The organism is uncultured Acinetobacter sp. (assembly GCF_947626835.1).
Taxonomy (GTDB): domain Bacteria; phylum Pseudomonadota; class Gammaproteobacteria; order Pseudomonadales; family Moraxellaceae; genus Acinetobacter.
In genome coordinates this window covers 115344-171795 of the sequence record NZ_CANQTS010000001.1, presented here as the reverse complement: position 1 = coordinate 171795, position 56452 = coordinate 115344, and the positions used below count along the sequence as shown (strand labels likewise).

Sequence of the window (56452 nt, the reverse complement as noted above, 5' to 3'; positions counted from 1 at the left end):
GTTTTATGGCAGAAGTCTATTTAAAAGCCATACGGGTCAGTATCAAGTCGGTTTGGTTTTAGATCCGCGTTTATATACCAATTTAGAACCCAGCTTAAAAGCTGTACAAGCCGGTGAACGAATTGATATTGCTGCGCTCACTGAAACCTATAAGCAAACTGCTGAAAGCTTGGTGGCTTACTTTATAACTGAATTTAGCCAAACCCTGAACTTTGATATGCTACAGGCCAAAGCATGGGATACTGCAACCAGTCATCTGCTTAAAGCGATTTATATTGCGCTTGATCAAATCATGCCGAACTTACATCGGCATGAACTTAAAATTTGGGCCAAGCATCATCTCACACAACTGCATGCTTAAATCACAAAACCAGCTTCGGCTGGTTTTTTAATGGATAAATCTATACGATTTACAAAGCTTTTATTTGTTTTTAAATCACGTAGAATGCTACATAGATCAAGTCAGGGATTGATTTTGTAAGCTTTTGTAGCAATTTTTGCTTTACGCATAGGCTACGATGCTATGTTAGCCATGCAATCGATTTCCTATGTCGCCTTTTGTCTAGATACGTTGTTCATAGTACTATCTAGCAGTCAGTTTTTGGACTTTAACATGACGTTAAAACTTCGTTTCAATCAAAAATTACAACGCTTTGCTATAATGACTTTGGCAGTTTGTGGTAGCAGTTTTGCCGTGCAAGCCAATGACTTTATCAGCCATCCTGAATATGCAAGTTTCAAACAAAAAACCATGCAAACTTATGGTTTAAGCGAACAGCAAATTGATCTTGCTATGAGTGGTTCGCGCAATCGTCCAAATATCATTGAAATTATGAACCGTCCAGGCGAGAGCAAACCTTGGTATAGCTATAAGACTAACTTTTTAGCTGAAGGCACAATTCAGCGTGGGGTTCGCTTTAAACAACAATATGCCGACACCCTAAATCGTGCTGAACAACAATTTGGCGTACCACAAGCCATCATTTTAGGTATTTTAGGCGTTGAGACAGGCTATGGTGCCAATAAAGGTAATTTAATGACCCGCGATGCACTGGCTACACTGGCCTTTGGTTATCCGCGTCGTGCGCCTTATTTCCAAGATGAGTTGGCCGCTTTAATCAACTTTAGTTATAAAGAAGGCATTGTTGCAAGTTCAGTCCAAGGCTCTTATGCAGGTGCAATTGGCTATCCACAATTTATGCCAAGCAATATTCCTAAATTTGGTGTTGACTACGATGGCAATGGTCATATTGATCTGCGTAACTCTGCTGTAGATGCCATTGGTTCAATTGCCAATTACTTAGCACAACATGGTTGGCAGCGTAATCAACCGATTGCTTTTGCCGCACGCTATAGCGGTCAAAATGCCAGCCAAATTATTGCTAAAGATTTAACCCAACCTACGCCATATGGCGTGCTCAATAGTCAAGGTGTTGCGCCGTTAAATCCCTTGGTACGTATTGATCCGTTGGATCTGGTCAATGTGATTGAACTACAGGAAAATTATGGTCCAAGTTACTATATTACCTACCCTAATTTTCAAGTGATTACCACCTATAATAAAAGCCGTATGTACGCTACAGCGGTATGGAAATTAGGGGTTGAAGTGGCTGGTCGTTAACAGCGATTTAAATTCAAACTAAAAAAGTCAACATTTTTTTATTTGCAAATGATTAATAAATATACATTTTAAATAAATTGTTACAATATTGTATATTTATTAATCAATAAAATGGCTTTTTAGTAATTTTTGCCGTTATTTTAGTATCAATGCTAGACACTATGCTGGGCACATGAATATTATCATTTCCGTCAAATGTAGTTGCAAACAGGAATTTATCAAAAGCTTTGCCCGCCTCTACACTGGCAATTTTTTGATATAGGAGTTTTTATGCATTCATCGATTAAATATGTTTTAGCCTTAAGTAGTTTATTTGCCCTGAGTCAGTCGCAGGCTGATATGGTGCAATCATCATCATTAAAACAAGATGCTGATACTACTCGTCTTGCAGCACGTGTATTAAACAAAGAAGCACAAGATTTTAACCAACACTTTTCTAACTTAAACAGTCTTTCAATCACTGAGCGTTCTGGCGACCAAGTTCGTCGTCAAACAATTGCTGCGAAAATCGAAATTCCAGCCGAAGAGCCTTCAGTGATTGAAAAACTTAATACTGTGGCATCCAATACAGTACGTAAGTTTAGCCAAACAGGTATGGCATCTTGGTATGGTCGTCAATTTCATGGTCGTAAAACAGCCAGTGGCGAAACTTTTGATATGAATGCCATGACAGCAGCGCACCGCAGCTTGCCGTTAAACTGTTATATTCGTGTCACCAATAAAACCAATGGCAAGAGTGTTGTCGTCAAAGTCAACGACCGTGGTCCATTCCATGGTAACCGTGTGGTTGACTTATCTTATGGTGCTGCAAAACAATTAGGTATTACCAACGCAGGTACAGCAAAAGTTAGCATTGAGCGTGTGGCCGGTCCTAATTCTTAATTGACGTACTACATTTGATCTAAAAGCCGCACTCGTTGTGGCTTTTTTATTGCTATTACGCAGTGAATCTATGAGCTAAGCGCTGTGTTTTTGTTGATACCCTCAACAGTTTGAGACGTTATGTGTTGGCAGGTATATGCTGTTGCTAAAGTTCAGCACTTCAAGTGAATACGCCAAAGAGCGATATAAAATTTGCCTGTTGCTGATGATTGATGTCAAAATGATCTATAGTAGTCACTGCCCCATCTGCTTTATTTTGCTATGCACGAAAGTCAACTGTTACGCGATTTATTGATCTATATTTTCCCTCAACTTCAACCGCAAGATTTCCCCCAGATTGACCTTGAACAAAGCAGTGATGCTTGGTTTGAAACATGGCTCAACCAACACCGCCTTGCACATCAATATGTCATTGATTGCGATTATCAAGATTGGGCCAATAGCTTTGATTTACAGCTTAATTTTTTAGATGTGATCAAAAAGCCTATTCCGATTGATTCAACTTTAGATGAAATTTATGAATTTTTTGAGCAATTTGAAGCTGAAGATTTTGAAGATCAAGATGCCTATATCGAGGATGAGGATGCCTTACATGGCAACGATGAATTTTTAGAACCTTATTCGCATTATTTTGAACCTAGCGATGATGTGCTTGAACCGACGGTGGTGATTGTTGAGAATCTGCTCAACTGTATTTTAAGCCACGGCTATCATGTACTTGCGATTATGCATCCTTATAAATTTCAATTTATTTTAAGCGATCAGAAATCGAGTGCTTTGACTGATTTAAGTGTGTTATTTGAAGATGCTTATTCACCGCAACAGGTACGTTTATTTTTAACCGATGATTACAGCCATCACCAATTCGCACACTTAATTGGTAAACTCTAAAGCAAGCCATAAAAAAAGCCCCACAATGTAGGGCTTTTTTTAACTTTTACCTAGGGTAAAAATTATTGCGCAGCAGCCGCAGCTTGAGCAGCAGCAACTTCGTCAGCAAAGCTCATTTCAGCTTTCTTCTCAATGCCTTCACCTACTTCAAAGCGAACAAATTGAGCAACTGAAGTTGCAGTTGCTTTAAGTACGTCAGCAACTTTCTTATCGTTGTCGATTACGTACATTTGGTTTACAAGTACAACTTCGTTTAAGTACTTTTGAACCGAACCTGTTACCATTTTTTCAACGATGTTTGCAGGCTTGCCAGATTCAAGCGCTTTCGCTTCAGCAATTTCTTTCTCTTTTGCGATAAGATCAGCAGATACGTCAGCTTCGTTTACAGCAACAGGGTTGAACGCAGCAACGTGCATTGCAATACCTTTACCAGTTGCAACATCACCTTCAAAAGATACAACAACACCGATTTTTAAACCGTGTTTGTAAACAGCAAGGTTTGCGCCTTCAACGATTGTTGCACGACGAACTTGAATGTTTTCACCGATTTTTTGAACAAGTGCAATACGCGCTTCTTCAACAGTTACGCCATCTTCAAGTTTAAGTTCAGCAATTTGAGCTGCGTCAGTTACGTTTGCAGCTAATGCAGCAGCAGCAACTTTAGCTGAGAAACCAGCAAAGTTTTCGTCTTTAGCAACGAAGTCAGTTTGGCAGTTTACTTCTAAAAGAAGTGCTTTGTTGCCGTCTTGAGCAATTGTGATCGCGCCGTCAGCTGCGATGTTACCCGCTTTTTTAGCTGCTTTTGCTTGACCTGATTTACGAAGGTTGTCAATTGCAAGCTCAACGTCGCCACCAGCTTCAGTTAACGCTTTTTTGCATTCCATCATTGCAAGGCCAGTACGGTCACGCAATTCTTTTACCATGCTTGCTGTAATTGCAGTCATGTGAATCTCCTAAATTCGGTAGAAATATATTCTTATTTGGAACAGAAACGGCCCAGAGGTTGTCTCATGGGCCGCCTGCATACATAACGCTTACTATGCCACCATCACATGTCGCAAAAATGACAAGCTCGCGTCAAACGCATTAAGCCTCTGGAGCTTCTTTAACGTCTTCAGCTTTTGCTTGCGCATTTGCTTGAGTTTGAGCGTATTCTTTACCAGCAAGAATCGCGTCAGCCATAGCAGAAGCATAAAGTGTTACTGCACGGATCGCATCGTCGTTACCCGGAATTACGTAGTCTACGTTGTCTGGGTTAGAGTTTGTATCAACGATACCGATTACAGGAATACCTAAGTTTTTAGCTTCTTTGATTGCAATTGCTTCGTGATCAACGTCGATTACGAATAATGCATCAGGTAAACCGCCCATGTTTTTCACGCCGCCTAAAGCACGCTCAAGTTTTTCCATCTCACGAGTACGCTCTAAAGCTTCACGTTTAGTAAGCTTAGCGAAAGTACCGTCTTGAGATTGAGTTTGAAGGTCTTTTAAACGGTTGATTGATTGACGAAGAGTTTTCCAGTTCGTCAACATACCACCTAACCAACGGTGATCAACGTATGGTTGACCTGCGCGTTGCGCTTGTTCACGGATGATTGCAGAAGCAGCACGTTTCGTACCAACAAACAAAACTTTGTTCTTTTTGCTTGCTAAGTTGTTAGCAAAGTTCAAAGCATCATTTAACGCAGGAACAGTGTGCTCAAGGTTGATGATGTGAATTTTGTTACGCGCGCCAAAGATGTAGTCGCGCATTTTTGGATTCCAAAAACGTGTTTGGTGACCGAAGTGAGCGCCTGCTTGAAGAAGGTCGCGCATGCTTACGTTGTAATCTGCCATTTTCTTTTACCTTAAAGATTTGGGTTAGGCCTCCATATATCCGCATTCTCCACCTTAAAAAAAGGCACCCAGAGAAATGTGTCGATATATGTGCGGATTTTAATGCCCCATCGCACAAAGCCCGTGAAATATATTCACGAAAAAGCATTTGATAAAATGGGCGGCTATTTATACCATAGTCATATATAAATTTCCAAAAGTTTTTAAAGATCATGAACAGTACTTACCAAGCGCCACGTCGTTTAATCCGATCTGCTGAAGATATCGAAAAGATGCGTGTAGCAGGACGACTCGCCGCAGAAGTCTTGGATATGATCAAACCGCATATCGTTCCGGGTGTGACGACACTTGAACTTGATACGATTTGTCATGATTATATCGTGAAGCAACAAGACGCAATCCCTGCATGCTTAGGCTACGGTGCAGCACCGGGTCGTCCAGCCTTTCAACATGTGATTTGTACTTCGGTCAATCATGTGGTGTGTCACGGGGTTCCATCGGATGCCAAGAAACTTAAAAAAGGCGATATTTTAAATATTGATGTGACGGTGATTAAAGACGGTTTCCACGGCGATACCAACATGATGTATGTGGTCGGCGGTGAAACGTCTATTTTGGCCAATCGTTTATGTACCGTGGCACAAGAAGCCTTATATCGTGGTATTGCCATGGTTAAACCGGGCGCGACGATTGGCGACATTGGTCATGCGATTCAGTTGTACGTTGAATCTGAGCGTTTTAGCGTGGTACGTGAGTACTGTGGTCATGGTATTGGTGATGTATTCCACGACGAGCCACAAGTATTACACTATGGTCAACCCAATTCAGGCATGATTTTAGAAGAAGGCATGACCTTTACTATTGAGCCTATGGTCAATGCCGGTGATTGGAAAACCAAACTACTTGGCGATAAATGGACGGTGGTGACCAAAGACCATAGCTTATCGGCACAGTATGAACATACTTTGTTAGTCACTAAAAACGGTGTAGAGGTGCTTACCGCTCGCCCTGAAGAAGATTTATCACGCTTTAGTGCTTAATGCGTTATAACGATAAAAGACCACATTGATGTGGTCTTTTTTTATGCTTTAATGCATCATTGATAACCAAAAATAATAGATCAGTTGAACTTAATTTTATCGTTGTGCTGCGCTGAATCGTCTACCATAGTTTCAGCCAACATAATGGGGATGTTGTATGTCAGATACACGCTTTTCAAACGCTTTAATTTATATGCTGATTGGCAGTGCGATTATTTTGGCACTGTCTTTGGGCGTACGTCACGCTTTTGGCTTGTATTTAGTACCCATGAGCCATGAGTTTGGCTGGGGACATAATGTTTTTAGCCTTGCGATTGCCTTACAAAATTTAATTTGGGGCGCAGTACAGCCCATTACCGGTGCCTTTGCCGATAAATATGGCTCTAAAGTTGTGGTGATCGTAGGTGGAGTGCTCTACGCTTTAGGCTTAAGCCTGATGGCCATGAGTTCAACAGGTCTGTTGTTAAATTTGAGTGCTGGTTTGATTTTAGGCTTAGCGTTATCGGCAACCTCATTCCCTGTTTTACTCTCGGCAGTTGGACGTGCCGCCCACCCGTCTAAACGTAGTCTTGCGATGGGGATTGCCAGTGCCGCAGGTTCCTTTGGGCAATTTATTATGTTGCCGACCACCTTATTGCTATTACAAAACTTTGGATGGAAAAGTGCGTTACTGATCAGTGCGATTTTGGTGGCGCTATTAGTACCACTGGCTTGGACTTTAAAAGCGCCAATGTATGTCGATCCAAATGCGCAACCAAGTAACAAGCCTGCATTGTCTTTTAAGCAAATTTTAGTGATTGCCAAGAACCATAAACCCTTTTGGTTTTTATCTTTAGGTTTTTTTGTCTGTGGCTTTCAGGTGGTGTTTATTGGTATTCATTTACCCGGTTACTTAATTGATCATGGTTTTAATGCCACCACAGGCACTGTATTTTTAGCTTTAGTCGGTTTGTTTAATATTGTCGGTACCTATACCGCAGGTTGGTTAGGCGGTAAGTACTCTAAAGCACACTTATTGATGGGCTTATATGGCTTACGCGGTGTGGCAATGATTCTGTTTTTAATGCTACCGCTCACCACCTATAGCGTTTACGCGTTTGGTGTAGTGATGGGCTTATTATGGCTGTCCACCGTGCCGCTCACCAATGGTATTGTGGCCAATATGTTTGGGGTGAAATACTTAACCATGCTCAGTGGCTTGGTGTTTTTTACCCATCAAGTGGGTTCATTTTTGGGTGGGTGGCTTGGCGGTTTAAACCATGACATGACTGGCAATTACAATGTGGTCTGGACGCTGTCAATTTTATTAAGTATCTTTGGGGTGTTGGTTCACTTTATGGTCAATGAAAAGGCGGTGGTGCATGACTGAAATCTCTTGGCCATTTAAATTGGCATTAGGCTGCATGTTAGTTTTGCTTTTGCTGCTTTCTGTCAGCCTCTGGCTTAATACGCCTGATTTGTTTGAATATTTTAATCAAGCCTTTTGTGCACACTAAATCATGATTTAAGCACATCAATTTTATATTGAATGCTGTAATAAAAAACCCCGCAAGTCTAAACTTACGGGGTTTTATTTTAATCTTACAACTTAGAACAAGCGGTTCATACCATTTAATGTTGCCACGCGATAGGCTTCTGCCATGGTTGGGTAGTTAAATGTGGTTTCCACAAAATACTTAATGGTGTTGTTCGGGCTGTTCATGACTGCCTGACCAATGTGAATAATTTCCGAGGCATTGTTACCAAAGCAATGTACGCCTAAAATTTCCAAGGTATCACGGTGGAACAACAATTTGAGTTCACCCACCGTATCGCCGGTAATTTGCGCACGGGCCAAATGACGGAAAGAAGCTTGACCCACTTCATAAGGAATCTTTTCTTCGGTCAATTGCTGCTCGGTTTTACCAATCGATGAAATTTCAGGAATGGTATAAATCCCTGTTGGAATATCAGTCACCGGTTTAATGCCTTCTTCACCGCTCATATTACCACCTGCCGAACGACCTTGGTCATATGCAGCTGAAGCAAGCGATGGCCAACCAATGACATCACCTGCCGCGAAAATATTTTCCACTTCAGTTTGATATTTGTCATCCACCATAATTTGACCACGGCTATTTGGCGTAATGCCGACATTTTCTAGCCCTAAACCATCGGTATTGCCAGAACGGCCGTTACACCACAAAATAGCATCGGCTTTAATTTTCTTACCGCTTTGTAGGTGTAACACCACATGATCATCAAAGGTTTCTAAATGATCAATTTGCTCGTTATGACGAATCAAGACCCCTTGTTCACGCAAGTGATATGACAAGGCATCTGAAATTTCATCATCAAGATAGCTTAACAATTTAGGTTGGGTGTTAATTAAATCGACTTTATGATCTAAACCAATAAAGATCGACGCATATTCACAGCCAATTACACCTGCACCATAAATGATGATTTTTTGAATCGAGTAATCAAGGTCTAAAATCTTATCCGAATCAAAAACGCGTGGATGATTAAAATCAAGCATCGCTGGACGATAAGGACGGCTACCTGTTGCCACCACAATTTGTTGGCAAATGATGGTCTCATTAATGCCTTCAGGACTAAAAATTAAAACGGTATTTTTGTCTTGGATATAAGCACGGCCATGAAAAATATCAATTTTATTGCGGTCGTAAAAACGCGAATGCGTGTCTACTTGTTGCTGAATCACTTTATGCGCGCTTTGCAACACTTGCTTCATGGTAAATTGACGCCAATCGCCCATTTTTTTAAACATTGGGTCACGGCGATAACGGATAATGTTTGAAACCGTTTGACGTAAGGCTTTACTTGGAATGGTACCCACATGGGTACAGTTACCACCGAGTTGCTCACGCAGATCTACAATTGCAACACGCTTACCAGATTTGGCAAGTTTCATTGCCGCGCCTTCGCCCGCAGGGCCCGAACCGAGAACAACCGCATCGTATTTTACGAAAGTCCCACTAACGACCTCTTTTTTACGTGGCATTCAACGCTCCTTTAAAAATTCAATTTTGCTGTTTATCTTAAAGATATTATCACTGAAATAGAATGCTTTTGCTGTGTTTTACTGTATTTAGTCATCATATATTAACCAACAACAACATTTCTAAAATGAATACTGTTTTTACCCCATTTAAAGGGAACTTGGTTATAATGGCGCATTGTGATTAAAACATCTCCCCCGTTAAAAAACAGTGGAAAAATTGAATATGTCTGAAAACCGTAAACCTGAACAGGGTGTTAAACTTCGTGGCGCAGAGAAAGTCGCGCGTATTCCTGTAAAAGTTGTTCCTACGGTGGACACCCCACGTAAGCCCGATTGGATTCGCGTTAAAATGGCGGCACCAGAAGAAGTGCAACGCATTAAAACCACCTTACGTGCGCAAAAATTACATACCGTCTGTGAAGAAGCTGCTTGTCCAAACTTACCTGAATGTTTTGGCGGGGGGACTGCAACTTTTATGATTATGGGTGATATTTGTACCCGTCGTTGCCCATTTTGCGATGTGGCACATGGTCGTCCAAATGCTCTTGATCCTGATGAACCACGTCATATGGCAGAAACCATTGCCAACTTAGGTCTTAAATATGCCGTGATTACCTCAGTCGATCGTGATGATTTACTCGACGGTGGTGCACAGCATTTTGTAGATTGTATTAAAGAAGCGCGTGCTTTAAGTCCAAATACATTGCTTGAAATTTTAGTACCTGACTTCCGCGGTCGTATGGATGTTGCATTACGTATTATGACCGAGTGCCCGCCTGATGTGTTTAACCACAACATCGAAACTGTACCTCGTTTATACAAAGCCATGCGCCCGGGTTCAGATTACCAGCATTCCTTAAACTTACTCAAAATGTTTAAAGAGTATTGCCCTGACGTACCAACCAAATGCGGTTTAATGGTAGGTATTGGTGAAACTGAAGAAGAAGTGATTGCATTGCTGGATGACTTACATGCGCACGGCGTTGATTACGTGACCATTGGTCAGTACTTACAGCCGTCTAAGCAACATGCACCGATTGACCGCTTTGTGACACCAGAGGAATTTGAGCGCTACACTGCACACGGTCAAAAACTAGGTTTTAAAAATATTTGGGCTGCACCAATGGTGCGTTCAAGCTATTTTGCTGACCGTCAATACTATGGCGAGCCAGTGCCTGCGGTACGTCGTAAAGCCGATGCTGCCAAAAAAATTGATATACAAGTCATCGAAGCTTAAAGTGTCTATATTAAAAAGCCCGCAATTGCGGGCTTTTTTAATGATCTTTATCATCATCTTGTGACTTAAGATCATCTCGACAAAAACACACAATTAAAATTCACATATATTCTAGCGTCAGTTTCAATCTGTTTTTCTACGACTTTTTTAGCGTAGGCAGCAATCTAAGCTACGGTTTAAACTGTAATCGCTTTATAGATTAAAAATACAGAGGAAAATATGTCACAACAAGATTATGAAAATGGTTTAAAAGTACGCACCGAAGTCATGGGAGAGCATTTTGTCAAACGCGCGCAAGACAATACCGTGCCCTTCACCGCGCCATTACAAGATTGGATTAATGAACATGCTTGGGGTTCAACATGGCAACGTGAAGGTGTATTACCGCGTAAATATCGTTCGCTGATTACCATTGCATTTTTAGTTGCCCAAAAAAGCCCAACAGAACTCAAAGGTCATGTTCGTGGTGCTTTAAACAACGGTGCTACAGTAGAAGAAATTCAAGAAGTGTTATTACATAGTTTGCCATATTGCGGTGCACCTGCTACCCAAGAAGCATTTCGTGCTGCCTTAGAAGTGATTCAAGAGTATCAAGGCTAAAACAGACATAAAAAAAACGAGCCGTGGCTCGTTTTTTTGACTAAGCAATAATACTTAGAAGCGGAAGCTTAAACCAAGTTTCGCCACTGGTAACCACTCATATTCATCATCGTTCTGTAATTTTTTACGTTGATTTGCTAATGCTTCAGCAGCTGTTGTTGTGCCATTTACATCTAAAGCATCTTGGCTACCTGTATTATAAAGTGTTACTTCAGGATTACCTGTATAATATGCACCAATTTCACCAAATACGCCCCAACGGTTATTAATCGCTGGTGAGAAACCAATCCCTGCATATGGGGCAATATCATTACCATATTTCAGTTTACCTATAACATTACCTACATCAGCACCAAATGTTTTACCATCTAATTTGATTTCGCCATCACTACCTGGACGACCTTTTAGATCATATTTAGAATCAATATAACTAACACCCGCTGCCATATAGAACCAATTTGACCATGGGCGAATTTGCGCATTTAAGTAAGCGACATTATTGTCCATTTCCGCATCGTACTTTGTACCATCTACAGAAATATCATCAGACCAAGAAATATCGCCACCGTTATAACCTAAGACCACATCAACTTTTGAGTTGGGAGTCCACACCAAAGCACCACCATAACCCGTAGTACCCACTTCAGCACGTACGCCAGATGGAACTAATTGATTACCGTGAAACTCATAGCCATCTTTGACAACAGCCGAGTCTGCCATAACAGAACCTGCGGTCGCTAAAGCTGCAGCTGCAACAAGCATACGTAATTTCATATTTTTCTCCTCAGAATGAGCTTTTTTGTGTTCATGTATTGTTATGCAGCACATAATAGGCTGTTTTTGGCTTAAATTTCACTCAAAAAATGATTTTTTTTTGTTATCTTTTGATACAAATAAGAATATCTATTAATAATTCAACAATTTTCTTTGTTTAAGTTTTGATTTTCTGCACCAGCATAATGCAAAAAATGCCCCCTTTTCAGGCAAAAAAAAATACTGCATTTTTATTGTAAATATGCAGATATTTTTCATCTATTTTTTAAAAAATATGGTGTACACTCGTGAAAAATTTTTTATTTATAAGGAAAGATACATGTCAAAAATTTCAACAATTATTGAACAAGCCTTTGAAAATATAGCAAATTTTAGCGCAGCTGATTGCCCAACTGAAGTTCGCCAAGCTGTTGAAGAGGCAATTGCTGGTTTAGACAATGGTAGCCTACGTGTTGCTGAAAAAATTGAGGGTGAGTGGGTTGTTCAGCAATGGTTGAAAAAGGCTGTTTTACTCTCTTTTAAATTAAACGATAATAAAGTAATTGAGTCATGTGACTTGCGTTTTTATGATAAAGTAGACACCAAGTTTCATGGCTGGACAGACGCACAATTTAAAGCTGCGGGTGTACGTGTCGTGCCACCTGCTGTAGCACGTAAAGGCTCTTTCCAAGCCAAAAATGTGGTGCTCATGCCATCTTATGTCAATATTGGCGCTTATGTCGATGAAGGCACAATGGTGGACACATGGGCGACTGTCGGCTCATGTGCACAAATTGGTAAAAATGTACATTTGTCAGGTGGTGTCGGTATTGGTGGCGTCCTTGAGCCATTACAAGCCAATCCAACCATTATCGAAGACAATTGCTTTATTGGCGCACGTTCTGAAATTGTAGAAGGTGTGATTGTTGAAGAAGGCTCTGTGATTTCTATGGGCGTTTTCATTGGTCAGTCTACTAAAATTTATGATCGTGAAACCGGTGAAATCCATTACGGTCGTGTACCTGCCGGTTCTGTGGTGGTATCGGGTAGCTTGCCATCAAAATGTGGTACTTACAGCTTGTATGCTGCAATTATCGTAAAAAAAGTAGATGCCAAGACGCGTGCCAAAACCAGCTTGAATGATTTATTACGCGAAGATTAATGTTTTAATGTTGGCGTACGGAACTTAAGTTAAGTTTCCTATCTCTACAACTTCTATGGTTGTAGGGATTTTTATTTTTATACCCCTATTATTTCTTTTCGGTTAATTTTGTTATGAATACGCTTCGATCTTCTGCTATCCCTGTTTCTGATCCATCTGCGGGTTTACGCATTACCGAGATCTTTTATTCATTACAAGGTGAAGCCAACAGTGCAGGTTTGCCTACAGTCTTTATTCGCTTAACTGGTTGTCCGCTACGTTGCAGCTATTGTGATACCACTTACTCTTTTGAAGGCGGTGAGCGCCAATCTTTAGATGACATTATCCAAACCACATTAAATTATGGCACGGTGCATGTGTGTGTGACCGGGGGTGAACCACTGGCTCAGCCAAATGCATTGCCTTTAATGCAGCGTTTAAGTGACTTAGGTTGCCAAGTGTCTTTAGAGACCAGTGGTGCTTTGGATGTGTCAAAAGTTGATCCACGCGTATCAAAAGTCTTAGATTTAAAAACCCCAACTTCAGGTGAAGTGGCACGTAATTTATTGAGTAATTTGGAGCATTTGAGTCAGCACGATCAAATAAAATTTGTGATTTGTAATCGTGAAGATTATGAATGGTCAAAACAGCAGCTAGAACAGTACCAATTGGCAGATAAAGTCAGTACGGTATGGTTCTCGCCTGCGTTTGCAGTTGAAAAAGGTGCTGTTCGTATGCCGCAATTGGCACGCGATCTAGCGCAATGGATTTTAGATGACCGTCTCCCTGTTCGTTTTCAATTACAGTTACATAAATTACTGTGGAATGACGAAACCGGTCGTTAATTTTAGTTCATTTTTTGGAGAATAGACATGCGCACTCGTGCCATTGTGTTGTTATCTGGCGGCCTCGACTCAACGACTTGTTTAGCATGGGCGCAAGCGCGTTATGAATGCATTGCCTTGAGCTTTATGTATGGGCAGCGCTCAACCACCGAACTTGATGCTGCTAGAGTGTTAACTCAAGCAGCGGGCGTTGAGCACCGTGTCATTAATATTGATTTAGGTAATTTAGGTGGTTCTGCATTAACTGATCATAGTATTGATGTGCCTGATCATGAAGAAGAAGGCATTCCCATTACCTATGTACCTGCGCGTAATACCATTTTCTTGTCTTATGCCTTAGCCGCCGCTGAAGTCTTTGGCGCCGAAGCCATTGTGATTGGGATTAATGCGGTGGATTACTCAGGCTATCCAGATTGTCGCCCTGAGTTCATTGATGCCTTTGCCAACATGGCACGTCTTGCCACCAAGGTAGGTGTGGAAGGCAAACCACTCAAATTTGAAACCCCTTTATTACATTTATCCAAAGCAAATATTATTCGCTTAGGCGTAGAACATGGCGTAGACTACAGTCAAACGGTATCTTGCTATCAAGCAGATGACCAAGGACGTGCTTGTGGCACATGTGACAGCTGTCGTTTACGTAAGCAAGGCTTTATAGATGCAGGTGTTGCAGATCCAACACGTTATATACCGTAATAACAAGGTAGAGGCTATGAAAATTTTAAAATCAAACATTCTTATTGGTGCAGTGATGGCTGTGGCATCTTTTGCAACAGCAGCGCAAGCACAAGACTCATTACAAAAAGCATATCAAAGCAGCAACGTAAAAAATGCTTTAGTGAATGTTTGTAAAGAAGAAACCAACAAAGGCAAAAAACTAACTGCTGCAGAAGTCAGCAAATACTGTACGTGTGCAGTCAATGCTGATGGTAAGCTGACCAACGACCAAAAATGGCAGATTCAAAGTGCCATTAATCAAAAGAAAAGCCCATCGACTTTAGCCTTTGTGAAAAAGCAAAATGAAGAGTTAAAAACTTGTTTTGGCCCGCAATTGGTGACCAAATTGCAAAAACTCACGCAAGAAGCACAAGCGGCACAGGCTGCACAGAAAAAATCTTAATGCTGCTTGAATCAAAAGCCTACGTTATGTAGGCTTTTTTTATCACTTGATTTTATTACTTATACGAGATGAGCATGAGCACTTTATTAAATCATACTTTTGCCACCACCCAAGGTGAAGTCAACTTAGCCACACATCCAAGTGAATGGTTAATCGTGTATTTTTATCCTAAAGATTCAACGCCCGGCTGTACCACACAAGCAGTGAGTTTTTCTTGTCTCAAAGATCAATTTGACGCTTTAGGTGTAACTATTTTTGGTGTATCACGTGATTCAGTTAAAGCACATCAAAACTTCACCCTTAAACAAGAGTTAAAAATTGACTTAATCAGTGATAAAGAAGAAGTATTATGTAAACACTTTGATGTGATTAAAGAAAAAAATATGTACGGCAAACAAGTCATGGGCATTGAACGCTCAAGCTTTATTTTCCATCAAGGCAAATTGGTCAAAGAATACCGCAAGGTAAAAGCCGCAGGACATGCAGAACAACTCTTAGACGACTTAAAAGCCCTACAAGCTCAAGGATAAAACTCCAAAAGGCATTCATAAGAATGCCTGCTTTTGTCTATGACCTTAAAAATCAATGTTTAAAAAACTCGCTTGAACTGATCTCAGCTTTAGATGTTACTCATATCTCGTTGCTGATATTTGTCTTGCAACTTGCGATATATCTCGTTATTTTGAAATTCTTGCAAAAATTGAATACTGCCTTGCGGGAAAAATTCTGTTTGAATCTCCCCACGATAATAGGCTTCACGTAAAGGCGTGGCTGAAATAGACCCCACTAAACTATCCAATTCCAACATTTCCCACTCGGGAAAAAGCTGTAAATAATACGATGATTCATCTTTAAAATGACCAATCAAGCCAATTTTGTCATTAGCATGCGTAACACTTGCAACCAGTTGTTTGACTAACTTTACCCATTTCACATCATTATATACATCGATCACATGTACAAATTGAATACGTGCTTGGTCGGCAACAGAAAAATTAGACAAAATCATCTGTTCACGTTCTGTAGCTAAAAATGGATTTTTCAGATTACGTTCAGCTTGTGCCGAACCTAAAGCCAAAATCACTTGTTGACTGTGTTGTAAGGCAATTTCAACGGTTTGCAAATGTGCCAAATGAAAAGGTTGAAAGCGGCCAATAAAAACCAGATGGTCAAACGCGTATGCTGTCATATCTTCACTTTAATCGCGCAAGTTATTGTGTCGATCATAAAAATGTGCGACATAATGACCAACGTCCATTTAATAAAATCTAAAGCAAGGATAGTACGATGACATTAAGCTGTATTCAACACGCACAACCACATTTACAAGCAAATTTACACGATGGGATTTTAACCCTTGCCATTGCTCGTGCCGAAGCTAAAAATGCTTTATATGGCGATTTATATTTAAATATTGCACAAGCTTTAAATGAAGCTGATCAAAGTCCTGATGTACGCGTGGTGATTCTCCGTGGTGCAGAGGGCGACTTCACCGCAGGCAATGATATGAAAGATTTTTTAACTTTTATTCAACTGCCACGGACCACACCAGCCGGTGATGCCCCACCCTTTGTCTTATTAAAAGCCGCTGCACGTTTTTCTAAACCGCTGATTTGTGCCATTCGTGGTGTAGCAATTGGCATTGGTGTGACAATTTTATTACATGCCGATTTAGCATATGCCGATGACAGCGCACTGTTTCAAATTCCGTTTGTGAGTTTAGGCTTATCCCCTGAGGGTGCAGCAAGTCAACTCTTGGTGCAACAAGCTGGTTATCATAAGGCTGCTGAACTTTTATTCACTGCAAAAAAGTTTAATAGCCAAACTGCGCTTGAAGTGGGTTTAATCAATGCTATTTCAAAGGATGTTTATAATGAAGCTGAGCAACAAGCCAAAATACTTGCAGCTCTTCCTTTGGCTTCTTTGCAACAAACCAAGCAGTTAATGAAGCATAATCTTGCACAGATTCTTGAATGCATTGATCACGAAGCAGAAATTTTTATGCAACGCGTGGCCTCCCCTGAAATGAGCGAGGCGATTTCAGCTTTTATGCAAAAACGCCCAGCAAATTTTAGTCAATTTAATTAACTGAAGATTAAAATTTATGTCAAATTCATCTGAAAAGAAACGTTATTTTGAAGCCGCACCCACCGATATTGATGTGGACAATTTCCGTAAAGTGCTGACTAGCCGCCGTTCGGTGCGTAAATTTACCGAAAAAACCATTCCAGCGGATGTACTAGATGCCTGCTTAGATTTGGCTTTACTTGCACCAAATTCGTCTAACTTACAGCCGTGGACGTTTTATGTGGTGCAAGACCCTACAAAAAAACAGCAATTGGTCAAAGCCTGTTTAGGGCAATTGGCTGCTAAAACGGCAGCTGAATTAATTGTCTGTGTAGCACGAACCGACCGTATTGATGACATGGCAAAGCGCAATTTAAACGAATTTCCACTGCCACAGCTGCCACAAGCCGTCAAACAGTACTACACCTTTATTCCCTATAACTATAAAACCGGCATCTTCAATAGTTTAGGGCATGTACGTAAACTTGCTTTTGGTGTGGCACGTAAATTTGACAAACAACTGCCTGTTTCGGCATTTAATACCAGTGATGCCAAACTTTGGGCCACCAAAACCACGGCCCTTGCTTGTGAAAATTTTGTTTTAGCATTACGTGCATATGGTTTTGACAGTTGTATGATGGAAGGTTTTGATGAGCCTTTGGTAGGTAAAATTTTGGGCTTAAATACTGCTCAATATCCTATTATGGTCATTGCTGCAGGCGAGCGTGCAGCAGATGGGGTATTTTTCCCACAATATCGCTTTGACCGTGATTTATTTATTCAAAAAGTTTAAAGATTATCCAGATTAAATAGCTGTACAAACTCAAAAGCAGGCTCTTCATAAGGATGTGCTTGCTGCAAGGCCTGTGCCACCGCACGGGCTTTGTCACGAGGCACAATGGTTTCCACTCGCCATTCAGGCACTTGTTCTAAAGTGTCTAATTCACCAATAAAAGGATTTGCACCCTTCACCGGTTTAAATTGACCTGTGCCTAAGACCTGCCAAGCACATTGTTCATAATTACCAATACCGCCTGCACCTGCTGTAAAAATAGCGGCTTTGGTAATTTCTAAATGGCTTTCAGGCACGTAATAAATCAGTTTTAGCATATGCTCTCCAAATAATAAATCTGTTGAATATGATGATAAGGTATTGTTTTTCCTCGACCTGCATTGGCTCCAATAGTTGTTACATCTTCATCTCCAAGCCAAAGACTATACCAATATTTCGCTAAAATATGATTTACTTCATTCATTTCACGATCAACAAAAAATTTTACAATGGTGGGTTTAAGGTTAGATGCTAGTTGCTCTCTTACTTTTTTATAAATGCCCATATTCATAAAAATTTCAGGAAAATTAAATCCCGAATTTTCTACATGTTGAGCATCAGAATACCGATAAAAACCATTTATGCCATCTAACTCAACTTTTTCTTCATCCATCGATTTTATTTTGGAAACCCGAATGATTTTATCTTGATCAATTAATGTATTAATCTCAGGAATGAACGCGCTTACTTTACTAATATACGCTTGAATACCCTCTACATTATTCAATAAGCCCTCTTTAAACCATACTGCTGTGCCATCAGTTGAACAGCGGTGATAAAAACTAATTCTTAATATTGAATGCTCTTTTTCTTGAAAGTTTGGATTTATAAATAATGCAATGTTGGTTTGAAGCATTCCACTTTCAGCTGCTTCCTCATATAGATGTTTATCTTTAAGGGATTGAATATATGAAATGAGTTGTGGAAGTTTGAATTTTAAAACATCAATATCAACATCATAGTAATACGCTAATGAACTAAGCGCATCATCTTGATGGTCATAACTAAAATGATAGATATGTTGTTGCATTTGCCCCTCATAAAAAATATTAGAGTTATATTTATGGGTATATCAGAGCAATTTTTAGCAAGTACCCATTAAAAAAACCACCTTTCGGTGGTTTTTTAATGCTTAACTTAATATATAAAATAAGCCAAAGCTATAAAAACTACTTGTAGTAGCAACACCAAAGCAAAGAGTTTCCAACCTTTTTGGCGCAGGCTTGCCTTATCTAAAAATGCTAGCGTTTTTGCCATGTGATCACCTCGTCCTTAAGCATCCTGTTTTTGGGTTGATTGTTGTTTTATCTTAAAAAGCCATGTCGCTTAATCAGAATAGAAGCAAAATCTAAACCAAGTCCAGTGGGAGAACGTAAAAATTACAACAAATCTAAAAAAATAAAAAACCACCCAAAGGTGGTTATATTACCCATTGTATATAAAAAATGATTTTTTTCCAATTGGTTTAAATATAGCTCTATTTCATCGCTCTGTATAAAGAAATATTAACATCATATTTTTAATACTTGATTATTTCGGCAATAAAAATTTTAAATATCTTAAAATTTTATCTTATTTTCAAGTATATAAATTAACTCAAAGTCATCTTATTGTCATATTGAAGCCTTAATTTGCCAAGGTTTAGTCGCTTAAAGACTAAACTCCATATCAACACAATAAGGGTATTAAAAAATGAAAAAAATTCTTGTGACTGCATTATTATTGGCCTGTAGCGCCCCTGTTCTTGCTGATTTCCAGTGCAATAGCAACTTAAAAAATCGTGTGATTGATGACAACGTTAAAGTGACCAAAAGCTGTGGTTTAGACCAAGTAAGCGTAAAAGGTAATGTGATGCTTGAACGTGGTGCAACATTAACGATGATGAATTCGCGTGTTGAAGGTAATTTAGAATCAAAAGGTCGCTTTCAACAAGTGACTGCAAGTGGTAATACCATTGATGGCAATATCCAACTTAAAGAAGGTGTTGCTGCCGATTTAAAAAATAACCATGTGGATGGCAACATCGAACTTGAAAAAAATACAGGCAAGTTGGTTGTTCAAAGCAATAGCGTAGATGGCAACTTGGTGTGTAAAGAAAACCGTAGCCAACCGACTGGTGGCCAAAACCGTGTTTATGGCGATAAAGAAGGTCAATGCCGCGCGTTATAAGTAAAAAAAAGCCCCTTTCGGGGCTTTTTTAATGTCTTGATGAAATCAATTAACCAATAAATTTACGTGCGTTACGGAACATACGTAACCATGCACCATCTTGATCCCAATCTTCTGGTTTCCAAGAGTGTTGTAAGGCACGGAAGTTACGTTCTGGGTGCGGCATCATAATCGTAGCACGACCATCCAGTGACGTTACACCTGAAATTGCTTCTGGTGAACCATTCGGGTTCATTGGGTAATGTTGGGTTGGATTACCATGGCTATCTACATAACGTAATAACACTTGCTCATTGGCATTTAATGATGCAAGGTTGTCACTAGATGTCACTACACGCCCTTCACCATGCGCCACAGCGATTGGTAAAATTGAACCTTCCATGCCTTGTAACAATACCGAATTTGATTTTTCTACACGTACGTTGACAGCACGTGCTTCAAACATTTCTGAGGTGTTACGGTGGAAACGTGGCCAGTTGTCTGCACCCGGAATGAGTGGCGCAAGTTGTGACAACATTTGGCAACCGTTACAAATACCTAAAGAGAAGGTCTCATCACGGTTAAAGAATTTCTCAAATTGATCACGCAATTTCGGGTTAAATAATACCGATTTTGCCCAACCACCGCCTGCACCGAGTACGTCACCGTAAGAGAAACCACCGCATGCCACTAAACCTTCGAAATCATCAAGGCTAATGCGACCTGCAAGTAAATCGCTCATATGCACGTCAACAGTATTAAAGCCCACTTTATCAAATGCTGCTGCCATTTCCACATGACCATTTACGCCTTGTTCACGTAAAATCATCATGTTTGGACGACGTAGATTAATAAACGGTGCTTCAATCTCTTCGTTGAGATCAAAGGTTGCTTGAGCGATTAAACCTTTGTGGTCTTTATCGCTAATTAATGCAAATTCTTGATCGGCAGTTTCGACGTTGTCACGTAAACGTTGGATTTGATGTGATACTTCAGTCCACGCCACTTGTAAATCAGCGCGCTCAAGCACTAAGCCGTTTACAGATAACTGATCTGTAGTGTTGACTGTACCAATCTCTTGGATTGCATCTTTTAAGATAGATGCAGCCACTTCAGCTTGGAGTGCGTCCCAATCGGCTTTAGCAATTTGAACAACTGCACCAATTTCTTCAGCAAAAAGACTTGCAACAGTTTGATCTTCTAAAGCCACACCTAAACGTGACGCGAACATCATTTCCGCAACAGTTGCCAATAGACCACCATCACCTAAGTCATGATAGGCTTTAATTAGGCCACGCTCGTTCCAATCTTGCACTAAAGCAAAGAAGGCCTTGAAATCTTCAAAGTTATCAACGTCTGGTGTTACAGAACCAATCGCTTTATACACTTGTGCTAAGATCGAACCGCCCAGACGGAATTGACCTTTTGATAGATCAATACGTACCAACACAGAATCTAAGTTTTTCAATTCTGGCGTTAAAGTTTTACGCACGTCTGTCACTGGTGCAAATGCCGTGATCACACCTGACATTGGCGAAGTTACTGACTTATCAACGCCTTCATCATTCCATGTGGTACGCATAGACAATGAGTCTTTACCTACAGGAATAGCAATACCCAATGCTGGACACATTTCCATACCGATGGCTTTTACGCCTTCAAATAAAGCTTGGTCTTCGCCCGGTTGACCGGCCGCTGCCATCCAGTTTGCAGAGAGTTTAATGTCGCTGATTTTAGCAATCTTAGCCGACATAATGTTTGAAATTGATTCAGCAACCGACAAACGTGCAGAAGCAGCTGGGTTTAACAATGCAACCGGTGGACGTTCACCCATCGCCATTGCTTCGCCAGTAAAGCCTTGTAAGCTTGTCGTTGTTACCGCAGCATCAGCCACTGGAACTTGCCATTTACCTACAAACTGATCACGCGCCACCATACCTGTAATCGAACGGTCACCAATGGTGATTAAGAACGATTTAGAGGCAACAGTTGGGTTTTTCAGTACACGATAAATGGCATCTTTTAGATCAGTGACTTGAGAAGCATCAAAATCATCGCCTTGACGTTCAATTGATTCGTATGAGCGGCTCATACGTGGTGTACCACCGAGCATCACTTGCATTGGCATATCAACTGCTTTGTTTTCAAACAGTGGATCTTCAACGGTTAAATGACGCGCTTCTGTTGCTTCACCTAATACGGCAAATGGGCAACGCTCACGGGCACAAATGGATTCAAATAATGCTAAAGAACTTGGACGAATCGCAAGCACATAACGCTCTTGTGCTTCGTTTGACCAAATTTCCATTGGCGACATGCCCGGCTCTAAAGATGGAATCTTACGTAAGTTAAGAATCGCACCAAGCTCATGGTCATTGACCAATTCTGGCATTGCGTTTGATACACCGCCAGCACCCACATCATGTACCGATACGATTGGGTTATGGTCTTCCATGCGCCAGCAGGTATCAATCACTTCTTGGCAACGACGTTCCATTTCTGGGTTTTCACGTTGTACTGACGCAAAGTCTAAGCTCTCGCCCATGGTACCGCTATCTACAGAAGAGGCTGCACCACCGCCAAGACCGATCAGCATTGCAGGGCCACCCAACACGATGAGTAAGTCACCTGGTAAAATCGGATCTTTTTCAACGTGATCGGCACGGATATTACCGTAACCACCGGCAATCATAATTGGCTTATGGAAGCCTTTGACATCGCCATTGACGTTTTGTTCAAAGGTACGGAAGTAACCATTAAGTGCCGGACGACCAAATTCGTTGTTAAACGCAGCACCACCTAAAGGACCATCAATCATGATCTGAAGCGGTGACGCCATACGAGATGGTTTGCCGTAGTTGTCTTCCCATGGCTGTTCAAAGCCCGGAATATTTAAGTTAGACACGGTAAAGCCAGTTAAACCTGCTTTTGGTTTACCACCACGACCCGTTGCACCTTCATCACGGATTTCACCACCTGAACCAGTTGCAGCCCCTGCAAATGGTGCAATTGCTGTTGGATGGTTATGGGTTTCCACCTTCATTAAGATATGCGCGGCTTGGTTTTTATATTTATAAACGTATTGACCGTTGTCTTCTTGCGTTGGATAAAAACGCTGTGTATCAAAACCCACTATCACCGATGCGTTGTCTTTATACGCTGACAATACGTCTGTTGGTGATTCTTTATAGGTATTTTTAATCATTTGGAACAATGATAATGGCTGTACTTCACCATCAATGGTCCACTCAGAACCGAAGATTTTATGACGGCAATGCTCAGAGTTGGCTTGCGCAAACATCATCAATTCGATGTCGTTTGGATTACGACCCATTTGAGTAAATGCGTCAGTTAAGTAATCAATTTCTTCCATCGACAACGCAAAACCAAACTCATTGTTGGCTTTGACTAGAGCGTCTTTACCTTGACCCAAAATATCAATTGAGTTGAGTGGTTTTGGCTCAGTTTCTAAAAACAGTGCTGCTGCATCTTCAATCGCATTAAATACGCTTTCAGTCATGCGATCATGTAACACGGCTTTGAGTTCAGCAGAAACTGAATTTACACCTTTTAAAGTAAACAAAACGCCGCGTTCTAAACGGTGAACCGGCGTATTACAGTTGGCGAAAATATCGGTCGCTTTAGATGACCACGGCGAGATAGTGCCGACACGTGGAGTCACGAGAATTTGAACTTCGTCGCTTGCAGCTTGACGTAAATTAAATGCTTCACCGTCGTTTAAAAGCTGTAAAGCGGATTGCTGTTGTTGCTCGCTCAGCGCTTGGTCAAAGAGGTAAACCCATTGGCTTTCAATTGATTGAACAGAACTAATTGACGATAAACGCGATAATAGTTGAGTTTTCTTAAAAGAAGAGTGTGCAGGTGCACCGGCAACGATAAACATGCTGATTTTGGCTCCACGGGCAGGTCGAAAACCGTGCCACAATGTGACTTGAGAGAGCGTCACATTCTACTGTGAATTGATCTAATCAGCTAGATGAAAAGCATAAAATTAATAGAAGTTTTAAGCACAATTCTTTATTTTTCAGACAAAAAAATTGAATTTGGCTGACCAGATTATCATAAAATCCACAACCCTTTGGCATTCTTGGCAAAATATTGATTGAAAAGACCAAGCCCAAAAAATAAAAGCGCATCTAAAATCAGTGACTTCATAGAACGCCTCGTCGATTTTGTTTAAAAAATCGACTGGGCTTAGCAGATTAGTTGAGATGTGTAGTTTGTGCTGCATCAATCAGTTGCAGTATAGCCTCATAAGCCAACTGTAAGGATGCCGGATCAATCTGGCTTAGGTCATCACACGCTTGGTGATAACACGGCGCAAACTCTAAAATGTCGCCTTTCATTTGTTCATTAAATAAAATGATAGATGCGACTGGCACTTTGCCTAAAAAGCCTGCTGTGTCACTGGCTACTAAAGTGGACACATCTTCGCGAACTGGAATATTTTTGCGCTTTAAAAAGTCGCTTAAGACCTGTTGTAAATGTGCATCACCTTGATGGCTTGGAATACTACGTAGCCCATCTAGCATCGCGGTGTAATCGTTAAGTGGCATTCCACTGGCTTTAAGCTGCTGTTCTAAATCATTGACTGACGATTTATCGGCATCTAGCACCAAAGCAGTTGGATTTTGAGTCCCCACCATATCCACATTAATATAGGCTTGAATACCTTGTAACTGCTGTTTGCTCAATTGCTTAGCAAAATATTGCGAGCCAGCAATCCCCACCTCTTCTGAATCCCAAAATGCCAAGTAAATGTTATAAGGCGGTGCTGTATTGTGTTGAGCATAGTGTTGTAGCACAGCCAAAAGTACCGCAACCCCTGAGGCATTATCATTAATACCGGGTCCCGTTGTGACTGAATCATAATGCGCGCCCACTATAATGGCTTTATTGGGGTTTTGACCTTTGATCTCGACCACAATATTTTGCCCAACGGTTTTTTCACGATTTTCAAATGGCAACATTTGCACACTATAAGGCGTGGCTTTGGCAATTTTTAAAATATATTCAGCACTGGCTTGGCCACCTAAACTTCCCACACTGCGTTGATTGTCGTGTTGCTTGGCAATGTTTTGAAATTGTTCAAGGTGCTGCCACATGCTTGCAGCTGTATTGGCTGTTTGATGTGGTGTAACTTGGGTTGACTGAGGTAAATGGCTACAGGCAGTTAAACTCAAAGCCCCACATAAAGCAGCAATCAATGTGCGTTTCATAAATTCTCTCGCTCTTGTTATGTACTTAGCATACCTGAGTTTTTAAGTTCGTAGCTTGGATTTTAACCACAAGACAAGTTATGTCGCACAGCGCTAGGCAGACTGTAGTTTTTTTGGCATGATGACATCAACCGTAACACAACAAAATCGAGATGGCATGACACAAATGCGTTGGTTAGAGTTGCTGTCCACAGTACGTATGGGCAGCAAGACCCAAAGTTCTGAACAAGCCCGTAGCCCATTTCATAAAGATTATGATCGGATTATTTTTTCGCAAAGTTTTCGTCAGCTCAATCGTAAAACCCAAGTGCACCCGATGGCACAGCACGATGGGATTCATACTCGTTTAACCCACTCGCTTGAAGTGTCGTGTATTGGGCGTTCCTTAGGCATGCTCACCGCAGAAAAAATCAAAGACCAATTACCGCCTTGGGTCAGTGCCGCCGATGTGGGTGCCATTATTCAAGCAGCCTGTTTGGCACATGATATTGGTAATCCCCCGTTTGGACATGCCGGTGAATATGCCATTCGTGAGTGGTTTGACGATGCAACGCATAGCAATTTTTTAACTGCGCTTTCACCTGCTGAACAAGCCGATGTGCGTCAATTTGAAGGCAATGCACAAGGCTTACGCTTATTGACTAAAATTGACAATCATCCCGATGATGGTGGGATGCGCCTCACGTATGCCACTTTAGGTGCTTATTTAAAATATCCGTGGTTGTCTAAAACCATTGAAGAACAAGGTGATGTGGCTGCCCATCAACGCGCAAAGTTTGGTTGTTATCAATCAGAGAAACATATTTTGCAGCAGATTGCTGAACAGTTGGGTTTAATTCAATTAGGAAATTTACATTATTGTCGTCATCCATTGACCTACTTATTAGAAGCGGCTGATGATATTTGCTATGCCTTAATTGATTTAGAAGATGGCATTGTTTTAAATATGCTCAGTTATGAACAAGTGGAGCCGATTTTCTTAAATCTATTGGGTGACTATCCACGTCCGCAAGAACTTGCTATGCCGTTGAGCACATGGCAGCAAAAAATTGCAGCCTTACGTGGTCGAGTGATGAAACGCTTAGTGGAAGAAGTGTCCAATGCTTTTGCGCGTTGTCATGAGCAAATTTTAATGGGTCAATTACAAGGTTCACTGTTACAGTATTGTGCGCCCGATATTGCCCCCGGTATTCAAGCGGCAAAAAACTTGGCCCGTGATCAGATTTTTGAACATCCACAAAAAGCCGGTCTTGAGATTATTGCCCATCAAAGTTTGCAAAATATTTTAGATGCTTTTGTGCCGCTGACCACACCGCATAAAACCTTAAATTTTAAGGAACAGCGTTTAATGGCCATGTTACAACGCGCAGGTGCCCAATTTAGCGATCATCATTACAGCAATATTATGCAAGTGTTGGATATCATCTCGAAATTTTCGGATCATCAAGCCTATCAATTGGCACAGCAACTACAAGGCAACAAGGTTGGTTTAATCTAAGCAAACTTTGCCTTTTTTAAGCTGCCTGTCTACTATGTAAAGCAGTCAAAATAGAGTGAATCAAAACAAATGATTGGATGTTTAATCGGTGAAGTCTTTGCCTTAGAAGCCCCAACCGTGGTGCTTAATGTCAATGGTGTGGGCTACGAAGTCGATACTTCGCTGTCGACTTTTTGCCAACTGCAAAAAGGTCAGCAGGTCACTTTATGGACGCATTTGGTGGTGCGTGAAGATGCGCAACAACTGTATGGCTTTTTAACTCAGCAAGATAAAACCATTTTCCGTACCTTACTCAAAGTCAATGGGGTTGGGCCTAAAATGGCACTTGGTATTTTATCTACCTTAAGTGTGGAAATGCTGATTCACACTGTAGAACATGAAGATGTCAACACTTTGGTTAAAGTGCCCGGAGTGGGTAAAAAAACCGCTGAGCGTTTAATGATTGAACTGCGTGATCGTTTTAAAGCCTTAGCGGCTGCACCAAGCAGCATCAATGCTACCACCACACAAATTCAGTTTGATTCGCATTCGGCTGTGGCTGAAGCCGAAGCTGCTTTACAATCTTTAGGTTATAAACCGCTTGAGGCACAAAAATTGATTAACGCGGTGAAAGGTGATTACACCGAAGCCAGTGACATTATCCGTGCGGCGCTCAAGTCGTTGAATAAATAAGTTGAGATTATGCAAGAACGTTTCATGAGTGGCACTGAAAAGCCCGAAGATCATTTTGACCGTGCCATCCGCCCCACCTCACTTGCCGACTATATTGGTCAGCCTGTGGTACGCGAGCAGATGGAGATTTTTATTGGTGCGGCGCGTGGTCGTGCCGAGGCGCTCGATCACACTTTAATTTTTGGTCCACCCGGTTTGGGTAAAACCACACTTGCCAATATTATCGCGCGTGAAATGGGCGGTAGTTTAAAATCTACTTCGGGGCCTGTCTTGGAGCGTGCTGGTGATTTAGCCGCCATGCTGACCAATTTAGAAGAAGGCGACGTGTTATTTATTGACGAGATTCATCGTCTGTCGCCGATGATTGAGGAGATTCTCTATCCTGCGATGGAAGATTATCAACTCGATATTATGATTGGTGAAGGTCCAGGTGCGCGTTCTATTAAATTGGATTTGCCTCCATTTACTTTGGTGGCTGCCACTACGCGTGCCGGTTTATTAACTTCACCATTACGTGACCGTTTTGGTATTGTGCAGCGTTTGGAGTTTTATTCGGTTGAAGATTTAACCCATATTGTAAAACGCTCAGCAAGCTTAATGGATGTACCCATGACCGATGAGGGTGCCATGGAAATTGCCCGTCGTGCGCGTGGTACACCGCGTATTGCCAACCGTTTATTACGTCGGGTACGTGACTATGCCCAAGTCAAAGGCACAGGCGAAGTCAATCAAGACATGGCGCAACGTGCGCTTGATATGCTAAACGTAGATAAATCCGGTTTAGATACTTTAGACCGCCGTTATTTAAGTATGTTGCTTGAGCGTTTTGATGGCGGCCCTGCCGGTGTAGAAGCCCTAGCAGCAGCGATGGCAGAAGATTCAGGCACTTTAGAAGACGTGATTGAGCCATATTTGATTCAGCAAGGCTATGTGATGCGAACTGCACGAGGACGAATTGCCACTAATATGGCGTATATGCAGTTTGGGATGACACCACCTGAACCGAAAGAGAAATAGAAGTAAGTATAAGATAGGTGGGATTATTTCCCACCCATATCTTTTTCTAAAATAATATTCAGAATTTCCTGCTGTAATTTTTCTATGCATTGCCCTAAATTAGATAACTCTCTCTCAAATTTAATTTGATCATTTATAAATAAATATTGAAATTGTCTTACTAACATTAACATGACTGTTTTTTCCGAACTAAGAATTTGGTGATTTTTGTCATTTCTATAGTCAAAAAATAGTTTGAGTTTCACTGAATTAGATTGAGGGTTTTTATATAAATCATCCAGTTTGCCATATGACTTACTTTCTCTTTTATCATGATCTAAATTCAATTTAGAAAACTTATCAATACCAATCATATGCAGTGCAAAATTAAACTCATCCATAATTATCTGTAAATTACTCAAATAAATAGCTGCAAATTCACGAGAATCCTCAACCCATTTTTGATTATATATTAGTTCTATTTCCTTTAGTTTGAGGTCATTTTGCTTATTTATAAAATTTATATTTGATTCCAACATAAGTTGTTCAGAACTTTTAATCTGTGCCATCACTGCATCAAAAGACTGTTTAGTTAAATCAAAGCTTTTCCGTCCATACCAATACGCAAGCCACGTTGCCAATCCTGCTAAAGCCAATGCAATGATAGTTGCAATTACAAAAGAAGAAATTGCTGTTTTATCTGTTGTGGCATCTAAACGTAAATGTGTTTCGCTGGGTTGCTGTAAAATCACCGCTTGAGTTTATGGCTGTGGCTCAACCACCCACGGTAAAAAGACAATAGTTTCTTTATTTTCCTGTTCTGCCATTTTCCCCTCTTAAAATCGCAAACATATAAAACCGCTATGCTATTGGGCATAACCTATAAACACAAACACATTTTAAACAACAGATAAATTCAAGTATGATTCCTCAAACCTTAATCCAAAAAAATAATGAGAATTATTTACTTTAATTTTTTATGGATTTTCATTAACATACATAAAAAAATCATCTAATGAATAAGCATGAAAATTAAAATATTTTTAGTCAGCCTGATCTGGCTCATTGCCTGTATCAATGCACAGGCACAACCAAGCAAAGACCTTGAAATTGCTCAACCACAATGGGAAAAAGCACCCGTACTTCAATACACCAATATTGAGTTAGCGCATCAAGATCGTAACCTTAGCCTAAAGATCATTGGCAATTCAGCATGTGACATTTTAAAAACCGAGGTCTTAAACAGCTCTGGTTTAATTGAACTCGATCAAAAAGTACAACATGACATTATGCAAGCAAGATTTAAACCGCAAGGGCAAAGGTGGTATGCCACCTTACCTGTGGCGCTTAAATTAAATCAAGCTCCTTTAAATGCCAACATTTGGCTGATTCAACCCAATCTAAGTTATCAACATCAAGAACTACAAGGTCAAAATCGACGTCTAGATTTACGCCTCAGCCGTGACAAGCAAGGCTTTATTCAACGCATCGAAATTCTTAACGGTACAGGCTTAAGATATCTAGATGAAAAAATCATGGCGCAAGTCAAAGACGCTCGTTTTAACCCAAAACTCACCCCTCAACAGATTACCTTGCCAATTGTGTTAACGAGCCCTATATATACACAGCAAAGTCAGCATATTCAGTTACACGATGACCTTGCTCCACAAGATGCGGCAAAAATTTGGCAATATTTCCCCAAGCTTCAATACACAGTAGCTGATTTAAATGGGCAAACTCGCTATATCAGCTTTAGCTTGGCCTTTAATGCCCAAGGTCAACTCATTGATAGTCAGATCACACAAAGTAGTGGTCTAAAAGCATTAGATCACAGTCTTTATCAACAAATTCAAAAAGCACTGCTGTATGGGCATCATGCCCCTGCGCGCTTAAATCTACCTTTGGTATTTGAACACATGCCACAGTAAGCTGCTTAAGGTCTTGGTATTGCACTTTGATTTTAGATACTTTTTGCCAATTGCTGTTTTTTACAATTGGTCAGTTCAGCCATAGGACTAAATTATCATTCTGCTAAAATGCCTTTTATCTAAATCCTCCTATTTGAGATGTGCTGCCAACAGATCAGTACATTTCGCAATTTTATCGATGGAAGCGTTATATGCAGAATAAATTTGAATTTCCTATTCGTATTTATATTGAAGATACTGATGCAGGTGGCATTGTGTATCATGCCAATCATATTCGCTTTATGGAGCGCACCCGTACCGAATGGTTGCGTGCTTGCGGCATCGAACATTACTGGCATCAAAAAGACTATAACTTTGTGGTGCACAAAATTGCCCTTAAATATATGCGCCCTATCTTAATGGATGACTTAATTACCGTCACAGCGACCGTTGTTTCTTGTAAATCCACATCTTTTGTATTGCAACAAAATATTTATCGTGATGAAATCATGCTAGCTTCAGGTGAGGTGGAATTGGCATGTATTGATGCCAATATGAAGCCGCGCCGACTTCCAGAGGAAATGCGTGAATTAATTGCGCGCCACTTGGAAACACATTAAAAAAAATTAATTGGCACATGTAACTATGGCAACACAACTCGAATCTTCACTTCAGATCTCAGATCTTATTTTACAAGCAAGTCCAGTGGTACAATTGGTGATGTTGGTGTTATTACTGGCATCCTTCTACAGTTGGTATTTGATTGCTAAGTTACATTTGACCTATAAAAAAGCCCAGCGCGATGATGAACATTTTCAAAAAATGTTCTGGTCGGGGGCTGAACTTTCCACCCTATATAACAATGCCCAACTCAATACCCAGCGTACTGGTTTAGAAGATGTGTTCTACCAAGGTCAAGGCGAGTTTTTAAAACTACAAAAACGCCAAGCTACCTTAGCGCAAAGTATTGATGGCACTGAACGTATTTTACGCGTCGGTTTAAGCCGCGATCAGAGTCATTTAGAACATGGTTTAAACCATTTGGCCAGTATTGGTTCGGTCGCGCCGTATATTGGTTTATTTGGTACCGTGTGGGGCATTATGAATGCCTTTATTGGTTTATCTGAAGTCGCTCAGGTCAGCCTAGCGACTGTAGCTCCAGGGATTGCTGAAGCCTTAATTGCCACCGCAATTGGTTTATTTGCTGCCATTCCTGCGGTATTGGCCTTTAACCACTTTACCAGTCAAAGTGACAGCATTTATGGCGATCGTGCTTTATTTGCTGAAGAAATGGTGGCGCTGCTACAAGCACAATCGGTGGGTTCAAAACAGGATGATGCCTAATGCGACATTCAGGCCGTTTTAACCGCATCAAAAAACCACTCAATAGCGATATGAACGTGGTGCCCTATATTGACGTGATGTTGGTATTGTTGGTGATCTTTATGGTCACAGCGCCCATGATCACCAGTGGCATTCAAGTGGATTTACCACAAGCCAATGCCACACCACTTGAAAATAATACGCCACCTGCGATTGTGACACTTGATAAAAACGGTCAATATTTACTGAAATATCAAGATTACAACAATGAACAAGCTTTAAGTCTGGATGAACTTGAAACTGCCTTGCAAGCAGCACAAAGCACACAGCAACAACAAAATAGTGAACTCACCGTGGTGATTAATGGCGAAAAGTCTCGTCCTTATGGGGATGTGATTCGCTTAATGCACCATTTACAAAATGCAGGTTTAAGTAAAGTGGCCTTGCTCACCGAGCCGGTGTCTTAAGCCATGAAAAAGTTTGAAAAACCGCCTTTTGCTCAGAAAAAGATTGCCCTTGCTTTTACCGCAGGGGTACATATTCTTGCAATTGTAGGTTTATTGTATGTGGGCATGAATCAACCCCTTAAGCCACCTAAACCGCTTGAAACAGTGTTGATTCGTCCCGAAGATTTAGTGCCCGAGCCTATTCCTCAAAAGCCTGTTCCTGCTGAAGTCGAAGAAGCAGAAACCGCACATACGCAAGTGGCCAAGCAAATCACGCAAACTGCTGATCCTGTTGCCGCAGCTCCGATTATTCCCGTGCCTGTACCCACCCCTGCACCTAGTGCCAGTCAGTTAAATGCAACCAAAGCTGCTGAGCAAGCCAAACTTGCTGAACAACAAGCAGCTAAAGAAGCGGCACGTTTAGAGGCACAAAATAAAGCCGCAGAAGCGGCACGCATCAAAGCCCAAGCTGAAGCAGATGCTGCTCAAAACGCTGCAGCAAAAGCACAAGCCGATGCTGCCAAAGCAACTGCCGCAGAAAAAGCCAAAGCTCAGGCCGCAGCAGAAAAAGCGCAAGCGGATGCAAAAGCTAAAGCGGATGCTGCTGCAAAAGCCAAAGCCGATGCCGCTCAAAAAGCCAAAGCGGATGCTGCTGCAAAAGCCAAAGCGGATGCTGCTCAAAAAGCCAAAGCCGATGCCGCTGCAAAAGCCAAAGCCGATGCTGCTCAAAAAGCCAAAGCCAAAGCCGATGCCGCTGCAAAAGCCAAAGCCGATGCTGCTCAAAAAGCCAAAGCGGCGGATGCTGCTCAAAAAGCCAAAGCAGATGCCGCTGCAAAAGCCAAAGCAGATGCTGCTGCAAAAGCTAAAGCGGATGCTGATGCAAAAGCCAAAGCGGATGCCGCTGCAAAAGCTAAAGCGGATGCTGATGCAAAAGCCAAAGCGGATGCCGCTGCAAAAGCCAAAGCGGATGCCGCTGCAAAAGCCAAAGCAGATGCTGATGCAAAAGCCAAGGCGGATGCCGAGGCTAAAGCTTCTGCTGCGCAAAAAGCCAAAGAAGAAGCTGCCACTAAAAAGGCCGAAGCCAAAAAAATTGCATCTACTGCCAAGCGTGATTTTGAGAGTAAAATCCGCCGTGCATGGGATATTCCAAGCGGTATTTCAGGGCAAAAAACAACAGCACGCGTGACTTTAAGTGACAATGGATCAGTACAATCTGTGGTGGTTAGTGCCAGCAATGCTGATTTAAAAGCCAGTATTGAAGCTGCCGTACGTGCAGCGGCCCCTTATCCAATGCCATCTGACCCAGATGCACGCCGTGAAGCACGTAGTTTTACCTCAAGCTTTACAGCAAACTAAGCTTGATCACAGTGCTATTTTAAATAAAACTAGCACTGTAAAAAAAAATTGCTTACATCAATCGTGCAATAAAAACCAAGCCTAGGGCTTTTTTCTGATTCAATATCTGTCATCATAACTGTTAAAATTTTTACAAAAATTCCAAGCTTTTGCGTATTGAAATGGACCCAAGGATATGACGCGTAAAAACCTACTCGGCTTAGCAATGATCGCAGCCTTAGGCGCGGGCTTAAGCAGCCAAACTTTTGCTCAACTGCACTTAGAAATTGTCAAAACTGCGGCAGAAAGTCCAAAAATTGCCATTGTACCGTTTAACAGTGATTCTAATATTTATCCAATTGTTGAAAATGACTTAAATCGTTCTGGTAAATTCTCAAGTGCCTCTAAAAATTTACCTGCCACAGCAGCTATTGATCAACCCAATGCAGCCGCATGGAAAGCTGCAGGTGTACCTTACGTGGTCACAGGTTCCAGTAAAACCAATGCCGATGGCAGCATCGCGATTCATTATCAATTGTATGATGTAGAAAAAGGCAGCTATTTACTCAATGAAATGCTCACCGTACCTGCTTCACGTACTCGTCAAGCAGCACATTTAATCAGTGATACTATTTTCCAAGCGTTAACTGGCATTGCAGGTGATTTTAGCGGTCGTATTGCTTATGTATTACGAAATCCTGCCACGCCTGAGCAACGTTATACCTTGCAAATTGCCGACACCGATGGCGAGCAACCTAAAACCATTCTTACTTCGCGTGATCCGATTTTATCCCCTGCATGGACGCCCGATGGCAAAGGCATTGCTTATGTGTCTTTTGAAAGCAAGCGACCTGCGATTTACTTACAAAATCTCTCTAGCGGTAGCCGTGAAAAGCTCACCAGTTTCCGTGGTTTAAATGGTGCACCAAGCTTCTCACCTGATGGTAAAAGCATGCTGTTTACCGCCTCTATGCATGGCAATCCTGAAATTTATCAAATGGATTTAGCTTCACGTAGCCTACAACGCCTAACGAATAACAGTGCTATTGATACCGAAGCACGCTATACCCCAGATGGTCAAGGTTTTATTTTTACCTCAGACCGTGGTGGTTCGGCACAGATTTATCGTTACGATTTTAATTCAGGTGATACCAAACGTTTAACTTTCCGTGGTGCATTTAATGCGCGCGGCAGTTTAAGTGCCGATGGTAAAAAAATTGCCCTTGTACATCGTCCAAGTGGTAGCAATTACAAAGTGGCTATTCAAGATATCAACAGTGGTGTGACCAATGTGTTGACCCCAACCAGTTTGGATGAATCACCGAGCTTTTCACCTAATGGTCAGATGGTGGTATATGCCACGCGTGAAGCCAATCGTGGCTTATTGTCGATTATGTCACTTGATGGACGTTTTCGTATGAACTTACCAAGTGAAGTTGGTGAAGTGCGTGAACCCGCTTGGGCACCTAAATAATCAAAATTCATTTAATTTAAGGAAAAATAACCATGAAAACCATGCAATTGATGATGTTACCACTTTTGGCCGGTGCTTTAATCATGACGGGTTGTGCCAACCGCAAACCTGTGACACCCACCATTACCGATGGCGGCTTAAGCAACAATACCCCAAGCATTAGCGTTGATACCCAAGGCTTAAGCGAAGATGCCGCACTTGCAGCACAAAGTCTTACAGGCGCCTCAGCCAAAGGTGTTACCGAAGCCAACAAAGCTTTTTTAGCCAAACGTGTGGTACATTTTGACTATGACAGCAGTGAACTTTCAAGCACTGATTTACAAACTCTACAAGCCCATGCACAATTTTTAATCGCCAATGCCAATTCACGTGTTGCACTCACAGGTCATACCGATGAACGCGGTACCCGTGAATACAATATGGCATTGGGCGAACGTCGTGCTAAAGCTGTTGAAAGCTTTTTAGTGACTACAGGTGTGAGTCCAACCCAACTTGAAGCGGTTAGCTATGGTAAAGAAATGCCAGTGGCGACGGGTCATAATGAAGCAGCATGGAAAGAAAACCGCCGTGTTGAAATTAACTATGAAGCTGTGCCACCTTTACTGAAATAAGCAAACACAAAAAAGCGCTCCTATGAGCGCTTTTTTTTATGAGCTTTGTTGCTCGTCTGCTTTATCTTGTAAAGATTCAATCAAATCATGTTTGTTAAACTCTTTATATTCAGGTTTGGCTGAATAATCTTGCCATGCTTGTTTCATATGCTCAGCTGAAATCTCATCTAAGCTAATCCCTTCACTCGGCGTTGGGGTGGCATCAAATTTTTGCGTGCTCATTGCGATACTCCTCAGCATGTTTTTATCCTTTTCATCAACATAGCAGTTTTTAATGAACTTGCAAGCCCAAAAGATCGGTAAAAGGTCGAGTTTAATTTTTCTTTTTGTTGGTTCTCCTCTAAAATAGCCCTCAACTTTTCTAATGATCTATGTGTTTATTCACACTGTGGAGTCTTCCGACGATGGCCTATCTTACGCTTTCCCAATTTTTACAACAACAAAGTGGCAATTTGACCCCTCAACTGGCGCAAGTGATCGACACCATTGCCAATACCTGTAAACGTATTGATGTGTTATTACAAAAAGGCGCTTTAGCAGGCGTTTTAGGCAGTGCAGAAAATGAAAACGTACAAGGTGAAGAGCAAAAAAAGCTTGACGTGATTTCAAATGATTATTTAATTGATGCTTTAAAAGTCCATCCACATGTCGGTGGTTTGGCCTCTGAAGAATTAGATGACTTCACCCCTGCACAAGAAAATGGTGAATATTTAGTTTTGTTTGACCCATTAGATGGTTCAAGCAACATTGATATTAACATGTGTGTCGGCACGATTTTCTCAATTTTACCGGCAAAAAATGCAGTCACTCAAGCCGCTGACTTTATGCAAGCGGGTAATCAACAAGTTGCAGCAGGCTACGTGCTATATGGCCCATCAACCATGATGGCGCTGACTGTTGGTGCAGGCACTGTGTTCTTTACCTATGACTTAGACAGCCAAGAATTTTTATTGACCTCACAAGACATCCAAGTAGCTGCTGATACCAAAGAGTATGCCATCAATGCATCGAATCAACGCCACTGGGAACAACCAGTTCAGCGTTATATTGACGAATTATTGGCAGGTAAAACAGGTCCGCGTGAAAAAGACTTTAACATGCGTTGGGTGGCGTGTATGGTGGGTGATATTCACCGTATTTTATGTCGCTCTGGTATCTTCATGTATCCATATGACCTAAAAGATCCTGCAAAAGCGGGTCGTTTACGTTTAATGTATGAAGCTAACCCAATGAGTATGCTGATGGAACAAGCCGGCGGTGCTTCAACCACAGGTCGCGTGCGTATTTTAGACATTCAACCAAATGACTTACACCAACGTGTACCGGTGATTATTGGTTCAAAACATGAAGTTGATCTTGTTACCAGCTACCACTAATTTTTTTATTGCCCGTAAGTCATGTGGCTTATGGGCATGAGCCTCTCCCATGTCTGTTATTTTTTTAGAATCAAAAGATAATCCAAAGATTAAGCATTTACGTGCCTTAATTGAACAAAACAGCTACCGTAAAAAGCAAGGTCAAACTGTGCTTGAAGGGACGCATTTGTGCCAAGCTTGGCTTGAACAAGACAAGAAAATTAATTCAATTTTCACCACGGAAAAATCACTGACTCATCCTGAAATCTGCGATATTTTGGATCTATATCAAGGTTCGGTGTTTGTGATTGCAGAGAGCTTGTATCGTGATTTAAGTACACTGGGTACTACCTTGCCGTGTTTGGCGGTGATTGATCAACCTACATCTCGCCTAAGCCTTGATTTTTCTTTAGATACTTTAATCTTAGAAAATGTCCAAGATCCAGGCAACGCTGGTACTTTGCTGCGCTCTGCGGCAGCAGCCGGCATTAAACAAGTGATTTGTAGCAAAGGTTCAGCATCGCTTTGGTCACCGCGTGTGTTACGTGCCGGTATGGGTGCGCACTTTAGCTTACAAACTTTTGAAAATGTAGCCTTAGAAGATGTGTTATCACGCTTTGAAATTCCGGTTTACGTGACCAGCTCACATCGCTCAACCAGTCTGTATGAACAAGATCTTACCCAACCTTGCGTATGGATTTTAGGCAATGAAGGTCAAGGTGCATCAGAATATGCTTTAGAACATGCCAAAGCCATTGCCATTCCACAACCGGGCGGTCAAGAATCTTTAAACGTTGCCATTGCAGGTTCAATTTGTTTCTTTGAAATGGTGCGTCAACGCTTGTGATGTTTTGACTTAAAATTGTATTTTGTGTCAAAACTCTACACTTGATTAAAAAAATAATAATTGCATTGTCAACCAAAGCATTATTTCTAACGTTATAACACTATGACAATGGAAATAATGCTGGGGATCCAATGACAGGATTTTCCATCTCTATGGATGTAGCACCGAAACACGCGCAAAGCCAAGATGCAAGTATGTTAAAACGTACGAGCGAACAACGTCTGAAAGTTTTTATGCAAGAGGTGACTGGACGTGCTTTGGTGATGATGGAAAGCGCCACCCAAGGTCAGCATGGTATTGCTATGGATTTGGTGCAAGAGGCATTTATTGCGCTACACGGCGCCTATAGTGATCGTCCTAGTGAACAATGGTATCCCCTGTTTTACACCATTTTAAATAATAAATTGCACGATTGGCGGCGGCGTGCAATGCGCCGCGCTCATCCATTTTCTTTTTTTAAAAAAGTCAGCTTAGATGATGAAGATCTCGCCGTTCAGGATGTGGTTGATGAAAGCGCACTCAACCCACTCGAGTTCCTAGATCAAGCTGTCACTGCTGAGGAAATTCAAGCCGCCATCCAGCAATTGCCACTGCGTCAGCAGCAAGCCTTTATGTTGCGTGCTTGGGAAGGGTTTGATACTCAAACCACTGCGCACATCATGAATTGTTCCGAAGGTAGTGTCAAAACTCACTATCACCGTGCGATTCAGGGACTTCGTGCCACACTCGCACACTTAAATCCACATCTGGGAGGGTCATCAACATGAAACATGATGATTACTTAAAACAAGTCACTTCCAAACTCGACCATTTGGCCCACCGTCCACACGATCAGGCTCAAGTGATGAATCAGGTCTTGGACCGTATTCAACAAAAAAAGACCGCTCGTTATGGTCTTTGGAAAATGTCAGGTTTTGCACTGGCAGCGGCGGTCACCGGTATTGCTATTTTACCGCAATCTCATGACCTGACCGACTCACAGATGAATCAGGCTGTAGTCTCACCTAAACTTTCACCACAAATGGTGGAAGATTTAGATATGTTGTTAGTTTTGGGTGAAGATCGAGGTCCACATGGCAGCTAAAAAAGTCGCCTTGGCACTGTGTGCTGTTGGTTTTTTACAAAGCAGTTTTGCCGGTTTTGAACGTTTTTGGCTGTTTAGTCAAGATGCCAACACGCAAGTGGACAGTTGGGAAAGTATGAGTGATGCCGAACAGCTCGCCGCAATCCAACGTTATCAAAGCTTAAAAGAATTACCCGAACAACAAAGCCATAGTCTGCAACAACGTATTGATTGGTTTACCCAGTTACCTGAGCAAGATAAACAAAAAATGCGTGAAGTGTGGCAAAAAATGAGCAGTGCCGAGCGACGTGATCTTGGCCAGCGTTTGGCAGAGGCCACGCCTGAAGCACGCAATGCAATTCGTGAAGAATATATCTTAAAATATACATCCCTTCCTACTTCGCCATAAAAAAAGCCTCAAATGAGGCTTTCTTTATTCTTGGTGATATTCGTCAATCAAGGCAAAAATTTGTCTTAAGGTGGCACCACTGAGTTTGGTTTTCTCACCTTTGAGTAATTGAATCAATTGTTCAAGACTTTGCAATAAAATCGCAGCCTGATGTGGTCCATGATTGAGTAAATAATCAATAATCTGTTGATCTATATGAATACCACGCCGGTCAAGCACAGAATTGACCAAAGCATAGCGGTCGGCATATAAGCTGCCATTGGGAACACGTACACTCACCGCTTGGGTTAAACGCGATTGTAAATCAGGCAATTCAAGTTTAAGTTCGATGGGTGCCATACGTGATGAAAACACCAATTGCCCGCCTTCTTCATTATTATAGTTAATTAAATGAAAAACGGCTTTTTGCCAATGCGGTACACCACTAATCGCTTCTATGTCATCAAGCGCAACTAGATCATAACGCTCAAGTGAGGTAATGGCTTCTGTGGGTGCATCTAACAGCTCTAACAAAGACACTTGAATCGCAGATTTACCGACATCTAAATAAGAGTCACAAATTGCCGAAAGTAAATGACTTTTGCCTGTTCCTGCACCACCGTAAACATAAAAACGGCTCATTAAACCTGCGTGAAGCTGGCGGACTGCATCAATCACATGGCCCCATCCCGGACCCGAAAAATCACTAATTCGAGCGTCGAGTTGAGGTTCAATATCGAGTTGCAATTGGCGCATATAGGTCGTATAGCCTTTTCACTTACATGTTATTTTCAGGTCAATCCATCTTACTCGATTTTTCATCGAGTTGCTGTGTTTTTAGCTCAGGATCATTCATTTCTACATGAATATCGAGCTGCTCTGTCAAAATATTCACCGAACCGTCTTGGCGACTATGAACCACCAAGCTCGGCTCGTGTTGATACAACTGGCTACTTTGATAAAAATCACGTAAATGGCGCAGTAAAACCACAATCACTGCTGCAACCGGTAAGGCAATTAACATCCCTAAGAAACCGGCCAATTGTGCTCCTGCCAATACTGCAAACACCACAGCCACTGGCGACAAACCAATTTTATCACCCAACAAGAAAGGCTGTAACACATAGCCCTCAATGGCTTGCCCGACCATAAACACTACTAGTACCAGTGCCAACTGCATCCAATCTAAACCAAATTGGAAAAGACTGGCAATCACCGCAGCAATAATACCGACAGCAAAGCCTAAATAAGGAATGATGCTTGCAAGGCCTGCAATCATACCAATAATTAAACCCACCTCTAAACCAATAAGTTGTAAGCCGACTGCATAGACCACACCAAGCAGCACCATGACTAAAAGCTGACCTTTAACAAACGCACCCAAAACGCTATGGCATTCGCCAACCACATGTAAGGTACCTTGTTCATAGCGGCGTGGAATGAGGCGACGTAAACCATCAAGCATACGTTCCCAATCGAGTAAAAAATAAAAGGCAATGATTGGGATTAACACCACTGTGCCGCCAATCTGAATAAAGTTTAAGCCTGATTGTGCCAAACGCATGGCCATAACTTGTACACTGTCGGCACTATAATTGGTTTGCACATAATCCATGATGACCGTTGAAAATTGTTGCGTATCAATTTCCATTTGATCGACATTAAAGGTGTCTGACACCCAAGGCAACAAAGTATAATTAATCCAATGAATCCCTGCAGGAATACTGTCTCTTGCGTACTTTAACTGCTCCCAAATCAGCGGCACCAAGTACCAAATTGCAAGTGTCATAAACACAGCGATCCCTACAAATACGCAGGTAATCGACAACCATCTTGGTAAACCATAATGGTGAAGTTTATCGACTAAGGGACTAAATAAATATGCAATTAAGAACGCACCCACAAACGGGATGACTACAGGCTTTAATAAATATAAAATCCAAACGAAGAGCGCGATGCCTGCCAATATAAAGATACGACGCAAGGTTTTGTCACCCATAATTTCGCCTTTTTCCTTGTTATCGCTTATGAAACGTAAAATATTTTAATAAAGATAGCATTTTAGGTCATAAATAACATAAGAGTTTCGTATATTCAGGTTATAATCGCCGCGCGAATGCGGAGACTTCAATTATGAGCAACTCAACTTCTACCCCAAACACCGGTTTAAGCTACAAAGACGCAGGTGTCGACATTGAAGCGGGCGACGCGTTAGTCGATCGTATCAAATCAGTCGCAAAACGCACATCACGTCCAGAAGTGATGGGAGGCCTTGGTGGCTTCGGCGCACTTTGTAAAATTCCTAAAGGTTATGAAGAACCTGTTCTCGTATCAGGCACAGATGGTGTTGGTACAAAATTACGTTTGGCACTCAACTTAAACCGTCATGACACCATTGGTCAGGACTTGGTGGCAATGTGTGTAAATGACCTTCTTGTCTGCGGTGCTGAGCCGTTATTCTTCCTCGATTACTATGCAACAGGTCACCTAAATGTGGACGTTGCTGCCAATGTGGTGACCGGCATTGGTGCGGGTTGTGAACTTGCAGGCTGTGCATTGGTTGGCGGTGAAACTGCTGAAATGCCAGGCATGTATGAAGGTGAAGACTACGACCTTGCAGGTTTCTGTGTGGGTGTGGTTGAACAAAGCAAAATTATTGATGGCTCTAAAGTAAAAGCCGGTGACGTGTTAATTGGTGTAGCATCAAGTGGTGCACATTCAAACGGTTACTCTTTACTTCGTAAAATTTTAGACGTGAAAAATGTTGACTTAAACCAATTGGTTGACGGTCGTCCATTGGCAGATGCTGCGATGGAACCAACACGTATTTACGTTAAACCAATCCTTGAATTGCTCAAAACTGTAGACGTACATGCGATGGCACACATCACAGGTGGCGGTTTACCAGGTAACTTACCACGCGTATTACCAAATGGTGCTCAAGCCATTGTAAATGAAGGCTCATGGGAATGGCCTGAATTGTTCAAATTACTACAACGTGAAGGCGGCGTAGAACAATTTGAAATGTACCGCACATTCAACTGTGGCGTGGGCATGGTACTTGTGGTTGACGCAAATGATGCAGAGCAAACTGTTGAATTATTAAATGGCCTTGGCGAAAAAGCATGGGCGATGGGTTCAATTATAGACAATGCTGAATCAGTTGCAGGCGCAGACGAAAAAATTCGCGTAATTTTTGCTTAAATTGTAATGATTAAAATTGCCGTTTTAGTTTCAGGCAGTGGTTCAAACCTGCAAGCCTTGATGGATGCCAATCTATCAGGGCAAATTGTTGGGGTGATTTCCAACAAGCCTGCAGCATATGCACTTCAACGTGCTCAAAATGCCAATATTGCTACGGCAGTCATTGAACATAAACACTACCCAACACGTGAGCTTTTTGATGCAGCCATGCATCAGCAGCTTTTAGATTGGGATGTAGATTTGGTGATTTTAGCCGGCTTTATGCGCATTTTAACGCCTGGTTTTGTCGCGCAATGGCATGGAAAAATGATTAACATTCATCCATCGCTATTGCCAGTTTATAAAGGTATGCATACCCATCAACGTGTGTTACGCACAGGGGATGCCTATCATGGCTGTACGGTACATTATGTCACCGCAGAACTGGATGCAGGTCAAGCCCTCGCGCAAGGTGTGCTGCGTGTACATCAGCATGATGACGAAGACAGTCTAGCCAAGCGTGTGCATGTCCTTGAGCATCTCATCTACCCACAAGTGGCAGAATGGATTTGCAATGGCACTTTGGTTCATACGCAGCAAGGTGTTTTGTATCGTGGTCAGCCATTGACTGAACCTGTACAATTTACCAAAATTTAAGCATAAAAAAACGCAGCCTAGGCTGCGTTTTTTTATGGCTAAATCAGCCTTTTAATAAAATCGACTACCTCAACAGGATGTTCAAGCGGAAACATATGTCCGCCTTTAAACACACTATACGGAATGCCTAATTTTTTTTGAATCAGCTGTGGAAAGCCTTTTTCATTAAAAATGCTATTTTCCCCCACTACCAAATGCGTTGCCAGACTGGGCTGTGGTGTCGGCTGCCAATAACTTGATGGATTGGTTCTAAAAATATTCACCTCATCCATTTTAGGAATGCTTAAGGTCACCCCACCACGCACAGGCTCATCGCTTAAAGCATGCTGTATATAAGCTTGAAAACAGTCTTCATCAAAATCTTTATAAAAGCCTTTAGGACGTAAACTTGCGGCTGCCTGCTCACGACTGTCCCAATGATCACGGCGTTTTTTGGATAAACCCGCAGGACTCAATTGATCAATTTTTTTGGGTTGCAATCGCTTGGCTACATCTAAGGCAAAAGCGGCTTTACCAACCAACAATGGTGGATCGAGCAAAATCACTTGATTAAATAATTCAGGTCGCGCATACGAGGCTTGCAAGGTCAATAGTGCACCTAAAGAATGCCCTAAACCAATCACAGGTCGGCCTGCGGCTTGACGCACAATACTGTCAATCACTTGTTGGGTTAGACTACGCCATCCTTCATCAATCGGATAGCGTTTATCTGTGCCTAATGCTTCGGTATAGATGACATCGTATTCATCTGATAACAAATCAAAGAGCTTTTGATAGACTCGGCTGGGTACACCATTGGCATGCGCGAAATGAATTATTGGTTTCATTGTAATTTTGGATCTTGTTGTGTTTGCAATTGTTGTTGGATAGATGATGCCACACCTTGCCCAATTTCGCTGCCCATTCGTCCTAAAATTGAATCTAATGGATTATGCTCAATGGTGTAATTAACAGTTTTGTCCAATTTTAGTTCACGTTTCAGCGTGTACATGCTACCTACGCGATCTGCAATACCCAATTGAACTGCCTGCTCACCTGTCCAAAATAAACCTGAGAAAATTGCAGGGTCATTGGATTTAAGCTTAGTGCCTCGCCCATCTTTTACTGCTTGAATAAAGTGACCATGTACATTATCAAGTACACCTTGTACATGCGCTTGTTGAGCAGGATCAATCGGTTGGGTCATAGACAGCAAGGCTTTATTGTCACCTGCGGTCATGGTGCGATCTTGTACCCCTAACTTTTGCATTAAACCGTTAATGCCATAATTGGGCATGATCACGCCAATTGAACCCACTAAACTTGATGGATTGACAATAATTTGGTCCGCAGCAGAAGCAATATAGTAGGCACCCGATGCACCGGTATCACCAATCACTGCATAGAGCTTTTTATCGTTATGCTTTTGTTTTAAATAGCGAATTTCTTGCCAAATTTCATCCGATTGTACTGGTGAACCACCCGGTGAATTAATATTTAACACCACCGCTTTGGCTTGGCTATTAGCAAAGGCTTTATTTAAGGCTTTAATGGTGTTTTCGCTATTGACGCTTTGTTTATCTGCACTAATTGTACCAATCACATCGACCACAGCAATATGTGCAGAGGTACTACCAGCGACTCCCTCGGTTTTGCTGGCTGTTGAACAACCTTTGCCTAAAGCCAACAACACAAATAAAATATAAGCGAAAGTCAGGCATTTAAAGAAAATACCCCAACGACGAGCACGACGTTGCTCTTCTACTGAAGCCAATACTGCCTTTTCTAAGAGTTTCCATTCTTGCCCTGTCGGCTGAAGGGGTTGCCCACGTGTTTCATCTTGTGGTTTTGGTGGCCAATCAGACATAAAAACGACCCAACGTAATTTAAATTGTCATCATTATATACAATGATTTTCACCTTGCTGTCTAAACACAACATTTTCGCCTATAATAATTTTCTTCTGTTGCTGCATCTGCCCACGCGATCACCATGCCTACTAAACAAAATTCAACCTATCGCTTGCTGAACTTGGTCAGCCGTCAGCCGATACAGTTATCCCGTTTTGTTGCCAAAATGTTGGCAGGTTTAGTCAATCATTTAAAAATTTCTAAAACCTCAAATACCATTCGCCTCAATTTGAACATCGCTTTTCCAGATTTACCCGAAGCCGAGCGCGAACGCATTTGCCGAACTGCCATTCAAAATGAACTGTGTTCATATTTTGAGTTCTTTAGTATTTGGGGTGCGAGCAATGAAAAAAATATCAGCCGTATTCACAATATTTATGGCAAAGAAATTTTAGATGAGGCTTTGGCTGCACAACAAGGCATTGTACTGGTAGTTCCACACTTTGGTACGTGGGAAGTCATGAATGCATGGCTGGCACAATATACCCAAATGACCATTATGTATAAGCCTGTGAAAAATCCTGCTGCCGATCAATTTGTGCGTAATGCGCGTAGCCGTGAACAAGCAAACTTAGTTCCAACCGATGAATCAGGGGTACGACAAATTTTTAAAGCCTTAAAACAAGGCGGCACTACCGTGATTTTGCCCGATCATACCCCCAATGTTGGTGGTGATATGGTGCCATATTTTGGTGTGCCTTTGGCATCAAGTAACTTAAGTGCCAAACTGATTCAAAAAACCAAAGCCAAAGCCATTTTATTGTACGCGATACGTAATATCACTGATGGTTTTGATATGCACATTGAAGCCATTGATGACGCGATCTATCAAGGTACAGCCAATCAAGGTACCCAAGTGATTCATCAAGCCATTGAAGATTTAATTGCCCGTTATCCTGAACATTATCATTGGAGCTATAAACGTTTTAAGGCCAACCCTGCTTTGAATGGTTTATATAATGTTCCAACAGCTGAGGCTTTATCGCGGATTGCAGACCTTCGCGCTGTAACCAGAGCCGCTCATGCCGCTGAGCATGCAGCCAAAGCTGATGCTGTTGATCAATCTTAAACTGTACACTGCCTTGATCAATGGTGGTGAGTAGTGGCAGATTTAATGCCTCAACACGTGCATACAGCTCTTGGCTTGGGTGTCCATAACGGTTGGCAAAACCTGCTGAGGCCAACACCAGCTTGGGTTTATAATGCGCTAAAAAATCATAAGCTGAACTGTTTTTACTGCCATGATGTCCAAGCACCAAGACATCTACTTTAAGATGCGGATGATTAAGCAATAATTGATGTTCTGTGGGCCATCCGGCATCTCCCATCAATAAAAAATGCTTGTTAGGCTCTCCTAAGTAAGTCACATACAGTACACAGGAGGTTTCATTTCTTGCCTTTTCAGCAGCTGCCAACATGGCCTTATGCGGTGATAACACTTCAAATTTGACCCGTTGCCATTGCCAACTTTTCCCAGCATAACAATAGTCAACCGCCAACGGCGGATGCTTTGGTTGTTCATTACTGATGAGCTGCTTGATGGCAATTTTCTGACTTAATACCGGATATGCGCCACTATGGTCTTGATCTAAATGGCTAAGCACCAACTGATCTAAATCTTGAATGCCTTGATGCATTAAAAATGGAAAAATCACGTTTTCACCAATACTAAAACGGCCTTCATCCATACTGCCGCCGACATCCACCATCAAACTTTGTCCTTGATCCCGAATTAAAATCGCTTGACCTTGACCGACATCTAATACATGTAACTCAAAACCTTGCCGGGTTGAGTCATAAAAAAAGAGTGGTAATACCGCCAGTATGCTCCAAGTTTTTGGCACAATACCGCGTGGTAAAAATAACAACAGCAAGGCCAAAATCAATGCAGCCAATTGCCATGTATTCATTGCCCAAGGCACTAAGCTGGGGTTTAAAAGATGGTCAAGCAGGTGAAGACAGCCAAGTAACAGCTGCAATAATTGATCATTGATTTTCCACAACAACAAGCCTAAAGGCTCAAAAAACAGCCAAGCCAAACCTGCCAGAATATCCAGTGGCACCACCACAAGTCCCAAATACGGAATCGCAATTAAATTGCTTAAAGGACTGATCCACGCCACTTGTTTAAAGAAAATCAGCATCAGCGGTAATAGAGCAATAAAAATTTTCCATTGCGATTCAATAAACAATTTAATATTGTGTAGCAGCTGTTGACGACGACTCACCACCCTTTGATCTTGTGACTGTATGGTTTGGTAAATTCTCAGCAAAATAAAGCAGGCACCATACGACAGCCAAAACGCCGCCGATAAGACACTAAACGGATCAAATAACAATAAAATAGCAGCGCTATAGAGCAACAAAGTGAATGGCTGTAAGGACTGGCGTAGCAGCATAAAGGCACAGGTTAAGCTGCAAATCAGTAGCGTACGTAATGCCGGAATTTCAAAGCCTACACAAGCGGTATAAATGGCCACACACAGCAAAAAAGGCACAATTAGTACATATTGTTTGGGCCATTTTAGATACATGTTAGCTCGATAACGCGTTAATAACCGTTGCAAAACAAAACACACCATTGCCGCAAAAATTAATACATGTGGACCTGAAATAGCCAATAAATGACTCAGACCAAAACGCTGAAAATCAGCCTCGGTTTGATCGTCTAAACCACTACGATCTCCGGTCAGTAAACCCAACAATAACCCATGTTGCTGTAAAGATTGCTGTTGCACATAGTCACGTACTGCCAAACGCTGTTGATCCACAGCTACTCGTAATTTCACCCAAAAGCTTGGCCGATAAGCCAATGCGGCAATGTCTGCACTAGAGAGTTTTTCTACTTGCTCGATACGCAAAAAAGCCATGATATTTTGCTGCACATACCACTTTTCTTGATCGAATGCACCTTGGGTGGCATAGCCATGTGCTGGGCGAACTTGCCCTGTAACACGATAATATTCACCTAATTGCAAAATTTCGGTTTTGGGTTGTTGCGTACGCTCATTAAGTGGCGTTGAGGTTAACCATTGCACAGGTTCAGCACGCGCATTTAAGACGGTGACTTGTTGTGTGACACTACGAGGATTGGGCTGATTTAAACGATCTACATAGACAATGACGTCGGCTGCTACAATATGGGTTTGCTTCAGATCAAGACGTTGCTGGAGTTGCTGTTGGGCATAGCTATAACCTAAAACTACCACCAAGACCGCCGCAACCAAGCCATTCAGTAATTTTAAAATGGGATGCTGTAAGAGGGCCTGTAGAGATATTTGCACAGCTACTATGAACATAATCACAAGTGCAAAAGCCAAACTCAGCCTTGGAAACAGCGCCCAAGACTGTCCCATGAATGCAATACCCAACAACCATGCCAACGCGAGTCCTTGGCGCATGATCCAACATCCATTGTGATCTTTTAAATAGCATAAAGCCCACAATCGTGGGCTTCAATGAAAAACAGATCAAGGGTAATTAATTGACCCACACACCATCTTGCATATGCAAAATTGAATCGGCAGCTTGAGCCAGCGCTTCATCATGGGTCACAATCAACATACCCATATTAAATTCACGGCGTAAGTCGCTGAGCAATTCAAAAATTTTCACTGCGGTTTTACGGTCTAAATTACCGGTAGGTTCATCAGCAAGCATTAAAGCCGGTTGAGTCACCAGTGCCCGCGCCATGGCCACACGTTGTCGCTCACCGCCCGATAACTCACCCGGTTGATGCGTCAAACGATGCGACAAACCCACCCGCTCAAGTAGATATTCAGCTTGTTGCTTAACTTGTTTGTAATGGGTGCCTTTACGCAGCATTAATGGCATAGCCACGTTTTCAAGCGCAGTAAATTCAGGCAGCAAATGATGAAATTGATAAACAAAGCCTAAATGCTGATTACGCAAAAAACCACGTTCAGCTTCACCTAAATGATCAAAGCGCTGTCCTTGTAAATACACTTCCCCACGTGTGGGTGCATCTAAGCCACCCAACACATGTAATAACGTACTTTTACCCGAACCACTCGATCCTACAATAGACACAAACTCACCAGCTTTTACACCAAGCGATAAATCTTGAATCACCTCAACATGGTTTTTGCCATCATTAAAGGTCTTATTGATATGGCGCGCTTCTAATACAAAATTACTCATAGCGTAACGCCTCAGCAGGTTGGATTTTTGCAGCACGTAAAGCCGGATAAATCGTGGCCAAGAAGCTTAACAATAACGATAAACTTACAATGACTACCACATCTTGCCAACGTAAATGCGAAGGTAAGTAGTTGATAAAGTAAGCATCAAATAGATTTAAACCTAAGGTATTGTTTAACCAGCCCATCAATCCACTAATACTTGAGGCAAACACCACGCCTAAAATTGCCCCTGCTACGGTACCAATCACACCAATAACCGTACCTTGCACCATAAAAATTTTGGTAATGATACTTGGTGAGGCACCTAAAGTTCTTAAAATGGCAATATCGGCTTTTTTGTCGGTCACAACCATCACCAAACTTGAGACAATATTAAATGCAGCCACCAAGACAATTAAAAATAGCAACAGGCTGACCATGGCCTTTTCCATTTGAATGGCGCTAAATAAGTTACCGTGGGTATAGGTCCAATCTGAAGCATAGAAGTTGCCCGGTAAATCCAAGACAATTTCATTGGCCACTTGAGGTGCTGCAAAAATATCATCGAGCTTCATACGTACCCCTTGTGCCCCATCGGGTAAACGCAACAAAGTGGATGCATCATAAAGTGCGATATAACCCATCATAGAGTCGACTTCAGCACCAATACTAAAAATACCGACAATTTTAAAGCGTTTAAAACGTGGTACCACACCTGCCGGTGATGGGGTTGCCTCAGGCAATACCAGTGTAATGCTATCACCTACACCCAGGCCTAAGGCATCGGTCATTTGTTTGCCTAAAACAATACCAAACTCACCTTTTTTTAAGTCATCTAGATTACCCGCCACCATATGGTCTTGAATAATGGAAACTTTACGCTCGTACTCCGGTTCAATCCCTGTGACCATAATGCCAGACACTTGACCTTGGGCTGTGAGCATGCCTTGTAATTGGGTAAACGGTGCTGCCCCAACGACATGCGGATTTTGCTCAACTTTTTTGGCAAGTTCAGGCCAATCTGTTAAAATTTGTGTCGAAGAGACCGTGGCCTGTGGCACCATGCCTAAAACACGATTTTTAAGTTCACGGTCAAAACCGTTCATGACGGACAGTACTGTAATCAATACGGCCACCCCAAGGGTTAAACCGATCATTGAGACCAGTGCAATAAAGGAAATAAAGTGGTTACTTCGCCGTGCGCGAGTATATCTCAACCCTATATACAGCGAGATTGGTTTAAACATACCATCTAATCCGAGGTAATAATCATGGAAAACATTCAGCCTCAACACGAAAGCAATGAACGTCGTGTAATGTCTCGTATTGATGCCGCTTTAAGAATAAATTATCAGCTGATTTGTGAGGCTGCAGCTTTAGATGATCCATACGCTGCCAATTTCATTTTACCGCGTTATTTTTTACTGCAGGCAGAATTGGATCAGTGTGATCATGCTTTAAATGCTGAACTCAGCAAACTCACTGAAAAAGATCAACATGTTGCTAAAATCTTATCCTTATTCAATCAAAAGTTAAACTTATTTACAGGGGCATTATACGATTCTATTGTACAAAGCATGTTACCTGAATCTGAACAGGTTAATTTTTCAGGAACTGGTTTAAGTTTTTATAGTCGTGAAAAAATTAGCAAAGGCAGTTATCTGCACTTGACCTTAAGCCATGCTGAGAATTTCTTTCACATTGCTGCCACAGCCCAAGTGGTCTATAGCGAATTGCAAGACAATGGCCAGTACCGCAATGGCGCATATTTTGTCACTATTTTACCTAGCGACCGAGCCAAACTGGCCCAGTGTATTGAACAACACGGCGGCATTTAGTGAATTTTACGCTCTAAATTACGACTGGCTTTAAAATCACGGTAAAAATACACGGCTAAACCCAATAGCAACACCAATGCCCCCACAAATACCATCAGTGATAATTTCTCTTGATTGAGCCATGCTCCTAAAAAAATTGCCAACATGGGGGTCATCACGGTGGTTAAAGACAAAGTGGTGGCTTGAACATTTTTCACCAATTTAAAGTAGCAAAACATGGCAATTAGTGAGGCCATAATCACGGTATATAATAAAGCACTAAAGCTTTTTAAGCTGGGCAATTGGGTGGGTAGATACTGCCAAATAAACGGTAAAATACAGATGGCAAGCAAGGTAGATACAAAAATTGAACCAGTGGCCTGTGCTACAGGTGCAACATGGGCATTGACCTTTTTGACCCAAAAAATAGACGCGGCATAACTTAAAACACTGAGTAGCATCAAGCCAATACCCACTGGGTTAACACTGGCTTGCTCACCTGCAAAACAAATTAAACCCAAACCCATGACTGCAATTAACATCCCTAACCATTGCAGATAATGCAGTTTTTGCCCAAACACCAACCAGCCAATTAAACCTGCCATAATCGGTGCTAAGCCAAACATCAAAGCAATCATGCCAGAACTTAAATAAGAGGTGGCCACATAAGTAAAAAACTGTGAGCCAATTAAACTAAAAGCACCTGCCAAATAACTGTGCCATGCCGTTTTGCTCATTGGAAAATGCTGCCTTAAAATCAGCATTAATCCAATAGCTAAAGGCAAGGCAATAAAAAAGCGCAGCACCAGCGCCCACAAGGCATGTAAATCATCGACACTCCAGACAATTGCTAAGGGCGTGGTCGACCAAATAAAGACCAATAAAGCATAGGTCAGCACAATATTGGTTTTGCTTAAAGGTAACATTTAGGCAGTCTTACGTTTTTGCTTAAAAATGGTTTGTTCTAAGCTATTGGAAAATTCACGTTTATCACGCTCAGATAAAGGCGGTGGCCCACCCGTTTGTACCCCAGCACCTCTTAAAGTATCCATAAAGTCACGTAAATGTAGGCGTGCTTTGACATTGGCAGTGGTATAAATTTCACCACGCGGATGAATGGCAATTCCTCCTTTTTCAATCACTTGTGCTGCAAGTGGAATGTCTTGGGTCATCACAATATCATTCGGTTGCATCCGATCTAAAATTTCTTGATCGGCTTGGTCGGCACCACTCATCACCTGAATTGAATTGATACGCACCGAAGGTCGAATGCCCACATTTTGATTGGCCACAAAAGTCACTTCTAATTGGTGGCGGTCAGATGCACGAATAATCACGTCACGCAAAATTTTAGGCAATGCATCTGCGTCGACCCACAGTTTAAATGGCAGCAACTTAAATACCTTTTTACTTAAAAACAAAACCAAGTGTAGCAATAATCTTTCATCAATTGTGGTTGATCTTTATTTTAGCTCGAGATCAGGTTTTATCACTTTTAGATTTTATTTGTCTAAATTTACCTCAGCTCCCTTGAAAAAACCAAATCATCCTCGATTAAATCATTTAAACCACTCAAAGTTCTATTGTGCATATGAAAAATCAAAATAGACCAGAAATGATCACCATTGAAGATCAAAACTTCGGTAGCCACGTTGAGCATTGGAATTTACTCACCGAAAATCCAAGCGACGATGTACCTGCATGGTTAGGGCTGGCACTTGATGCACCAGTCATGCCGATGGGTCTATGCATGCAAGAGTGTGATATGGATGAAAATACATGGCTCATTCAAGGCCCAAAACAATCTTCTGTTCTAATTAACCAAGTGATTGATGTTGAAAATCATCGTCCTAAAAAAGTCAAAACTGCCTTTCCAAGTTTTCCAAGTCCTTACAAAATTCGTGCCCAAATTGAGCGTATTATTACTTGTAAGACCAACACCCAAGCTGTACTACGTTTAAATTTAGGCAACAATAATATTGTCTATGCCTTTGATAATTTATATAGCGTGAATCATCACCGTTATCAGCAACAACAAGCTTATAGCGGTGAGCTAAACGCATGGGCCTATGTATTAGAAGCCGTAGGTGAACATGAACAATTGGTGGTCGATGATCCTGCATCGATTAAACATCATCGTGCTTTAAATGATATTTTAGCCGCCAATGACGGTGTCGCACCGCCTAATTTGCAAGAACAAATTGATGCGTGGCAGCCTCAGTCTGAGCAAGATCGTGAACCTGTCACGGTTGATTTTTCTCAGATGGTGGCTTATTTATATGGCGAAACTTTAGGCCAAGAAGACGAAGCATGGTTCCAAGGTCAAGTGGTGGGCAAAACCCAAATGCAATTTATGCAGCAAGACTATACTTTGTATGATGTGACCTTGTTACGTGAAGATAATGCTGAAGCGACTTTAGTGCGCGTTGCCACCCGTGATCCAAAGTATGCAGATTTTAATGTAGGACAATATATTCGCGGTAATATTTGGCTACAAGTCAATTTACAACACACCGCATAAAAAAAGCCCAAGTTTAAACTTGGGCTTTTTTGATTTTACGCTTTAAGCATTGCGTTTAGCAAAGTCATCCATAAAGTTGACCAAAGCTTGCACGCCTTCTAATGGTACAGCATTATAAATACTTGCACGCATACCACCAACCGAACGGTGACCGGCAAGGTTCAACAAGTGATTTTCTTCAGCTTCTTTGAGGAACTGTTTTTCAAGCTCAGGTTTTGCCAACGTAAATGGTACGTTCATGATTGAGCGATATTCTTTGGCAATTGGATTGGCATAAAAATCACTGGCATCAATATAACCATAGAGTAATTCGGCTTTAGCAAGGTTCGCTTTATAGATTGCATCTACGCCGCCTTGTTCAAGTAACCATTCAAACACCAAGCCTGATAAGTACCATGCATAGGTTGATGGCGTATTCACCATCGAATCATTTTTGGCTTGATCTGAATATTTTAAAATGCTTGGAATACTGTCCATCGCTTGATCAAGTAAATCATCACGAATGATCACTAAAGTTAAGCCAGCAGGACCAATATTTTTTTGCGCGCCTGCATAGATTAAACCGAATTTGGTCACATCAATCGGTGCAGATAAAATGCTTGATGATAAATCAGCCACCAATGGTGTATCGGTTTCAGGAATATGGTTAAATTGCAAACCACCAATCGTTTCGTTATCAGCATAATGCACATAAGCGGCATCTTTTGATAAATTCCAAGTGCTTGGTTCAGAAATGGCGAGCTTGCCATCTTGATCTTTAATACCCGCTTCAACCACGTTGATGTCGCCATAACGCTTGGCTTCTTTGAGCGCTTTTTCTGACCAAATACCGGTGTGAATATAGTCAGCTTGGTTATTTTTACCTAATAAATTCAATGGAATCGCAGAGAATTGTAGCGATGCACCACCTTGTAAAAACAACACTTTGTAGTTGTCAGGAATGTTCATGAGCTTACGTAAGTCAGCTTCAGCTTTTTCGGCCACAGCAACATAATCTGCACTACGGTGGCTCATTTCCATAATCGATAAGCCTTTGCCTTGCCAATCGAGCATTTCAGCTTGAGCTTTTTCTAAAACGGCAGTGGGTAATGCAGCAGGACCAGCACAGAAGTTGTACGCGCGCATGATTTTTCCTTGTCAATGTGAAACACAATAGAGGTGGCATTTAATCATATCTTGTGATGACTTGCATAAAATTATTTCAATGTAGATTTTAAAATACAGTCAAAAAATCAATATAGATTCAATAGATAATTTAAATCCGTCACTGATGGCTAAACATCGCTTGGATGTTTTGTTGTTAAAAGCACCGGCTTGATCAATTGTGATCTAAAACCGATGCGTTTTTATACATAAGGTGATGATCACAAGCACTTATTCACCAAAAACTTGAATATTAATATTATTAATTTGCGTGCTGCCATTGGGGCGGTCAAAGCTGACATCGTATTGCACTAAATTTTTTGGATAAGCAATCTCATAGCTGACTTTGTATTCCGCTTCACTTTGCATGCGTTTGCTCATTAAAGTTTTGGACTTGATGTGCTCTTTTGGAATAGCGCTTGCAAATTTCTTTAACACCCTTGGGTTTTCTTGAAAATATGCCTGTAACTTGGGGTCAAGATGCTGCATAAATTGTTCAAAATTACGTGCGCTTAAATCTTGATAAGCAGCCTCTGCTGCTTGTACTTGAGCTGCACTTGGATCAGCCAAATTTTGTTGTTCTGCACAACCGACTAAACCCACAAGCGAAGCGATTGCCCATAACTTTATGTTCATGTCTTTATCCTAAAAGTAAAAAGGACGCCGAAGCGCCCTCATGTGTTAACCCAAAACTTAGTTTTGTGCAACATCTTCATTTAAAATCGCGTCTGTTTCCACAACCACTGTATCTTCAACAAGATCAATCTCATCTTCTTCTACAGCTTCAATTGCTTCTACACCCACTAAGATTTCATCTTCCGCTAAACGGATTAAACGAACACCTTGTGCATTACGACCAGTTTGTGCCACTTCTGATGCACGGGTACGTACCAACGTACCGCCATTAGAAATAAGCATTAACTCTTTGCTTTGATCGATGGCAACTGCACCCACCAACTCACCATTACGTTCTGAGGTTTTAATGGCAATAATACCTTTACCACCACGTTTTTTGGTTGGGAAGTCATCAACAGGGGTACGTTTACCAAAACCATTAGCCGAAGCACATAACACTTCACCTGTTTCAGGCACCACTACAAGCGAGACAATACGACTGACAGATGCGCTTTCGCCATCTTCATCGTCCTGCTCAAGATCATCTTCGGCATCGTCAAGCGTCGCACCAATCATGACACGCATACCGCGTACACCACGCGCTGAGCGACCCATCGCACGTACATCAGTTTCTGCAAAACGAATCGCTTTACCTTCGTTAGAGAACAACATAATTTGCTGCTCGCCATCGGTAATCGCAACCCCAATTAAGGTGTCTGCTTCGTTTAACTCAATCGCACGTAAACCATTTGAACGCACGTTACTAAATTGATCAAGCTCAACACGTTTAACTGTACCTGACGCTGTGGCCATAAATACAAAGTAGTTTTTACGCAAACTTAAAGTGTGGGCAGCAAAATCAGCAAGTAATGCATCATCAAATTCAGCCGTTTCGGCATCAAGTTCAATGCTTAATGTTTTTAATACCAAACGTAACTCGTCTGACAATTCATCGCTGTTGTCATCAAAATTAGTTAATGCTTGGCTTAAGGCATCAAACTGAGTTGCCACCACTGCATGTTGTTGTAACTTGGCTGCATTGTTGGCCACAAAGGCTTTAAATTCAGCAATGCGCACTTTGAATTTCTTCGGTGCATCAATGACCGGTAAAATTGCAGTAATGCTCTCGCCTGCTTCAAGCGGCAACAAGTTGACAATGGGGCGACCTTTAGCACCACGCGAAGCTTGTGGCACTTCAAATACCCGTAAGCGATACACCTTACCCACGTTCGTAAAGAACAACACTGTAGCATGATTGGAAGTCACAATTAAATGACGAATATGGTCATCGTCTTTCATACTGGTGGCGGACT

Annotated in this window: 59 protein-coding genes and 1 pseudogene (2 of these 60 only partly in view); 36 read left to right on the top strand and 24 right to left on the bottom strand. The window is 41.6% G+C overall.

Translation table 11 applies throughout. The features are described from left to right. From Q0Z55_RS00895 to Q0Z55_RS00880, 4 genes are all read left to right on the top strand, one after another. Nucleotides 1-361: the 3' portion of a hypothetical protein gene (locus Q0Z55_RS00895; protein ID WP_297422889.1), read on the top strand. Its footprint begins 290 nt before the window's first position; the window shows 361 of its 651 coding nt (coding positions 291-651); its start codon lies off the left edge, out of view; the stop codon is at nucleotides 359-361. Nucleotides 362-613: 252 nt separating this feature from the next. After that, nucleotides 614-1621, top strand: a complete 1008-nt coding sequence (gene mltB, locus Q0Z55_RS00890; RefSeq protein WP_297422886.1) for a lytic murein transglycosylase B — start codon at nucleotides 614-616, stop codon at nucleotides 1619-1621. Nucleotides 1622-1891: 270 nt separating this feature from the next. After that, a complete protein-coding gene (locus tag Q0Z55_RS00885; RefSeq protein ID WP_297422883.1) occupies nucleotides 1892-2503 on the top strand; it encodes a septal ring lytic transglycosylase RlpA family protein in 612 nt (203 codons plus the stop codon). 261 nt (nucleotides 2504-2764) lie between these two features. Continuing rightward, entirely contained in the window at nucleotides 2765-3394 is a 630-nt protein-coding gene (locus tag Q0Z55_RS00880) for a hypothetical protein (RefSeq protein ID WP_297422880.1), read from the top strand. Between the two features lie 62 nt (nucleotides 3395-3456). Here Q0Z55_RS00880 and tsf read toward each other — a convergent pair whose 3' ends face one another. Both tsf and rpsB read right to left on the bottom strand, forming a co-directional pair. Continuing rightward, complete coding sequence (tsf, locus tag Q0Z55_RS00875) at nucleotides 3457-4338, bottom strand: translation elongation factor Ts (RefSeq protein ID WP_297422877.1); 882 nt, start codon at nucleotides 4336-4338, stop codon at nucleotides 3457-3459. 142 nt (nucleotides 4339-4480) lie between these two features. Continuing rightward, nucleotides 4481-5230, bottom strand: a complete 750-nt coding sequence (gene rpsB, locus Q0Z55_RS00870; RefSeq protein WP_297422875.1) for a 30S ribosomal protein S2 — start codon at nucleotides 5228-5230, stop codon at nucleotides 4481-4483. Nucleotides 5231-5442: 212 nt separating this feature from the next. Here rpsB and map point away from each other — a divergent pair, with 212 nt between their 5' ends. Both map and Q0Z55_RS00860 read left to right on the top strand, forming a co-directional pair. Continuing rightward, the gene (gene map, locus Q0Z55_RS00865; protein WP_297422871.1) at nucleotides 5443-6270 is read left to right on the top strand and encodes a type I methionyl aminopeptidase; all 828 of its coding nucleotides are present in this window, start codon (nucleotides 5443-5445) and stop codon (nucleotides 6268-6270) included. 157 nt (nucleotides 6271-6427) lie between these two features. Next, the gene (locus tag Q0Z55_RS00860; RefSeq protein WP_297422868.1) at nucleotides 6428-7639 is read left to right on the top strand and encodes an MFS transporter; all 1212 of its coding nucleotides are present in this window, start codon (nucleotides 6428-6430) and stop codon (nucleotides 7637-7639) included. Nucleotides 7640-7858: 219 nt separating this feature from the next. Here Q0Z55_RS00860 and sthA read toward each other — a convergent pair whose 3' ends face one another. Further along, entirely contained in the window at nucleotides 7859-9274 is a 1416-nt protein-coding gene (gene sthA / locus Q0Z55_RS00855) for a Si-specific NAD(P)(+) transhydrogenase (protein ID WP_297422865.1), read from the bottom strand. A 223-nt stretch (nucleotides 9275-9497) separates the two neighbouring features. On the opposite strand from sthA, the gene lipA reads away from it, so the two are divergent. Continuing rightward, entirely contained in the window at nucleotides 9498-10511 is a 1014-nt protein-coding gene (gene lipA / locus Q0Z55_RS00850) for a lipoyl synthase (RefSeq protein ID WP_297422862.1), read from the top strand. Nucleotides 10512-10730: 219 nt separating this feature from the next. Further along, entirely contained in the window at nucleotides 10731-11111 is a 381-nt protein-coding gene (locus Q0Z55_RS00845; RefSeq protein WP_297422859.1) for a carboxymuconolactone decarboxylase family protein, read from the top strand. 54 nt (nucleotides 11112-11165) lie between these two features. Here Q0Z55_RS00845 and carO read toward each other — a convergent pair whose 3' ends face one another. Beyond that, entirely contained in the window at nucleotides 11166-11885 is a 720-nt protein-coding gene (gene carO / locus Q0Z55_RS00840; protein WP_297422855.1) for an ornithine uptake porin CarO, read from the bottom strand. A 319-nt stretch (nucleotides 11886-12204) separates the two neighbouring features. On the opposite strand from carO, the gene dapD reads away from it, so the two are divergent. The 5 genes from dapD to Q0Z55_RS00815 all read left to right on the top strand — a co-directional run bounded on the left by dapD (nucleotide 12205) and on the right by Q0Z55_RS00815 (nucleotide 15500). Continuing rightward, nucleotides 12205-13026, top strand: a complete 822-nt coding sequence (gene dapD, locus Q0Z55_RS00835; protein WP_297422852.1) for a 2,3,4,5-tetrahydropyridine-2,6-dicarboxylate N-succinyltransferase — start codon at nucleotides 12205-12207, stop codon at nucleotides 13024-13026. A 113-nt stretch (nucleotides 13027-13139) separates the two neighbouring features. Beyond that, entirely contained in the window at nucleotides 13140-13850 is a 711-nt protein-coding gene (gene queE / locus Q0Z55_RS00830; RefSeq protein WP_297422849.1) for a 7-carboxy-7-deazaguanine synthase QueE, read from the top strand. 27 nt (nucleotides 13851-13877) lie between these two features. Next, the gene (queC, locus tag Q0Z55_RS00825; RefSeq protein WP_297422847.1) at nucleotides 13878-14546 is read left to right on the top strand and encodes a 7-cyano-7-deazaguanine synthase QueC; all 669 of its coding nucleotides are present in this window, start codon (nucleotides 13878-13880) and stop codon (nucleotides 14544-14546) included. Between the two features lie 16 nt (nucleotides 14547-14562). Continuing rightward, nucleotides 14563-14970 carry a hypothetical protein gene (locus tag Q0Z55_RS00820; RefSeq protein ID WP_297422845.1) on the top strand — a complete coding sequence of 136 codons (408 nt, stop codon included), beginning with the start codon at nucleotides 14563-14565 and terminating at the stop codon, nucleotides 14968-14970. A gap of 68 nt (nucleotides 14971-15038) precedes the next feature. Then, nucleotides 15039-15500 (top strand): peroxiredoxin, encoded by a 462-nt coding sequence (locus Q0Z55_RS00815; RefSeq protein WP_297422844.1) that lies wholly within the window; start codon nucleotides 15039-15041, stop codon nucleotides 15498-15500. A gap of 89 nt (nucleotides 15501-15589) precedes the next feature. Here the strand turns inward: Q0Z55_RS00815 and Q0Z55_RS00810 are convergent, their stop codons facing one another. Continuing rightward, nucleotides 15590-16159: a nicotinate-nicotinamide nucleotide adenylyltransferase gene (locus Q0Z55_RS00810; protein WP_297422842.1), complete on the bottom strand. Its 570-nt coding sequence runs from the start codon at nucleotides 16157-16159 to the stop codon at nucleotides 15590-15592. 98 nt (nucleotides 16160-16257) lie between these two features. On the opposite strand from Q0Z55_RS00810, the gene Q0Z55_RS00805 reads away from it, so the two are divergent. Both Q0Z55_RS00805 and Q0Z55_RS00800 read left to right on the top strand, forming a co-directional pair. After that, nucleotides 16258-17058 carry an enoyl-CoA hydratase-related protein gene (locus Q0Z55_RS00805; protein WP_297422840.1) on the top strand — a complete coding sequence of 267 codons (801 nt, stop codon included), beginning with the start codon at nucleotides 16258-16260 and terminating at the stop codon, nucleotides 17056-17058. Nucleotides 17059-17074: 16 nt separating this feature from the next. After that, entirely contained in the window at nucleotides 17075-17830 is a 756-nt protein-coding gene (locus Q0Z55_RS00800) for a nitroreductase family protein (protein WP_297422838.1), read from the top strand. Here Q0Z55_RS00800 and Q0Z55_RS00795 read toward each other — a convergent pair. The 3 genes from Q0Z55_RS00795 to Q0Z55_RS00785 all read right to left on the bottom strand — a co-directional run bounded on the left by Q0Z55_RS00795 (nucleotide 17827) and on the right by Q0Z55_RS00785 (nucleotide 19126). Beyond that, nucleotides 17827-18147 carry an NGG1p interacting factor NIF3 gene (locus tag Q0Z55_RS00795; protein ID WP_297422836.1) on the bottom strand — a complete coding sequence of 107 codons (321 nt, stop codon included), beginning with the start codon at nucleotides 18145-18147 and terminating at the stop codon, nucleotides 17827-17829. The two genes, Q0Z55_RS00800 and Q0Z55_RS00795, sit on opposite strands and share 4 nt — an antisense overlap. Then, on the bottom strand, nucleotides 18141-18899 hold the full coding sequence (locus Q0Z55_RS00790) for a hypothetical protein (RefSeq protein ID WP_297422822.1): 759 nt from the start codon (nucleotides 18897-18899) through the stop codon (nucleotides 18141-18143). Before Q0Z55_RS00790 ends, Q0Z55_RS00795 begins: the two co-directional genes overlap by 7 nt. A gap of 107 nt (nucleotides 18900-19006) precedes the next feature. After that, nucleotides 19007-19126 (bottom strand): KGW motif small protein, encoded by a 120-nt coding sequence (locus Q0Z55_RS00785; RefSeq protein WP_297422819.1) that lies wholly within the window; start codon nucleotides 19124-19126, stop codon nucleotides 19007-19009. 435 nt (nucleotides 19127-19561) lie between these two features. On the opposite strand from Q0Z55_RS00785, the gene Q0Z55_RS00780 reads away from it, so the two are divergent. Further along, complete coding sequence (locus Q0Z55_RS00780) at nucleotides 19562-20038, top strand: hypothetical protein (protein ID WP_297422816.1); 477 nt, start codon at nucleotides 19562-19564, stop codon at nucleotides 20036-20038. Nucleotides 20039-20087: 49 nt separating this feature from the next. Here the strand turns inward: Q0Z55_RS00780 and purL are convergent, their stop codons facing one another. Together purL and Q0Z55_RS00770 are read right to left on the bottom strand one after the other, a co-directional pair. Further along, nucleotides 20088-23921, bottom strand: coding sequence for a phosphoribosylformylglycinamidine synthase (gene purL / locus Q0Z55_RS00775; RefSeq protein WP_297422813.1), 3834 nt, complete (start codon nucleotides 23919-23921; stop codon nucleotides 20088-20090). A gap of 319 nt (nucleotides 23922-24240) precedes the next feature. Further along, complete coding sequence (locus Q0Z55_RS00770) at nucleotides 24241-25257, bottom strand: M20/M25/M40 family metallo-hydrolase (RefSeq protein WP_297422811.1); 1017 nt, start codon at nucleotides 25255-25257, stop codon at nucleotides 24241-24243. A gap of 157 nt (nucleotides 25258-25414) precedes the next feature. On the opposite strand from Q0Z55_RS00770, the gene Q0Z55_RS00765 reads away from it, so the two are divergent. The 3 genes from Q0Z55_RS00765 (at nucleotide 25415) to ruvB (ending at nucleotide 28444) form a co-directional block, all read left to right on the top strand. Then, the gene (locus tag Q0Z55_RS00765) at nucleotides 25415-26755 is read left to right on the top strand and encodes a deoxyguanosinetriphosphate triphosphohydrolase (protein ID WP_297423266.1); all 1341 of its coding nucleotides are present in this window, start codon (nucleotides 25415-25417) and stop codon (nucleotides 26753-26755) included. A gap of 69 nt (nucleotides 26756-26824) precedes the next feature. Beyond that, nucleotides 26825-27427: a Holliday junction branch migration protein RuvA gene (gene ruvA, locus Q0Z55_RS00760; RefSeq protein ID WP_297422808.1), complete on the top strand. Its 603-nt coding sequence runs from the start codon at nucleotides 26825-26827 to the stop codon at nucleotides 27425-27427. Nucleotides 27428-27436: 9 nt separating this feature from the next. Then, nucleotides 27437-28444, top strand: coding sequence for a Holliday junction branch migration DNA helicase RuvB (ruvB, locus tag Q0Z55_RS00755; RefSeq protein WP_297422805.1), 1008 nt, complete (start codon nucleotides 27437-27439; stop codon nucleotides 28442-28444). A gap of 23 nt (nucleotides 28445-28467) precedes the next feature. Here the strand turns inward: ruvB and Q0Z55_RS00750 are convergent, their stop codons facing one another. Then, on the bottom strand, nucleotides 28468-29175 hold the full coding sequence (locus Q0Z55_RS00750; protein WP_297422802.1) for a hypothetical protein: 708 nt from the start codon (nucleotides 29173-29175) through the stop codon (nucleotides 28468-28470). A 273-nt stretch (nucleotides 29176-29448) separates the two neighbouring features. Here Q0Z55_RS00750 and Q0Z55_RS00745 point away from each other — a divergent pair, with 273 nt between their 5' ends. From Q0Z55_RS00745 to pal, 7 genes are all read left to right on the top strand, one after another. Further along, nucleotides 29449-30351: a hypothetical protein gene (locus tag Q0Z55_RS00745; protein ID WP_297422799.1), complete on the top strand. Its 903-nt coding sequence runs from the start codon at nucleotides 29449-29451 to the stop codon at nucleotides 30349-30351. Between the two features lie 191 nt (nucleotides 30352-30542). Then, complete coding sequence (gene ybgC, locus Q0Z55_RS00740) at nucleotides 30543-30950, top strand: tol-pal system-associated acyl-CoA thioesterase (RefSeq protein ID WP_297422796.1); 408 nt, start codon at nucleotides 30543-30545, stop codon at nucleotides 30948-30950. A 25-nt stretch (nucleotides 30951-30975) separates the two neighbouring features. After that, entirely contained in the window at nucleotides 30976-31674 is a 699-nt protein-coding gene (tolQ, locus tag Q0Z55_RS00735) for a protein TolQ (protein WP_297422793.1), read from the top strand. Next, nucleotides 31674-32120 carry a protein TolR gene (gene tolR, locus Q0Z55_RS00730; protein ID WP_297422790.1) on the top strand — a complete coding sequence of 149 codons (447 nt, stop codon included), beginning with the start codon at nucleotides 31674-31676 and terminating at the stop codon, nucleotides 32118-32120. The genes tolQ and tolR overlap by 1 nt, the downstream gene beginning before the upstream one ends. Nucleotides 32121-32123: 3 nt before the next feature. Next, a complete protein-coding gene (gene tolA, locus Q0Z55_RS00725; RefSeq protein ID WP_297422787.1) occupies nucleotides 32124-33455 on the top strand; it encodes a cell envelope integrity protein TolA in 1332 nt (443 codons plus the stop codon). Between the two features lie 175 nt (nucleotides 33456-33630). Next, nucleotides 33631-34908, top strand: a complete 1278-nt coding sequence (gene tolB / locus Q0Z55_RS00720; RefSeq protein WP_297422783.1) for a Tol-Pal system beta propeller repeat protein TolB — start codon at nucleotides 33631-33633, stop codon at nucleotides 34906-34908. Between the two features lie 32 nt (nucleotides 34909-34940). Then, nucleotides 34941-35519 carry a peptidoglycan-associated lipoprotein Pal gene (gene pal, locus Q0Z55_RS00715; RefSeq protein WP_297422780.1) on the top strand — a complete coding sequence of 193 codons (579 nt, stop codon included), beginning with the start codon at nucleotides 34941-34943 and terminating at the stop codon, nucleotides 35517-35519. A 36-nt stretch (nucleotides 35520-35555) separates the two neighbouring features. On the opposite strand, the gene Q0Z55_RS00710 is transcribed toward pal, so the two are convergent. Next, nucleotides 35556-35741, bottom strand: coding sequence for an NF038105 family protein (locus tag Q0Z55_RS00710; RefSeq protein ID WP_297422775.1), 186 nt, complete (start codon nucleotides 35739-35741; stop codon nucleotides 35556-35558). Nucleotides 35742-35923: 182 nt separating this feature from the next. Here Q0Z55_RS00710 and Q0Z55_RS00705 point away from each other — a divergent pair, with 182 nt between their 5' ends. The 5 genes from Q0Z55_RS00705 (at nucleotide 35924) to Q0Z55_RS00685 (ending at nucleotide 39193) form a co-directional block, all read left to right on the top strand. Beyond that, nucleotides 35924-36895, top strand: a complete 972-nt coding sequence (locus Q0Z55_RS00705) for a class 1 fructose-bisphosphatase (protein WP_297422772.1) — start codon at nucleotides 35924-35926, stop codon at nucleotides 36893-36895. Nucleotides 36896-36944: 49 nt separating this feature from the next. After that, nucleotides 36945-37721, top strand: a complete 777-nt coding sequence (locus Q0Z55_RS00700) for an RNA methyltransferase (RefSeq protein ID WP_297422767.1) — start codon at nucleotides 36945-36947, stop codon at nucleotides 37719-37721. A gap of 152 nt (nucleotides 37722-37873) precedes the next feature. Next, complete coding sequence (locus Q0Z55_RS00695) at nucleotides 37874-38488, top strand: RNA polymerase sigma factor (RefSeq protein ID WP_297423263.1); 615 nt, start codon at nucleotides 37874-37876, stop codon at nucleotides 38486-38488. Further along, entirely contained in the window at nucleotides 38485-38805 is a 321-nt protein-coding gene (locus Q0Z55_RS00690; protein WP_297422763.1) for a hypothetical protein, read from the top strand. The genes Q0Z55_RS00695 and Q0Z55_RS00690 overlap by 4 nt, the downstream gene beginning before the upstream one ends. Next, nucleotides 38795-39193, top strand: a complete 399-nt coding sequence (locus tag Q0Z55_RS00685) for a DUF3106 domain-containing protein (protein ID WP_297422760.1) — start codon at nucleotides 38795-38797, stop codon at nucleotides 39191-39193. The genes Q0Z55_RS00690 and Q0Z55_RS00685 overlap by 11 nt, the downstream gene beginning before the upstream one ends. Before the next feature lie 24 nt (nucleotides 39194-39217). On the opposite strand, the gene hda is transcribed toward Q0Z55_RS00685, so the two are convergent. Beyond that, nucleotides 39218-39928: a DnaA regulatory inactivator Hda gene (gene hda / locus Q0Z55_RS00680; RefSeq protein ID WP_297422757.1), complete on the bottom strand. Its 711-nt coding sequence runs from the start codon at nucleotides 39926-39928 to the stop codon at nucleotides 39218-39220. 40 nt (nucleotides 39929-39968) lie between these two features. Next, nucleotides 39969-41171, bottom strand: a complete 1203-nt coding sequence (gene cxpE, locus Q0Z55_RS00675) for a chloramphenicol efflux transporter CxpE (RefSeq protein ID WP_297422754.1) — start codon at nucleotides 41169-41171, stop codon at nucleotides 39969-39971. Nucleotides 41172-41305: 134 nt separating this feature from the next. On the opposite strand from cxpE, the gene purM reads away from it, so the two are divergent. Together purM and purN are read left to right on the top strand one after the other, a co-directional pair. Further along, the gene (purM, locus tag Q0Z55_RS00670; protein ID WP_297422751.1) at nucleotides 41306-42376 is read left to right on the top strand and encodes a phosphoribosylformylglycinamidine cyclo-ligase; all 1071 of its coding nucleotides are present in this window, start codon (nucleotides 41306-41308) and stop codon (nucleotides 42374-42376) included. Nucleotides 42377-42382: 6 nt separating this feature from the next. Further along, on the top strand, nucleotides 42383-43012 hold the full coding sequence (gene purN / locus Q0Z55_RS00665) for a phosphoribosylglycinamide formyltransferase (RefSeq protein ID WP_297422748.1): 630 nt from the start codon (nucleotides 42383-42385) through the stop codon (nucleotides 43010-43012). A 38-nt stretch (nucleotides 43013-43050) separates the two neighbouring features. Here the strand turns inward: purN and Q0Z55_RS00660 are convergent, their stop codons facing one another. Next, nucleotides 43051-43839 carry an alpha/beta hydrolase gene (locus Q0Z55_RS00660; protein WP_297422745.1) on the bottom strand — a complete coding sequence of 263 codons (789 nt, stop codon included), beginning with the start codon at nucleotides 43837-43839 and terminating at the stop codon, nucleotides 43051-43053. Beyond that, on the bottom strand, nucleotides 43836-44858 hold the full coding sequence (sppA, locus tag Q0Z55_RS00655) for a signal peptide peptidase SppA (RefSeq protein WP_297422743.1): 1023 nt from the start codon (nucleotides 44856-44858) through the stop codon (nucleotides 43836-43838). The genes Q0Z55_RS00660 and sppA overlap by 4 nt, the downstream gene beginning before the upstream one ends. Before the next feature lie 125 nt (nucleotides 44859-44983). Here sppA and Q0Z55_RS00650 point away from each other — a divergent pair, with 125 nt between their 5' ends. Then, entirely contained in the window at nucleotides 44984-45970 is a 987-nt protein-coding gene (locus Q0Z55_RS00650) for a lysophospholipid acyltransferase family protein (protein WP_297422740.1), read from the top strand. 22 nt (nucleotides 45971-45992) lie between these two features. Here the strand turns inward: Q0Z55_RS00650 and Q0Z55_RS00645 are convergent. From Q0Z55_RS00645 to Q0Z55_RS00635, 3 genes and pseudogenes are all read right to left on the bottom strand, one after another. Further along, nucleotides 45993-48257: pseudogene (locus Q0Z55_RS00645) on the bottom strand (DNA internalization-related competence protein ComEC/Rec2); the annotation flags it as partial. A gap of 124 nt (nucleotides 48258-48381) precedes the next feature. After that, nucleotides 48382-49062, bottom strand: a complete 681-nt coding sequence (gene lolD / locus Q0Z55_RS00640; RefSeq protein ID WP_297422737.1) for a lipoprotein-releasing ABC transporter ATP-binding protein LolD — start codon at nucleotides 49060-49062, stop codon at nucleotides 48382-48384. Beyond that, a complete protein-coding gene (locus Q0Z55_RS00635) occupies nucleotides 49055-50290 on the bottom strand; it encodes a lipoprotein-releasing ABC transporter permease subunit (protein ID WP_297422734.1) in 1236 nt (411 codons plus the stop codon). The genes lolD and Q0Z55_RS00635 overlap by 8 nt, the downstream gene beginning before the upstream one ends. A 24-nt stretch (nucleotides 50291-50314) precedes the next feature. On the opposite strand from Q0Z55_RS00635, the gene Q0Z55_RS00630 reads away from it, so the two are divergent. Then, nucleotides 50315-50881 carry a PilZ domain-containing protein gene (locus Q0Z55_RS00630; RefSeq protein WP_297422731.1) on the top strand — a complete coding sequence of 189 codons (567 nt, stop codon included), beginning with the start codon at nucleotides 50315-50317 and terminating at the stop codon, nucleotides 50879-50881. Here the strand turns inward: Q0Z55_RS00630 and Q0Z55_RS00625 are convergent. Then, a complete protein-coding gene (locus Q0Z55_RS00625) occupies nucleotides 50878-51786 on the bottom strand; it encodes an EamA family transporter (RefSeq protein WP_297422727.1) in 909 nt (302 codons plus the stop codon). The genes Q0Z55_RS00630 and Q0Z55_RS00625 overlap by 4 nt on opposite strands. After that, nucleotides 51787-52254 carry a YaiI/YqxD family protein gene (locus Q0Z55_RS00620; protein WP_297422724.1) on the bottom strand — a complete coding sequence of 156 codons (468 nt, stop codon included), beginning with the start codon at nucleotides 52252-52254 and terminating at the stop codon, nucleotides 51787-51789. A gap of 197 nt (nucleotides 52255-52451) precedes the next feature. On the opposite strand from Q0Z55_RS00620, the gene Q0Z55_RS00615 reads away from it, so the two are divergent. Beyond that, nucleotides 52452-53381, top strand: a complete 930-nt coding sequence (locus Q0Z55_RS00615) for a hypothetical protein (RefSeq protein WP_297422721.1) — start codon at nucleotides 52452-52454, stop codon at nucleotides 53379-53381. 42 nt (nucleotides 53382-53423) lie between these two features. On the opposite strand, the gene serC is transcribed toward Q0Z55_RS00615, so the two are convergent. The 3 genes from serC to gyrA form a co-directional block, all read right to left on the bottom strand. After that, nucleotides 53424-54506: a 3-phosphoserine/phosphohydroxythreonine transaminase gene (gene serC / locus Q0Z55_RS00610; protein ID WP_297422718.1), complete on the bottom strand. Its 1083-nt coding sequence runs from the start codon at nucleotides 54504-54506 to the stop codon at nucleotides 53424-53426. A 249-nt stretch (nucleotides 54507-54755) separates the two neighbouring features. Beyond that, nucleotides 54756-55160 (bottom strand): DUF3887 domain-containing protein, encoded by a 405-nt coding sequence (locus Q0Z55_RS00605; RefSeq protein WP_297422714.1) that lies wholly within the window; start codon nucleotides 55158-55160, stop codon nucleotides 54756-54758. A gap of 57 nt (nucleotides 55161-55217) precedes the next feature. Continuing rightward, a protein-coding gene (gene gyrA, locus Q0Z55_RS00600) for a DNA gyrase subunit A (RefSeq protein ID WP_297422711.1) crosses the window boundary here: on the bottom strand, nucleotides 55218-56452 show its 3' portion. The gene runs 1708 nt beyond the window's last position; 1235 of the gene's 2943 nt are visible here — the last part of the coding sequence; its start codon lies beyond the right edge, outside the window; the stop codon is at nucleotides 55218-55220.

What these genes read in the sequence shown, in the direction of transcription:
- Q0Z55_RS00795 (WP_297422836.1), bottom strand. Translation starts at nt 18,147, where the DNA reads ATGCTAAAACTGATTTATTACGTGCCTGAAAGCCATTTAGAAATTACC.
- Q0Z55_RS00790 (WP_297422822.1), bottom strand. Translation starts at nt 18,899, where the DNA reads ATGCAACAACATATCTATCATTTTAGTTATGACCATCAAGATGATGCG.
- rpsB (WP_297422875.1), bottom strand. Translation starts at nt 5,230, where the DNA reads ATGGCAGATTACAACGTAAGCATGCGCGACCTTCTTCAAGCAGGCGCT.
- ruvA (WP_297422808.1), top strand. Translation starts at nt 26,825, where the DNA reads ATGATTGGATGTTTAATCGGTGAAGTCTTTGCCTTAGAAGCCCCAACC.
- Q0Z55_RS00605 (WP_297422714.1), bottom strand. Translation starts at nt 55,160, where the DNA reads ATGAACATAAAGTTATGGGCAATCGCTTCGCTTGTGGGTTTAGTCGGT.
- Q0Z55_RS00820 (WP_297422845.1), top strand. Translation starts at nt 14,563, where the DNA reads ATGAAAATTTTAAAATCAAACATTCTTATTGGTGCAGTGATGGCTGTG.
- Q0Z55_RS00625 (WP_297422727.1), bottom strand. Translation starts at nt 51,786, where the DNA reads ATGTTACCTTTAAGCAAAACCAATATTGTGCTGACCTATGCTTTATTG.
- Q0Z55_RS00785 (WP_297422819.1), bottom strand. Translation starts at nt 19,126, where the DNA reads ATGGCAAAAACGCTAGCATTTTTAGATAAGGCAAGCCTGCGCCAAAAA.
- Q0Z55_RS00745 (WP_297422799.1), top strand. Translation starts at nt 29,449, where the DNA reads ATGAAAATTAAAATATTTTTAGTCAGCCTGATCTGGCTCATTGCCTGT.
- cxpE (WP_297422754.1), bottom strand. Translation starts at nt 41,171, where the DNA reads ATGGGTGACAAAACCTTGCGTCGTATCTTTATATTGGCAGGCATCGCG.
- sppA (WP_297422743.1), bottom strand. Translation starts at nt 44,858, where the DNA reads ATGTCTGATTGGCCACCAAAACCACAAGATGAAACACGTGGGCAACCC.
- queC (WP_297422847.1), top strand. Translation starts at nt 13,878, where the DNA reads ATGCGCACTCGTGCCATTGTGTTGTTATCTGGCGGCCTCGACTCAACG.
- map (WP_297422871.1), top strand. Translation starts at nt 5,443, where the DNA reads ATGAACAGTACTTACCAAGCGCCACGTCGTTTAATCCGATCTGCTGAA.
- tsf (WP_297422877.1), bottom strand. Translation starts at nt 4,338, where the DNA reads ATGACTGCAATTACAGCAAGCATGGTAAAAGAATTGCGTGACCGTACT.
- carO (WP_297422855.1), bottom strand. Translation starts at nt 11,885, where the DNA reads ATGAAATTACGTATGCTTGTTGCAGCTGCAGCTTTAGCGACCGCAGGT.
- Q0Z55_RS00780 (WP_297422816.1), top strand. Translation starts at nt 19,562, where the DNA reads ATGAAAAAAATTCTTGTGACTGCATTATTATTGGCCTGTAGCGCCCCT.
- lipA (WP_297422862.1), top strand. Translation starts at nt 9,498, where the DNA reads ATGTCTGAAAACCGTAAACCTGAACAGGGTGTTAAACTTCGTGGCGCA.
- Q0Z55_RS00800 (WP_297422838.1), top strand. Translation starts at nt 17,075, where the DNA reads ATGTCAAATTCATCTGAAAAGAAACGTTATTTTGAAGCCGCACCCACC.
- Q0Z55_RS00630 (WP_297422731.1), top strand. Translation starts at nt 50,315, where the DNA reads ATGGAAAACATTCAGCCTCAACACGAAAGCAATGAACGTCGTGTAATG.
- queE (WP_297422849.1), top strand. Translation starts at nt 13,140, where the DNA reads ATGAATACGCTTCGATCTTCTGCTATCCCTGTTTCTGATCCATCTGCG.
- Q0Z55_RS00700 (WP_297422767.1), top strand. Translation starts at nt 36,945, where the DNA reads ATGTCTGTTATTTTTTTAGAATCAAAAGATAATCCAAAGATTAAGCAT.
- Q0Z55_RS00660 (WP_297422745.1), bottom strand. Translation starts at nt 43,839, where the DNA reads ATGAAACCAATAATTCATTTCGCGCATGCCAATGGTGTACCCAGCCGA.
- tolR (WP_297422790.1), top strand. Translation starts at nt 31,674, where the DNA reads ATGCGACATTCAGGCCGTTTTAACCGCATCAAAAAACCACTCAATAGC.
- Q0Z55_RS00805 (WP_297422840.1), top strand. Translation starts at nt 16,258, where the DNA reads ATGACATTAAGCTGTATTCAACACGCACAACCACATTTACAAGCAAAT.
- tolB (WP_297422783.1), top strand. Translation starts at nt 33,631, where the DNA reads ATGACGCGTAAAAACCTACTCGGCTTAGCAATGATCGCAGCCTTAGGC.
- Q0Z55_RS00650 (WP_297422740.1), top strand. Translation starts at nt 44,984, where the DNA reads ATGCCTACTAAACAAAATTCAACCTATCGCTTGCTGAACTTGGTCAGC.
- tolQ (WP_297422793.1), top strand. Translation starts at nt 30,976, where the DNA reads ATGGCAACACAACTCGAATCTTCACTTCAGATCTCAGATCTTATTTTA.
- purL (WP_297422813.1), bottom strand. Translation starts at nt 23,921, where the DNA reads ATGTTTATCGTTGCCGGTGCACCTGCACACTCTTCTTTTAAGAAAACT.
- Q0Z55_RS00880 (WP_297422880.1), top strand. Translation starts at nt 2,765, where the DNA reads ATGCACGAAAGTCAACTGTTACGCGATTTATTGATCTATATTTTCCCT.
- Q0Z55_RS00765 (WP_297423266.1), top strand. Translation starts at nt 25,415, where the DNA reads ATGACACAAATGCGTTGGTTAGAGTTGCTGTCCACAGTACGTATGGGC.
- Q0Z55_RS00615 (WP_297422721.1), top strand. Translation starts at nt 52,452, where the DNA reads ATGAAAAATCAAAATAGACCAGAAATGATCACCATTGAAGATCAAAAC.
- purM (WP_297422751.1), top strand. Translation starts at nt 41,306, where the DNA reads ATGAGCAACTCAACTTCTACCCCAAACACCGGTTTAAGCTACAAAGAC.
- mltB (WP_297422886.1), top strand. Translation starts at nt 614, where the DNA reads ATGACGTTAAAACTTCGTTTCAATCAAAAATTACAACGCTTTGCTATA.
- lolD (WP_297422737.1), bottom strand. Translation starts at nt 49,062, where the DNA reads ATGAGTAATTTTGTATTAGAAGCGCGCCATATCAATAAGACCTTTAAT.
- Q0Z55_RS00815 (WP_297422844.1), top strand. Translation starts at nt 15,039, where the DNA reads ATGAGCATGAGCACTTTATTAAATCATACTTTTGCCACCACCCAAGGT.
- dapD (WP_297422852.1), top strand. Translation starts at nt 12,205, where the DNA reads ATGTCAAAAATTTCAACAATTATTGAACAAGCCTTTGAAAATATAGCA.
- Q0Z55_RS00770 (WP_297422811.1), bottom strand. Translation starts at nt 25,257, where the DNA reads ATGAAACGCACATTGATTGCTGCTTTATGTGGGGCTTTGAGTTTAACT.
- Q0Z55_RS00860 (WP_297422868.1), top strand. Translation starts at nt 6,428, where the DNA reads ATGTCAGATACACGCTTTTCAAACGCTTTAATTTATATGCTGATTGGC.
- tolA (WP_297422787.1), top strand. Translation starts at nt 32,124, where the DNA reads ATGAAAAAGTTTGAAAAACCGCCTTTTGCTCAGAAAAAGATTGCCCTT.
- serC (WP_297422718.1), bottom strand. Translation starts at nt 54,506, where the DNA reads ATGCGCGCGTACAACTTCTGTGCTGGTCCTGCTGCATTACCCACTGCC.
- Q0Z55_RS00885 (WP_297422883.1), top strand. Translation starts at nt 1,892, where the DNA reads ATGCATTCATCGATTAAATATGTTTTAGCCTTAAGTAGTTTATTTGCC.
- Q0Z55_RS00845 (WP_297422859.1), top strand. Translation starts at nt 10,731, where the DNA reads ATGTCACAACAAGATTATGAAAATGGTTTAAAAGTACGCACCGAAGTC.
- Q0Z55_RS00810 (WP_297422842.1), bottom strand. Translation starts at nt 16,159, where the DNA reads ATGACAGCATACGCGTTTGACCATCTGGTTTTTATTGGCCGCTTTCAA.
- Q0Z55_RS00710 (WP_297422775.1), bottom strand. Translation starts at nt 35,741, where the DNA reads ATGAGCACGCAAAAATTTGATGCCACCCCAACGCCGAGTGAAGGGATT.
- ybgC (WP_297422796.1), top strand. Translation starts at nt 30,543, where the DNA reads ATGCAGAATAAATTTGAATTTCCTATTCGTATTTATATTGAAGATACT.
- purN (WP_297422748.1), top strand. Translation starts at nt 42,383, where the DNA reads ATGATTAAAATTGCCGTTTTAGTTTCAGGCAGTGGTTCAAACCTGCAA.
- Q0Z55_RS00685 (WP_297422760.1), top strand. Translation starts at nt 38,795, where the DNA reads ATGGCAGCTAAAAAAGTCGCCTTGGCACTGTGTGCTGTTGGTTTTTTA.
- ruvB (WP_297422805.1), top strand. Translation starts at nt 27,437, where the DNA reads ATGCAAGAACGTTTCATGAGTGGCACTGAAAAGCCCGAAGATCATTTT.
- Q0Z55_RS00690 (WP_297422763.1), top strand. Translation starts at nt 38,485, where the DNA reads ATGAAACATGATGATTACTTAAAACAAGTCACTTCCAAACTCGACCAT.
- sthA (WP_297422865.1), bottom strand. Translation starts at nt 9,274, where the DNA reads ATGCCACGTAAAAAAGAGGTCGTTAGTGGGACTTTCGTAAAATACGAT.
- hda (WP_297422757.1), bottom strand. Translation starts at nt 39,928, where the DNA reads ATGCGCCAATTGCAACTCGATATTGAACCTCAACTCGACGCTCGAATT.
- Q0Z55_RS00695 (WP_297423263.1), top strand. Translation starts at nt 37,874, where the DNA reads ATGGATGTAGCACCGAAACACGCGCAAAGCCAAGATGCAAGTATGTTA.
- Q0Z55_RS00635 (WP_297422734.1), bottom strand. Translation starts at nt 50,290, where the DNA reads ATGTTTAAACCAATCTCGCTGTATATAGGGTTGAGATATACTCGCGCA.
- Q0Z55_RS00705 (WP_297422772.1), top strand. Translation starts at nt 35,924, where the DNA reads ATGGCCTATCTTACGCTTTCCCAATTTTTACAACAACAAAGTGGCAAT.
- pal (WP_297422780.1), top strand. Translation starts at nt 34,941, where the DNA reads ATGAAAACCATGCAATTGATGATGTTACCACTTTTGGCCGGTGCTTTA.